Annotated in this window: 67 protein-coding genes (1 of these 67 cut by a window edge); 40 read left to right on the top strand and 27 right to left on the bottom strand. The window is 56.9% G+C overall.

What is annotated here, in order from left to right; translation table 11 throughout:
• From DWZ01_RS07585 to DWZ01_RS07405, 36 genes are all read left to right on the top strand, one after another.
• On the top strand, positions 1 to 250 hold the 3' end of the coding sequence (locus DWZ01_RS07585) for a hypothetical protein (protein WP_117848536.1). The gene continues 1,079 nt to the left of window position 1, outside the view; 250 of the gene's 1,329 nt are visible here — the last part of the coding sequence; its start codon lies beyond the left edge, outside the window; it ends in the stop codon at positions 248 to 250.
• A gap of 177 nt (positions 251 to 427) precedes the next feature.
• Positions 428 to 2,410: a hypothetical protein gene (locus DWZ01_RS07580; protein ID WP_117848535.1), complete on the top strand. Its 1,983-nt coding sequence runs from the start codon at positions 428 to 430 to the stop codon at positions 2,408 to 2,410.
• 265 nt (positions 2,411 to 2,675) lie between these two features.
• Positions 2,676 to 3,824, top strand: a complete 1,149-nt coding sequence (locus DWZ01_RS07575; RefSeq protein ID WP_199412413.1) for a hypothetical protein — start codon at positions 2,676 to 2,678, stop codon at positions 3,822 to 3,824.
• A 10-nt stretch (positions 3,825 to 3,834) separates the two neighbouring features.
• Positions 3,835 to 4,371 (top strand): hypothetical protein, encoded by a 537-nt coding sequence (locus tag DWZ01_RS07570; RefSeq protein ID WP_117848533.1) that lies wholly within the window; start codon positions 3,835 to 3,837, stop codon positions 4,369 to 4,371.
• 90 nt (positions 4,372 to 4,461) lie between these two features.
• On the top strand, positions 4,462 to 4,686 hold the full coding sequence (locus DWZ01_RS07565; RefSeq protein WP_117848532.1) for a hypothetical protein: 225 nt from the start codon (positions 4,462 to 4,464) through the stop codon (positions 4,684 to 4,686).
• 9 nt (positions 4,687 to 4,695) lie between these two features.
• Positions 4,696 to 5,247, top strand: coding sequence for a hypothetical protein (locus tag DWZ01_RS07560; RefSeq protein ID WP_117848531.1), 552 nt, complete (start codon positions 4,696 to 4,698; stop codon positions 5,245 to 5,247).
• A gap of 21 nt (positions 5,248 to 5,268) precedes the next feature.
• Complete coding sequence (locus DWZ01_RS07555; RefSeq protein ID WP_117848530.1) at positions 5,269 to 5,781, top strand: hypothetical protein; 513 nt, start codon at positions 5,269 to 5,271, stop codon at positions 5,779 to 5,781.
• 73 nt (positions 5,782 to 5,854) lie between these two features.
• Positions 5,855 to 6,361, top strand: a complete 507-nt coding sequence (locus tag DWZ01_RS07550; protein ID WP_117848529.1) for a hypothetical protein — start codon at positions 5,855 to 5,857, stop codon at positions 6,359 to 6,361.
• Positions 6,362 to 6,369: 8 nt separating this feature from the next.
• Entirely contained in the window at positions 6,370 to 6,936 is a 567-nt protein-coding gene (locus DWZ01_RS07545; RefSeq protein WP_117848528.1) for a hypothetical protein, read from the top strand.
• A gap of 491 nt (positions 6,937 to 7,427) precedes the next feature.
• Complete coding sequence (locus tag DWZ01_RS07535; protein ID WP_117848526.1) at positions 7,428 to 8,381, top strand: DUF6273 domain-containing protein; 954 nt, start codon at positions 7,428 to 7,430, stop codon at positions 8,379 to 8,381.
• 158 nt (positions 8,382 to 8,539) lie between these two features.
• Positions 8,540 to 8,935 (top strand): HNH endonuclease, encoded by a 396-nt coding sequence (locus DWZ01_RS10945; protein ID WP_117848525.1) that lies wholly within the window; start codon positions 8,540 to 8,542, stop codon positions 8,933 to 8,935.
• A 12-nt stretch (positions 8,936 to 8,947) separates the two neighbouring features.
• A complete protein-coding gene (locus DWZ01_RS07525; protein ID WP_117848524.1) occupies positions 8,948 to 9,163 on the top strand; it encodes a hypothetical protein in 216 nt (71 codons plus the stop codon).
• 180 nt (positions 9,164 to 9,343) lie between these two features.
• Positions 9,344 to 9,724 carry a helix-turn-helix domain-containing protein gene (locus DWZ01_RS07520; RefSeq protein WP_117848523.1) on the top strand — a complete coding sequence of 127 codons (381 nt, stop codon included), beginning with the start codon at positions 9,344 to 9,346 and terminating at the stop codon, positions 9,722 to 9,724.
• An 11-nt stretch (positions 9,725 to 9,735) separates the two neighbouring features.
• The gene (locus DWZ01_RS10725) at positions 9,736 to 9,909 is read left to right on the top strand and encodes a hypothetical protein (RefSeq protein WP_158557012.1); all 174 of its coding nucleotides are present in this window, start codon (positions 9,736 to 9,738) and stop codon (positions 9,907 to 9,909) included.
• A gap of 222 nt (positions 9,910 to 10,131) precedes the next feature.
• Positions 10,132 to 10,389 carry a Flp family type IVb pilin gene (locus DWZ01_RS07515; protein ID WP_117848522.1) on the top strand — a complete coding sequence of 86 codons (258 nt, stop codon included), beginning with the start codon at positions 10,132 to 10,134 and terminating at the stop codon, positions 10,387 to 10,389.
• Between the two features lie 53 nt (positions 10,390 to 10,442).
• Positions 10,443 to 10,700, top strand: coding sequence for a Flp family type IVb pilin (locus DWZ01_RS07510; RefSeq protein WP_117848521.1), 258 nt, complete (start codon positions 10,443 to 10,445; stop codon positions 10,698 to 10,700).
• Positions 10,701 to 10,790: 90 nt separating this feature from the next.
• Positions 10,791 to 11,603, top strand: coding sequence for an A24 family peptidase (locus DWZ01_RS07505; RefSeq protein ID WP_117848520.1), 813 nt, complete (start codon positions 10,791 to 10,793; stop codon positions 11,601 to 11,603).
• 49 nt (positions 11,604 to 11,652) lie between these two features.
• Positions 11,653 to 12,084 (top strand): TadE family protein, encoded by a 432-nt coding sequence (locus DWZ01_RS07500; protein WP_158557011.1) that lies wholly within the window; start codon positions 11,653 to 11,655, stop codon positions 12,082 to 12,084.
• Positions 12,081 to 12,557, top strand: a complete 477-nt coding sequence (locus DWZ01_RS07495; protein WP_117848518.1) for a TadE family protein — start codon at positions 12,081 to 12,083, stop codon at positions 12,555 to 12,557. Before DWZ01_RS07500 ends, DWZ01_RS07495 begins: the two co-directional genes overlap by 4 nt.
• Positions 12,558 to 13,169, top strand: coding sequence for a hypothetical protein (locus DWZ01_RS07490; RefSeq protein WP_117848517.1), 612 nt, complete (start codon positions 12,558 to 12,560; stop codon positions 13,167 to 13,169).
• A 54-nt stretch (positions 13,170 to 13,223) separates the two neighbouring features.
• Positions 13,224 to 14,111 (top strand): Flp pilus assembly protein CpaB, encoded by an 888-nt coding sequence (gene cpaB, locus DWZ01_RS07485; RefSeq protein WP_158557010.1) that lies wholly within the window; start codon positions 13,224 to 13,226, stop codon positions 14,109 to 14,111.
• Positions 14,112 to 14,113: 2 nt separating this feature from the next.
• On the top strand, positions 14,114 to 15,427 hold the full coding sequence (locus DWZ01_RS07480; protein WP_117848515.1) for a CpaF family protein: 1,314 nt from the start codon (positions 14,114 to 14,116) through the stop codon (positions 15,425 to 15,427).
• A 2-nt stretch (positions 15,428 to 15,429) separates the two neighbouring features.
• Positions 15,430 to 16,359 (top strand): type II secretion system F family protein, encoded by a 930-nt coding sequence (locus DWZ01_RS07475; RefSeq protein ID WP_117848514.1) that lies wholly within the window; start codon positions 15,430 to 15,432, stop codon positions 16,357 to 16,359.
• A gap of 11 nt (positions 16,360 to 16,370) precedes the next feature.
• Positions 16,371 to 17,258: a type II secretion system F family protein gene (locus tag DWZ01_RS07470; protein WP_117848513.1), complete on the top strand. Its 888-nt coding sequence runs from the start codon at positions 16,371 to 16,373 to the stop codon at positions 17,256 to 17,258.
• Between the two features lie 15 nt (positions 17,259 to 17,273).
• Entirely contained in the window at positions 17,274 to 17,717 is a 444-nt protein-coding gene (locus DWZ01_RS07465; protein WP_117848512.1) for a DUF5684 domain-containing protein, read from the top strand.
• 419 nt (positions 17,718 to 18,136) lie between these two features.
• Positions 18,137 to 18,535, top strand: a complete 399-nt coding sequence (locus DWZ01_RS07460) for a hypothetical protein (protein WP_117848511.1) — start codon at positions 18,137 to 18,139, stop codon at positions 18,533 to 18,535.
• A 52-nt stretch (positions 18,536 to 18,587) separates the two neighbouring features.
• Complete coding sequence (locus DWZ01_RS07455; RefSeq protein ID WP_255413583.1) at positions 18,588 to 19,175, top strand: DUF3846 domain-containing protein; 588 nt, start codon at positions 18,588 to 18,590, stop codon at positions 19,173 to 19,175.
• A 23-nt stretch (positions 19,176 to 19,198) separates the two neighbouring features.
• Positions 19,199 to 19,555: a hypothetical protein gene (locus DWZ01_RS07450; protein WP_117848509.1), complete on the top strand. Its 357-nt coding sequence runs from the start codon at positions 19,199 to 19,201 to the stop codon at positions 19,553 to 19,555.
• Positions 19,556 to 19,873: 318 nt separating this feature from the next.
• The gene (locus tag DWZ01_RS07440) at positions 19,874 to 21,079 is read left to right on the top strand and encodes an ArdC family protein (protein ID WP_117848508.1); all 1,206 of its coding nucleotides are present in this window, start codon (positions 19,874 to 19,876) and stop codon (positions 21,077 to 21,079) included.
• 2 nt (positions 21,080 to 21,081) lie between these two features.
• Positions 21,082 to 21,519 carry a hypothetical protein gene (locus DWZ01_RS07435; RefSeq protein ID WP_117848507.1) on the top strand — a complete coding sequence of 146 codons (438 nt, stop codon included), beginning with the start codon at positions 21,082 to 21,084 and terminating at the stop codon, positions 21,517 to 21,519.
• Between the two features lie 85 nt (positions 21,520 to 21,604).
• The gene (locus tag DWZ01_RS07430) at positions 21,605 to 22,114 is read left to right on the top strand and encodes a hypothetical protein (RefSeq protein ID WP_117848506.1); all 510 of its coding nucleotides are present in this window, start codon (positions 21,605 to 21,607) and stop codon (positions 22,112 to 22,114) included.
• A gap of 150 nt (positions 22,115 to 22,264) precedes the next feature.
• Positions 22,265 to 23,017, top strand: coding sequence for a hypothetical protein (locus DWZ01_RS07425; protein ID WP_117848505.1), 753 nt, complete (start codon positions 22,265 to 22,267; stop codon positions 23,015 to 23,017).
• Between the two features lie 32 nt (positions 23,018 to 23,049).
• On the top strand, positions 23,050 to 23,547 hold the full coding sequence (locus DWZ01_RS07420) for a hypothetical protein (protein WP_117848504.1): 498 nt from the start codon (positions 23,050 to 23,052) through the stop codon (positions 23,545 to 23,547).
• Positions 23,544 to 24,743 carry a hypothetical protein gene (locus tag DWZ01_RS07415; protein WP_117848503.1) on the top strand — a complete coding sequence of 400 codons (1,200 nt, stop codon included), beginning with the start codon at positions 23,544 to 23,546 and terminating at the stop codon, positions 24,741 to 24,743. Before DWZ01_RS07420 ends, DWZ01_RS07415 begins: the two co-directional genes overlap by 4 nt.
• A complete protein-coding gene (locus DWZ01_RS07410; protein ID WP_117848502.1) occupies positions 24,740 to 25,378 on the top strand; it encodes a DUF3846 domain-containing protein in 639 nt (212 codons plus the stop codon). The genes DWZ01_RS07415 and DWZ01_RS07410 overlap by 4 nt, the downstream gene beginning before the upstream one ends.
• 2 nt (positions 25,379 to 25,380) lie before the next feature.
• Complete coding sequence (locus tag DWZ01_RS07405; RefSeq protein WP_117848501.1) at positions 25,381 to 25,809, top strand: hypothetical protein; 429 nt, start codon at positions 25,381 to 25,383, stop codon at positions 25,807 to 25,809.
• A gap of 23 nt (positions 25,810 to 25,832) precedes the next feature.
• Here DWZ01_RS07405 and DWZ01_RS07400 read toward each other — a convergent pair whose 3' ends face one another.
• Entirely contained in the window at positions 25,833 to 26,057 is a 225-nt protein-coding gene (locus DWZ01_RS07400) for a hypothetical protein (RefSeq protein WP_117848500.1), read from the bottom strand.
• A 330-nt stretch (positions 26,058 to 26,387) separates the two neighbouring features.
• Between DWZ01_RS07400 and DWZ01_RS07395 the strand changes: the two genes are divergently transcribed.
• Positions 26,388 to 28,598, top strand: a complete 2,211-nt coding sequence (locus DWZ01_RS07395; RefSeq protein ID WP_117848499.1) for a prealbumin-like fold domain-containing protein — start codon at positions 26,388 to 26,390, stop codon at positions 28,596 to 28,598.
• Positions 28,599 to 28,657: 59 nt separating this feature from the next.
• Here DWZ01_RS07395 and DWZ01_RS07390 read toward each other — a convergent pair whose 3' ends face one another.
• The 6 genes from DWZ01_RS07390 to DWZ01_RS07365 form a co-directional block, all read right to left on the bottom strand.
• Positions 28,658 to 29,203 (bottom strand): DUF86 domain-containing protein, encoded by a 546-nt coding sequence (locus tag DWZ01_RS07390; RefSeq protein ID WP_117848498.1) that lies wholly within the window; start codon positions 29,201 to 29,203, stop codon positions 28,658 to 28,660.
• The gene (locus tag DWZ01_RS07385) at positions 29,181 to 29,528 is read right to left on the bottom strand and encodes a nucleotidyltransferase family protein (protein ID WP_117848497.1); all 348 of its coding nucleotides are present in this window, start codon (positions 29,526 to 29,528) and stop codon (positions 29,181 to 29,183) included. Before DWZ01_RS07385 ends, DWZ01_RS07390 begins: the two co-directional genes overlap by 23 nt.
• A 56-nt stretch (positions 29,529 to 29,584) precedes the next feature.
• Positions 29,585 to 30,019: a hypothetical protein gene (locus DWZ01_RS07380; RefSeq protein WP_117848496.1), complete on the bottom strand. Its 435-nt coding sequence runs from the start codon at positions 30,017 to 30,019 to the stop codon at positions 29,585 to 29,587.
• A gap of 203 nt (positions 30,020 to 30,222) precedes the next feature.
• Entirely contained in the window at positions 30,223 to 31,557 is a 1,335-nt protein-coding gene (locus tag DWZ01_RS07375; protein ID WP_117848495.1) for a hypothetical protein, read from the bottom strand.
• A gap of 58 nt (positions 31,558 to 31,615) precedes the next feature.
• A complete protein-coding gene (locus DWZ01_RS07370; protein WP_117848494.1) occupies positions 31,616 to 32,338 on the bottom strand; it encodes a hypothetical protein in 723 nt (240 codons plus the stop codon).
• 16 nt (positions 32,339 to 32,354) lie between these two features.
• Entirely contained in the window at positions 32,355 to 32,834 is a 480-nt protein-coding gene (locus tag DWZ01_RS07365) for a hypothetical protein (RefSeq protein ID WP_199412412.1), read from the bottom strand.
• A 243-nt stretch (positions 32,835 to 33,077) separates the two neighbouring features.
• Between DWZ01_RS07365 and DWZ01_RS07360 the strand changes: the two genes are divergently transcribed.
• Entirely contained in the window at positions 33,078 to 34,313 is a 1,236-nt protein-coding gene (locus DWZ01_RS07360; RefSeq protein WP_117848492.1) for a hypothetical protein, read from the top strand.
• A 10-nt stretch (positions 34,314 to 34,323) separates the two neighbouring features.
• Here the strand turns inward: DWZ01_RS07360 and DWZ01_RS07355 are convergent, their stop codons facing one another.
• From DWZ01_RS07355 to DWZ01_RS07300, 12 genes are all read right to left on the bottom strand, one after another.
• Positions 34,324 to 35,130 (bottom strand): helix-turn-helix domain-containing protein, encoded by an 807-nt coding sequence (locus DWZ01_RS07355; RefSeq protein ID WP_117848491.1) that lies wholly within the window; start codon positions 35,128 to 35,130, stop codon positions 34,324 to 34,326.
• Positions 35,130 to 35,432 carry a hypothetical protein gene (locus DWZ01_RS07350; protein WP_117848490.1) on the bottom strand — a complete coding sequence of 101 codons (303 nt, stop codon included), beginning with the start codon at positions 35,430 to 35,432 and terminating at the stop codon, positions 35,130 to 35,132. Before DWZ01_RS07350 ends, DWZ01_RS07355 begins: the two co-directional genes overlap by 1 nt.
• Positions 35,433 to 35,441: 9 nt before the next feature.
• Positions 35,442 to 36,254 carry a hypothetical protein gene (locus DWZ01_RS07345; RefSeq protein ID WP_117848489.1) on the bottom strand — a complete coding sequence of 271 codons (813 nt, stop codon included), beginning with the start codon at positions 36,252 to 36,254 and terminating at the stop codon, positions 35,442 to 35,444.
• A complete protein-coding gene (locus tag DWZ01_RS07340) occupies positions 36,247 to 37,617 on the bottom strand; it encodes a replicative DNA helicase (RefSeq protein ID WP_158557008.1) in 1,371 nt (456 codons plus the stop codon). Before DWZ01_RS07340 ends, DWZ01_RS07345 begins: the two co-directional genes overlap by 8 nt.
• A 766-nt stretch (positions 37,618 to 38,383) precedes the next feature.
• On the bottom strand, positions 38,384 to 38,851 hold the full coding sequence (locus tag DWZ01_RS07335; protein ID WP_158557007.1) for a YgcG family protein: 468 nt from the start codon (positions 38,849 to 38,851) through the stop codon (positions 38,384 to 38,386).
• Positions 38,852 to 38,855: 4 nt separating this feature from the next.
• On the bottom strand, positions 38,856 to 40,412 hold the full coding sequence (locus DWZ01_RS07330; protein ID WP_117848486.1) for a hypothetical protein: 1,557 nt from the start codon (positions 40,410 to 40,412) through the stop codon (positions 38,856 to 38,858).
• The gene (locus tag DWZ01_RS07325) at positions 40,402 to 40,824 is read right to left on the bottom strand and encodes a hypothetical protein (RefSeq protein ID WP_117758914.1); all 423 of its coding nucleotides are present in this window, start codon (positions 40,822 to 40,824) and stop codon (positions 40,402 to 40,404) included. Before DWZ01_RS07325 ends, DWZ01_RS07330 begins: the two co-directional genes overlap by 11 nt.
• Before the next feature lie 252 nt (positions 40,825 to 41,076).
• Positions 41,077 to 41,847, bottom strand: a complete 771-nt coding sequence (locus DWZ01_RS07320) for a hypothetical protein (protein WP_117848485.1) — start codon at positions 41,845 to 41,847, stop codon at positions 41,077 to 41,079.
• A gap of 9 nt (positions 41,848 to 41,856) precedes the next feature.
• Complete coding sequence (locus DWZ01_RS07315) at positions 41,857 to 43,473, bottom strand: relaxase/mobilization nuclease domain-containing protein (RefSeq protein ID WP_117848484.1); 1,617 nt, start codon at positions 43,471 to 43,473, stop codon at positions 41,857 to 41,859.
• Positions 43,470 to 44,183, bottom strand: coding sequence for a hypothetical protein (locus tag DWZ01_RS07310; RefSeq protein ID WP_199412411.1), 714 nt, complete (start codon positions 44,181 to 44,183; stop codon positions 43,470 to 43,472). Before DWZ01_RS07310 ends, DWZ01_RS07315 begins: the two co-directional genes overlap by 4 nt.
• Positions 44,184 to 46,392: 2,209 nt before the next feature.
• Entirely contained in the window at positions 46,393 to 47,142 is a 750-nt protein-coding gene (locus tag DWZ01_RS07305) for a hypothetical protein (RefSeq protein WP_117848482.1), read from the bottom strand.
• A 6-nt stretch (positions 47,143 to 47,148) separates the two neighbouring features.
• Positions 47,149 to 47,592 carry a hypothetical protein gene (locus tag DWZ01_RS07300; protein ID WP_117758919.1) on the bottom strand — a complete coding sequence of 148 codons (444 nt, stop codon included), beginning with the start codon at positions 47,590 to 47,592 and terminating at the stop codon, positions 47,149 to 47,151.
• 237 nt (positions 47,593 to 47,829) lie between these two features.
• Between DWZ01_RS07300 and DWZ01_RS07295 the strand changes: the two genes are divergently transcribed.
• Complete coding sequence (locus DWZ01_RS07295; RefSeq protein WP_117758920.1) at positions 47,830 to 48,093, top strand: hypothetical protein; 264 nt, start codon at positions 47,830 to 47,832, stop codon at positions 48,091 to 48,093.
• Positions 48,094 to 48,442: 349 nt separating this feature from the next.
• Here DWZ01_RS07295 and DWZ01_RS07290 read toward each other — a convergent pair whose 3' ends face one another.
• Both DWZ01_RS07290 and DWZ01_RS07285 read right to left on the bottom strand, forming a co-directional pair.
• Positions 48,443 to 49,213: a hypothetical protein gene (locus tag DWZ01_RS07290; RefSeq protein ID WP_117848481.1), complete on the bottom strand. Its 771-nt coding sequence runs from the start codon at positions 49,211 to 49,213 to the stop codon at positions 48,443 to 48,445.
• Between the two features lie 171 nt (positions 49,214 to 49,384).
• Entirely contained in the window at positions 49,385 to 50,101 is a 717-nt protein-coding gene (locus DWZ01_RS07285; RefSeq protein ID WP_117848480.1) for a DUF2786 domain-containing protein, read from the bottom strand.
• Between the two features lie 177 nt (positions 50,102 to 50,278).
• On the opposite strand from DWZ01_RS07285, the gene DWZ01_RS07280 reads away from it, so the two are divergent.
• Entirely contained in the window at positions 50,279 to 51,631 is a 1,353-nt protein-coding gene (locus DWZ01_RS07280; protein ID WP_369832485.1) for an IS30 family transposase, read from the top strand.
• A gap of 196 nt (positions 51,632 to 51,827) precedes the next feature.
• Here the strand turns inward: DWZ01_RS07280 and DWZ01_RS07275 are convergent, their stop codons facing one another.
• The 6 genes from DWZ01_RS07275 to DWZ01_RS07250 all read right to left on the bottom strand — a co-directional run bounded on the left by DWZ01_RS07275 (position 51,828) and on the right by DWZ01_RS07250 (position 54,708).
• Complete coding sequence (locus DWZ01_RS07275) at positions 51,828 to 52,133, bottom strand: hypothetical protein (protein ID WP_117848478.1); 306 nt, start codon at positions 52,131 to 52,133, stop codon at positions 51,828 to 51,830.
• Positions 52,134 to 52,242: 109 nt separating this feature from the next.
• Positions 52,243 to 52,443: a hypothetical protein gene (locus DWZ01_RS07270; RefSeq protein WP_117848477.1), complete on the bottom strand. Its 201-nt coding sequence runs from the start codon at positions 52,441 to 52,443 to the stop codon at positions 52,243 to 52,245.
• Positions 52,444 to 52,589: 146 nt separating this feature from the next.
• Positions 52,590 to 52,961 carry a hypothetical protein gene (locus tag DWZ01_RS07265; RefSeq protein ID WP_117848476.1) on the bottom strand — a complete coding sequence of 124 codons (372 nt, stop codon included), beginning with the start codon at positions 52,959 to 52,961 and terminating at the stop codon, positions 52,590 to 52,592.
• Between the two features lie 168 nt (positions 52,962 to 53,129).
• Complete coding sequence (locus DWZ01_RS07260) at positions 53,130 to 53,732, bottom strand: hypothetical protein (RefSeq protein ID WP_233506194.1); 603 nt, start codon at positions 53,730 to 53,732, stop codon at positions 53,130 to 53,132.
• A 137-nt stretch (positions 53,733 to 53,869) separates the two neighbouring features.
• Positions 53,870 to 54,163 carry a hypothetical protein gene (locus DWZ01_RS07255; protein WP_117848475.1) on the bottom strand — a complete coding sequence of 98 codons (294 nt, stop codon included), beginning with the start codon at positions 54,161 to 54,163 and terminating at the stop codon, positions 53,870 to 53,872.
• A gap of 206 nt (positions 54,164 to 54,369) precedes the next feature.
• Positions 54,370 to 54,708, bottom strand: a complete 339-nt coding sequence (locus tag DWZ01_RS07250) for a single-stranded DNA-binding protein (RefSeq protein WP_117848474.1) — start codon at positions 54,706 to 54,708, stop codon at positions 54,370 to 54,372.
• Positions 54,709 to 54,883 lie beyond the last annotated feature (175 nt).

The raw sequence follows: 54,883 nt of genomic DNA, 5'->3' as shown, positions 1-54,883 counted from the left end.
CGATGGGTTCGAGGGCGATATCGAGAATGTCGCACTGCCGACTGCGATTGATGAGAACCGCGAGCTCGCCGAGCTGGTCGTGTCCGTGGCGACCGAGCCGTATATGGATCCCGACAAGGCGGCCGCACGCGAGCAGAGCATCGATTCGCTTTGCGATGAGAAGACCGAGGTGTCCGAATCGATGAGATACGGCATGGAGGGCGTGGGCTTGCCGATGCTCGATGCCGCGGAACATCTCGCGAACTACTAGGGTTTGGCTGGATTGATAAAGGGGCGTACCCGATTTGCGGGTGCGCCCCTTTATGTTTTCGGCGGAAGATTATCAAGACCGGTTTCCTATCTTCTACTTCCGTCCCATTATCTCGTCGCCCGTTCCTAGGCTTCCATACTTTGAATCAATACGAATGTAAGAACGATGGGAGCCACCATGGCCTTGGTCATCAACCTGCACGGCCCGAATACCAACACGCTCGGCAATCTCACCGCAGGCGCCCTTGCGGAGATGGGCTACAGTACCGCCGCCGTACCGTCCTGCCGCCGAGAGATGGAGCTCGCTGCATTGAGCGGCAATGAGCAGGCGATCCGGCTCACGGACGGCTCCCTCGAAAGTTGCGTTGAGCTCGCGTCCATGCAGGCCGAACGCAACCAGCGCTCCATCGACCCCGATCTGGATGCGGTGATCGTCTGCGGACCTGTGGTCGATAGCTTCTGGGGCTATAGGGGCAACCTCGAGGACTCCTTCTACCGCGCCGCCATCGAGACGGCGCTTGAGCTGGATGCCGCCCAGTACGAGCTCGTCCCCAGCGGCAGCCTTACCGAGCATACCCTTGCTCAGTTCAGGTCCTTTCTCAGGGATTGCGGGGTCAGGCCGCGAATCAGCGGACAGCTCGACTACGGGTATCACGACATCATCGACATCGTCCGCAGCGAGGTCGCACTCGACCGCAAGGAGCATCCCGTAAAGGGTGTCGAGAAAGTCGATGTCGCCCCCGATTGCGAGAAGGTCATCGCTGGCTTCAAAAATGCGGCGATCAGCGTGCAGGAGGCCATCAAGTCCCTTCCCGAGGGAAGCGAGATGCGAATGAAACTCGAGAGCATGGTCGACCGCGCCTTGGAGGACGGCTACGGCGGCATCCATATCGAGACCGTCAGGAAACCTACGGGTAAGACGATGAGTCTGGGCGACTTGGTTCAGTCGGAAGTCGATGCCGCATCCAGGCGCAAAGACGTCCGCGACGAGGTGGTTGCTCGCGAGGTGGAACCCGCCGAGTCGAAGGCTGTTGAAACCCACGGGCGGGATGAGGAAAAGGGCAAGGAGAACAAAGATAAAGAGAAGAAGAATAAAAAGGAAAAGGAGAAGGATATGGTAGACGAACCCGAGTCGAAGAAGCCCGAGTACATCAATATCAGCTTCGAGAACAAGGACGTCCGCGTGAAGCCGTATACGGATCGCAACGGCAACGAGCGCCTGCGCATCAACATGACGATGCCGAAGGGTACCGTTGTCGGGGATAAGGACCTTTCCGGCATGAAGGTCTCCATGCCCGCCCGTGAGTTCATGAAGCAGGTCAAGGATGCCGGAAAGGCAGTCAAGTACGGATTTCGCTCCGATCGCGACGTGCGCTTCTTCAAGTACGATGAGCAGAATCAACGCATCGACTATCCCGGTGAGGGCGATGCGGCAATCATGCCGAGTGACTTGGCCGCCGCTGTGTCGGCGGCCTATCAGGGCAAGGAAGCCGCTAAGCCGGAGCTACAGCGCAGCGCGAACTACAAATACACGGGACTCACCTTCGCGCCCTGCGATATGAAGGTCAAGACCGTTCCCGTTGAGGACGGACCCGATAAGAACTTCCTGCTGTGCAAGCTGCCTCCCCACACCATGGTCGGCAACCAAGACCTCGGCGGCATGATCGTGAGCAAGTTCCTCACGGACAGACAGTTGCCCTATGCACAGTCCGGTAAGCCCTTCACGGCGAGCTTCAAAACTGAATCGCCCGTCCGCGTCTATCCTGTCAGCGGCGAGGATTCCCGCGACAACTTCGACTATGACTACCGTAACCCGCAGGAGTTCAGCGCAGGTGCCTTGGTTGCCGGCATCGAGGACGCCTACGGTGCACGCCTGCTCAACGCTAAGGGTTACGAAGACAAACTCGCGGCGGCTGGCAAGGAAATGAATCCCGCCGCTGCCGAGGCCAAGCAGATGCTCGAGGACCGCGATGCCGCTGCATCGCGCCAGGGCAGCAAGGCCGCGGCCTTGGAATATCACCAGACGGGCGGCGGCGAGGACGCGCCGCTGAATGATCTGTGCGATGTGAAGAGCAGCGAGGCGGCCGAGGTTCAAGGTGAACAGCCTTATGTAATCACAGGGCCCGAGCCCGAGCTCTACGACGAGGATGTCGAGTTCTAGAGCACGGAAGGCAGAGCATTGCGGAGGGTGAACCATTTCGGGTCGCCCTCCAAGTCTATTTCTGTCCCCTCAGGGCTGTCTGCCATACATGTTCGTAAAGTCAGGATATACGATCGCAGAAATTTCGAACATGATGGGAGCGGCGTCGATGCGAGAAATACCCATAGACAATCTCGAAGGCCTAAAGGTACCCGATGCGGTTCTCCTCTGCCGCCGAGGAGATTCTTGGGTAGCGGAGAAAGACGGGTCGCGGGCGGGTGACTTTGTGTCGAGTCTCGTCGGAGATTCCGAGCGGCTCTACCCCGAGCCAAACGGGCAGCTCGTTCTCTCAGATGATGGAGGCAACACTGCGTCTGCTCGAATCTCCGCTATCCCGAGCAGCCTGTTCTCCATCACGGAAAAGGTCCGCGAGCTTCGGAATATCCCATCGGAGAAAAGCTACGAGATGCTACTGGGCAAGGCAGTCGAGAGCCATAAGCTCATCAACCTCGCCCGTCTCGCAGCCGTTGTCCCCAAGGCTGCCGCGGCGGTACCTACCCGAACCGACAGGCATATAGTCTTGGCACATGGCCCGGCACGGATGGGAGAGCTCGCCGACGACATCGGTGTGAGTTGGGCACGCGAAGCGGTCTCACGAATCGCCGACCCATCACACTTTCCGGATGTCGAAATTCCGAGCGGGCTGACCGATGAGATTCTGGACAGTGCACGCACTGCGGCGGGCGAGGACAAGGGCGCCTATGAGGATTTTTGCGCGGATCTCGGGTTTGCGTGCGACGTCATCCGCTCTGCTTTCAGTCGCGACCTCGAATCCGAAGCCGAGTTCTACGATTCGAGTGCGACGGATAACGTCCGCGTCTTGCTCGACTGTATCGACACGTCCAAATGCATCGTCATCCTTAAGGACTCGGCTTCGGGATTTTGCGAATACCTGTTTTCAGATACCGAGTCCTTCATCAGGGCACAGCCGCGCAGCGTCGGCGAGTTCGCGGCCGAACTCGCCGCTGGGCGATATCGACTCGACGACGATGCTCGGGATTTCGAGCTTGTCGTGGAAGGCGGTAAGCTCATCCTCGATGAGACACCGAGCATGGCACACGGCAACGGGAAATATGAGGTCCTTTTCATCGCCAAGTCGCTTAGCGACAGGGTGATTGCCATGGAAAATGACGAGCTCGGGCGGGAGATGGCCCGCCTGCGCATGCGTCGAGGTCTTCCTGCAGAGAACCTTGTCGTGCGGCTGGCTGAGATGAGTGGCGACGTCGCATGCGTCGAGCGGGATATCTGCGCGGTATTCGGCTGGGATTTCTCCGGGAACGGGAGGATGGAATCGCTCGATGACCTCATGGAGGCCGTCGAGCTCGATTCGGCGCAACCCTATGGGCGCGGCGGCAGGGATAAAGCCGGATTTTAGGAGGGAAGAAATGGATTTCGATATCCAAGGCACGGAAATCAAACCCGATCCGAGGGGCAATGTCGAACTCACGAGGTTCGGCTCGACGGCGATACTGTTTTGCGGCGGTGACGAGCCGTTTATGGTCGTGAAGGGATATGACAGCAAGACCGGCGAGTGGACGGGCGATTCCGTTCGCGTCGATGATCTGTCGGTCGCATGGGATATCGCCGACCCTGAAATCATCGAAGGCGCCACCGTCAAATGGAAGCGTTCCGATTTGGCGGGCATTCTCGAGGACAGGGGAATCGAGGCGAGCGATTGGAACATCGATATGGCCATCAAGACGCCCGATTTAGAGAACTCCCCTTTTTGGCTCGGCAAATTCTCAAAGGACGGCGGCGAGGACTACCTTAATTTGACCATCACGCAGCTCTGCTCCATCGGGGCGCTGGACGTCCCCGAGGGGTTCAGGCTCGAGGAGGGATTGGACGATATCGCCGAGCGCATGGACGAGTGCTGCGCCGGCGATGAGATTGACAATATGACCCAGTCTGTGGGGCGCTAGGGTTCCGCCAATCCGGTAGACCTGCCGCAGCGGCAAGAAGGTCAGCGCCTGCGCGTGTCTCCGTATCCTGTTCGGCAAAGAGAGGCTTCTATGAAAAGAGACCAAATGAACGAACGGGACAGTTTTTTCGAGAGGACCGAACAACAGGTTCTCTTCTACCTATACGAAAACAGGGATCATACCGTGAGCCGCGCTGAGCTTCGAAATGGCATCATGGCCGCACCGGTCGAATCAACGTTCGAGTCTATTTTGACTTCCCTTGAGATCAAGAAGCTCATCGAGTTCGATTCTTACGGCAATGTGGCGATTGCATAGGAGGTATCGATGATAGTCAAAGGTTCCTGCGATATAGCGCTTAGCCGCGATGAGCTTGTCGAGATGCTCGCCAAGCTGTACCTGCTAGACGGCGGCTATTCTTCCTTCAATCTCGTGCCGTCCACTGAAATCGCCAAGCTAATCGTCAAGAAATGCTCCGTGAGTGCGACAGGCTGCGAATTCTCCCTCTCCCTCACCGCGTTGCAGTCGATCAGGGTCTTCGCCCTTCTCGAGAAGGCGGCGGGAAGGCATATCCCGACTGAGGCGTACCGACGCGCCGATGCGGCCGCCGATGAGATTTCGGACCGTTGCGATCCGAGTCGCTTCAAGTTGACCCCCTCGGAACGGGAATTCTATATGGCGGCTCTCGATGCCCTCGAGAAGTCAGTCGGGCAGCGCGTCACCATCCGAGAGCTATCGAACCAGGCGGGCGTCCAGTACGAACCGTTCCGCCGCTTGGTGAAGCGGCTCGAGCATATCGGCTATATCGAGCGCTTTGGCAAGCTCACCGCCTCTTTCGACCGCGACCGTGCAATGGAGCTGTTGCGCATAGGCATCTAGATAGACCTTTGGAGCCTTCCCATGGATAACTTCGGCAACATCCACCCCCTTGCGTTTGAGCCCGTCAGGAAAATCCTTGCGGCAGCATATAGGTCGCGTGATTTCAGGGCGGCGGATGAGGTTATCGTACGCAACACGGTCAAGGAGACGGTCATGATCTCCAGGCTCGTCAACGGAGCCATGGACGCATACTGCTGGTCGAGCGGCCGCGGTACCTCCTATATGCTCTCCCGTACTTCCCATCCGGGATACACGCTCCAGCTCACCACCTTTCATCGAGGCCATGCGTGGGGAGATATCAACGTCAAGCATGCCGGCAACGGCGAGCTCAGCTTGCCAGATGGCGTGTGCGCGGTCGGTGTGGAGCATGCCGATTCGGGTGTCGAGGATGAGCTTGCCGAGCGCTTCGGCATCTATATCACGCCCGATGCATACGAGCGGTTCGGTTGCGTCGACGAGGGGCTCGATTGCAGCGAATCTGTTCGATTGGATGCGCGGGACGCTATCCGCGAAATATCGAGTCAGGAGCGTTAGTAGGCAACATCCACTACCGCGCCGTATACATCTTGAAGACATCGGCATTTCGATGAACAATTGGAGCCATCGCATGGATATCAATCGCAACATCTTCCCCATCGCCTTCGAACCTGTCGAGGAACTCATCGATGCGGCGTACATCTCCGATGACTTCACCTTGGCTGATGCTGCAATCGCCCGCAACGCGGTCAAGGAGACAGGCATGATCTCGAGGCTCGTAAACGGCGCTATGGATGCGTATTGTTGGTCGAGCGGTCGCGGTGTCTCGCATATGCTCTCGCGCACGTCCCATCCGGGGTACACGCTGCAACTCACCGATTTCTACCAAGGCCGCGCCATCGGCGATATCGATATCAAGCATGCGGGGGAACTTTATCTGCCCGACGGCGTATGTGCGGTGGGCGTGGAGGATGCGGATTTGGGCATCGAGGAAGAGCTTGCCGAGTGTTTCGGCATCTATATCACGCAGGATTCTTACGAACAGTTCGGTCGCGATAGCGATGGACTCGAGATCGATGGGGTCATTCAGCCTGAGCGTTGCGGCGCGGAGTGCAAATTATCAAGTGATGAGCGTTAGGAGACAACATGGGAACCCACCACCAGCCATACTTTCTGGAGAAGGCTAAAGAAGACCTCGTACACCATAGCGCCGCATGGGTCGTGAAGGAACCGGAGCGCTCCCCTATCTTCGTCGACTGCCATGCGGTCGAAGACCTTTCCCTTGGCCGCGGCTGGGATCTGCAGATAGCGGTATGGAGCCGCGATGAGGCGGGCATCTGGTCGTGCAGCGAGGCGATTCAAGACCGCGGCTCGCTTGACGATGCGCATGATGCGGCAAGGTTTGCCGAGACGCTTGCGGGGTCAACCGGTGCTGCCGTCATGATTCCCTACAACGTCTTTGAGGAGGTCGTCGACGAGCATGACGCGAACTATCTCATCGCGCTGGCTGTCTGCATCGACCAGCTGCCCGACTTCGTAACGGATGACGAGGTCTCGAGGCGTATCAGGCTCAACGCCGACCAGGACATGGATGAGCGGCGCGGGCTTACCGTCCGCGAGCAGGACGGACCATCTGTCTCGCTCGATGAGCTGGCCGAGGTGTACGGGGATCAGGCGGGGACGGCTGAGGGGGAAGTTGCCTTGGAGCGTTGAGGTGTGCCTTTGCGGCACGAGGGGTTGCCGCCTCTCGCCGTTTGGGATACTTGAGCAGATGGAGGGTCATGCTCTACAGCTTTCCTGTCTCGCCCTCCGTCGTGTTTGGGGCGCCGTGCTGGGTGGTTTCACTTGGCACGGCTTTTTTGTACGTGAATGAGAAGCAGAGACCTGTGTGGGGCTGCCGCAGAGTGCCTTGGCGGGATGAGAATAATAAGAAGAATAAGAAAAAAGTCTATGTGGGAAGGCCGCGCGAAAAGGCCTTAGAGGAATGAGGGGGTTTATATAGCGCGTCAAAGTGCTGGGGAACTTAGAAGGATGAGAATAATAACAAGTTGCTGTACTGCGGGGCGCCATGGAAGGCGTCCCGTTTGCTGTTCTGAGTGAGGTATCGAGTTACTGGAGTGCCGCAGCGGCAAGACCGCCCCAAAACCCCGCGCCACCCCTACCCTTTGCTCGTATTACAAACCCCTGAGCGAAGGGAGCCGCATATGCATGCAGCGGCATTTTCGCCTCGGGGGGGGGTCGCTCCTAAGACGACCTTCCTCAGAGGCCAATCCATCATCGAGTACGTCCTGATCATCGCCGTCATCGGCCTGGTGGTGGTGTTTGCGGGACCGCAGGTCTCCGGTGCCATCAGAAACCAATTCAACCAGGTCGCCAACACGGTCGACTCCGGCACCGACGGAGACAGTTTCATGAGCGCCGAGGAAAAGGCCTACCGCGAGGCGATGAAGACCGTTGCCCAGAAAGAGGCAAAAGACTTGACGCTGGATGAGCAGAAGGCCGCAGCCGACGATATCGCCAAGAACGGCACTTCTTCGGTCGTCTACGCCAAGGCGAAAGCCGCCATGGATGCGAGGACGGAGTGGTCGGTATGGGCTGGGGGCGTGAATATTACCTATCGCATTATCGGTATAAACCACGACGACCTGTCTGACGGTTCAGGGAAGGCCGGATTGACTTTTTTTACAACTAAGAATTCTTACACCAACGAGTGTATGAATGACTCGAAACATGTGTCAGGCTCCTGGACAAGTCCAAGAAATACAGGAGGGTGGGAGAAATCGGAGCTTCGCCAGAAGATGAACGCCGGAAAGATTTGGAGTTACTTACCGCCAAATCTCAAATCAAAGATAGTGTCAGTTAAGAAAATAACTGACAACCAGGGTGGCGGTTCCGCTGGAACTCCAACGGCAACTACGGATAAGGTGTTTCTCCTTTCCTCGACTGAGATTTGGGGCAATATCGATTGTGATGGAAGGCAATATGAATACTTCAGCCAACACGGCATAGGTGGCAATGACTTCCCTGACGTTTCATTTACTCGATCAGTGAGTAAGGACAATCAATTCTATTTTGCTTGCGCCAATTCGAGTGGACAGTGTATTTTCGAGTACGGCAATTACGGCATTAGCCAGACTTATTATGCTTTCTGCTTCTAAATCCGTCTTCATCTATTGAAAAGCCTGCGCAATCCCATGCGGGCTTTTCTTTTGATGAGGCGGTTCTCAGTGATGCCGCAGCGGCAGTACGTTATTGGCAGGCATTGGGGTTCGGTATGTTTGGCATGGAAGACCCTCAATATTCCGAAAGGATAGACATGGAACAAATGACCGATGCCATGATGCCGTTCTTTACGCTCGCTATCGTCCTGTTTGGCATAGAGACCGTGTTCGACATGTTCTGGCGCGAGCATAAGAAGGCTAAGCGTGAGCGTGAGCGCGAGAAAAAGCGGGAGAAGCGGCGACTGGAATATCAGGACCGCCGCATGGCCAACGATGCCGAGCATGCGAAGGTGACCCGCGCGATGCGCTATGACGTGCTTCGGCGCGATGGGTTCCATTGCGTGCGGTGCGGGAGAGGCCGTGAGGATGGGGTGAAGCTGCACGTCGACCATGTGGTCCCCGTCTCGCGCGGCGGTAAGTCGGTTATGGACAACCTCCAGACCCTTTGCGAGGACTGCAACTGCGGCAAGGGAAATAGGTACGTCGAATAGGAGAATCGGATTATGTATCAAACGGTAATCGGTTCGGACGGCAGGCTGCACCTCGAACGGCAATTCGGCAACCAGAGAATCGACCTCACCACGGGTGAAACCAAGACGGTAATACCCGGATTCGGGGGCATGAACACCGTCTTCGATGAGGACGGCGTCCATGCCGAGATGCAAATCGGGAACATGCGCCAGACGCTCGGCAAGAACGGGTTCGACTGGATGCTGTAGGTGGACTTTGCCGCAACGGATCTGTTTCTTATCGTACGGTATGTTGATTCTGCTCTGATGTTATCTTCGGGACGGGCGGAATCATATTGAACGGGGGTCAGAATGACCCTACTTAAGTTTTACGGTTCGCTGGGTTAAGTTTTGGCTTGTGCAAAATCTCAACTCAACGGGCGGCTGCTTATGAACACTTACAAGGACGTGACCCGCAGGGAACAAATCGCAGGACGTGACATCGAATCCGGGGACAAGGAACTCGGAGTCCGCATCTGGCGAATCATGCGAAAAAAGGGTATGAACCAGAGTTCGCTCTCAGAGGCCTCTGGGGTATCCAAGAACATTATCACTCGCCTACTGACGGGCCGCAGAATGACCTCCTTCGAGAATATCGAGAGGATCGCAACGGTGCTCGACGTCTCGCTTGACGAGTTCAGGCCACCTGCGCATCGCCCGCGTAAGGAATTTGCGGGTTCAGTCCAGACAAAGCAAGGGAACAAGGTCGATACGTCTCGTCTGAATGGCGAGCGCAACCCTGAACCAGATGGCATCAACCTCTACAAATAGGAAGCGATCTCGTGAAGAAGTATTTCGTTCTGGTCAATAAGGAAGGCCTGCCATATATCTCCATCAAACGAGAGCCGAACGACTGCCCGCTCGTCGGTATCTGCTCAGATCTGGCAAGCGCCAAATCGCTCATGAAGGCATTTCTCGAGTCGCGCGACAAGGGAAAAGGCATTAAGCCCGAATAGCGCGAGATGATTTTAATAACAGTGTTTTAACGGTCGGCCGATACGGTCGGCCGTTTTTTATTCGGCTCCCCTTTCAGGCGGTTCTCTAAAACCACCAAGTTATGAAGGAATGTGATTGCCGCTGCGGCACGACATAGTTTCTCACTTGACGGAGTTCGATTATGTTCGCCGAGGGAGCGCGCCCCTCGCCTTCTATCGTTCTCTACTGAGAGGATTCATCCAATGGATTTCGTCAACTCCGCCTGCGCCCGCGCCGTGGTCGCCAAGAACCAGCTCAAGAACAAGCTCGTGCGTGACTTCCGCGCCGCCAAGGCCGGCGAGCTGTCCGGTCAGGGCCTCATCGAGTACGTCCTGATCATCGCCGTCATCTCGCTCGTCGTCGTCTTCGCCGGCCCCGCCGTCGCAGGTGCCATCCGCAATCAGTTCACCAAGATTGCCACCACGCTGACCACCGGCACCACCTCCGGTTTCGGTGCCTAGTCGCCAAGACTTCGTCTATGCCCTATTTATCTCCGCTAGAGAGGATTCATCCAATGGATTTCGTCAACTCCGCCTGCGCCCGCGCCGTGGTCGCCAAGAACCAGCTCAAGAACAAGCTCGTGCGTGACTTCCGCGCCGCCAAGGCCGGCGAGCTGTCCGGTCAGGGCCTCATCGAGTACGTCCTGATCATCGCCGTCATCTCGCTCGTCGTCGTCTTCGCCGGCCCCGCCGTCGCAGGTGCCATCCGCAATCAGTTCACCAAGATTTCCGAGACCTTGAACACCGGTACCGGTACCGGCTTCGGTGCCTAGTGGCTGAGCTGCTTGCATTTTTCGGCACCGTCCGTTTCCCAAAGACGGCCGGTGCCTTTTCTTTTTAGACAGAGACTGACAGGAGACCCTATGACCGCAATCAATGGAGTAATAGGAGGAATCGGCGCGGCGTTCATCCTTGCCGCCGCCATCTTCTCGCTCGCGGCGAAGAAGCGTGATGCCGAGGAAGTCGATACCGCACAGATCCATGCCATCGAGAACGGTCTTGAGACGGACGCCGAGTGGGTCGAAGAGATCCACGACGGGGCGTTCAAGGGGCTCGTCAGCCCTTCTGTCGCCCGTGCCGCCTGCTCCGCCTGCGATTTCAGCGATGAAGACCTCGTGGGTATCGAGAAATCCTATAAGTTCTGGGGCGGCCGCGAAGACGGCCGCTTCGATACGGGCTGTTCGGATTGGCTGCTGGGAGTCGGCCTTGTCGGCGGCATCGCTGCCGGTGCCATCGCCAGCGCCTTGGCAGAGCCCTCCTTCGGCTTCTGGGTCGCCACGCTCATCAGTATCTGCATTAATGATTTCAGGTATCGCCGCATCGACCTCTACTCCATCGCCTTTCTCGCCCTCTTCGGACTTCTTATGGGCGGCGGCGCGAATATCCCGCAGAGGCTCGCCCAGGGGGTCTGCCTTGCCGTGGTCCTGTATCTGGCAGCTTACGGCGCGGAAATGGTTTGCGGGAAAGAGGCGTTCGGCCTAGGCGATGTCCTTTTGCTCGGAGCAGTGGGCGCATCGGCCGTGTACAGTTCAAACGCCCTTCTGGCCGCATGCCTTGCCCTGCTGGCAGAGTGTTCCATTATCCTCGCCGTGCTGAAGATCAGGAAATTGGATACGGCGCTGCCCTTCGCTCCCCTCGCCTTTCTGCCTGCTCTCGCCTTCGTCCTAGCTGCGTGATGCCATGAAACGTTTTCCAAATTGCCATCGATGTGAAGGACAGTCACTCGTGGAGTTTGTCCTTTGCGCCCCACTGCTCATCATTATGCTGTTCGCATTGCTGGACGGGTCGGCCTACTACCGCAGCGCCATGTGCGTGCGTACCGCTGCCACCGAGGCGGCCACGTTCTACACGAAGCGGCCCGATGCGTCCGATGCCGATGTCAAGGCCCATGTACTCGCTTGCGTCAAGGGAACCGAAGGCATCGAGTTCTCCTTCAGCGCGGAGGATGCCGGCACTGCGGAGAGCGACTATACGATGCGCGTCAAGCAGTCCAGCGGCTGGAAGACTGCGGATGTGAAGACCGTTACGAAAAGCAAGGCGTTCACCTGTAAGAAGACCATCAAGACCTTCCTGCCCTCACTTTTCGGTGAGGGAAATACCGCCACCGCCACGGCAACCGTGGTGGGCAGCTCCTCGGAAGAAGGTGTGCTGCGATGAGATTCCATCAGTTTCGCGGGCAGACGACCGTAGAGTTCGCCTTTGCGGGCATCTGGCTCATCCTTTTGATGATGGCCGTGCTGTGCTTCGGTTTCATCACCTTCCAGAAGTCCTCATTCGACTACCAGGTTTCGCATATGGCAGACGAGCTTCCCAGCGGTTGGGAGTCCATGGACGCCAAGCGGGTCGTGAAGAGCTGCGTTGCAGCCGCCTCGGGACTTTCCGAGGACGATATCGAGGTCAACTCCGCCGAGATTCATCTCGAGGACAAGGGCAGTACCGACCTCGGCAACAGCACTGCAGTTCAGCTCGGAAGCGAGCTGAAGACGACGACCGCTAGCTATCTCGACATCAGCGCCGATATCACCGTCCACTTGGGCCGAGGTATCGGACTTGCGGGAAACGGCGGTATCCCCTACCGGAGATCCGTCAGGCAGAGCTTCACCGTCGAGCGCCGTTGGGAGGTGGCATAGATGGAACGATTCGGCAAGGGAAGCGTGCACGGGCAGGCGCTCGTGATGTTCGTCCTCGTTGCCGCCGTCCTCGTCATGGTGCTGGGGTTGGCGATTGATGCTTCGGGCGCATGGTGGAAATCGCAGCGTCAAAACGATGCGATCGAGCTCGCCAAGGAGTCGGCGCTTTCACGCAGCAACGAAATCAAGTTCAACGCCACGGACTCGACCCGCGCCCTCGACGAGATCATCTATTCGTCCCTGACGGAGAACCTTCGCGACCTTGGCGGCTCAGAGGTCTCCGTGACCTCGTGGGAAGTACCCGAAACCAAGTCCGGCAGCATGAACCGACTTATCGGAGTCGAGGTCTCGGTCACCGGTACCTACAGGTGCGTTTTCGCCCAGACGTTCGGGTTCGCCTCGGTCCCCGTCAAGAACACCATCACGTTCACCATCAACCCCTATTCATCTACCGAGGTCTGGCGGCAGAACTCCGCCGGTCATGGCTGCAAGCTGGTCAAGTCTGCAGACAAGTCGGTGGGTCAGGAAACCTATACGACGCTCAGCATGGCCTCGGATATCTCCGATGCGCTGAACGATGCAATTAACAAGGGACTCGCGGAACTCTCGTGAGTGCCGGAGCCATAAGCGATGAGACAGGCGCTCGCGGCGCCGGAAAGGAACACCATGTTCAATAAGAAGGATAAGGATCCCATTGAGCCTCTGGAGGGCGAGGAGGTCAAGAAAAAGGGATTTCCCGCGTTCGGTCGCAAGAAGGAGAAAGACCCTGCGGCAAAAATCGTGACGCCCGAGAAACGCCGCCGCCAGCTCTCTTGGCTCTGCGGTGCGTGTGCTGCGGTCGCGGTCGGTTCGCTGGCATTTGCGGCCGTGGAGTTCACCGTAGCCCAGGATACGGTCGCCAAGAGCCAGGCGGACATAATCGAGATTGTCGTTCCCAAGGAGACCATCAAGGCGGGAACCCCCATCACTGCCGACATGCTCGAGGAGGCGCAGGTGCCCAAGCGCTACGTGCCTGCCGATGCGGCCGATGGGTCGAGCAAGTCCGATCTTATCGGCAAGGCTCCCGTCGGCGACTTGTCGAAGGGCGTGCCGATCTCCATGGGCACCGTGCAGGGTTCGTCCAACCCGTCGTCCATCTCGCTCGCGCTCGCTTCCGGCCATGTCGCGCGAACCTTCTCGCTCGATGCCGCTGCCAGCATGTCACCGCTGCTCAAGCCGGGTGACTATGTCACCGTGACCGCGACCTTCAAGTCCGGCAACGGCTCCACGCAGCAGACCGTTGCCTACCAGAACGTCAAGGTCCTCGCAACCGACGCCACGCTCCAGAGTTCCGATGGCTCCTCGCAGAGTGCCGGCTACTCGACCGTCACCCTTGAGCTGACGCCCGAGCAGCTCTCCGAAATCGGCACCGCCGATTCCATCAGCCTCGCCGCCCAGCCGCTCAGTGAGAACCCGAAGGACGATTCCGATCCCGATGCGCTCGATGCACAGAGCGATAGCGATTCCGGCACCGCGCCTGTCGTGGACGCAGATGATACCCCGGCTGAGGAGTAAACATGCTCGATAAGATGTACGACAACGCTGTCGCCGAGGTCATGTCGCGATGCGCCAACGACCTGCAAAATCAGGTGGCTCTCGTCGGAGAGGTGTCCGACGGCATCGAGCGCCTGCAAGACCGCGCCCTCGCATACGTCAGTCGCTCGCCGGCCTTCGAGGACGCGGATGAGGACGTGAAGCGTCAGGCGGCCAAGTTCGTCGTGGACGACCTGTTCCAACTCGGTCCCATCGAGGAGTTGCTCTGGGACCCGGAAGTATCTGAAATCATGGTCAACTCGCCCGACCAGGTCATGGTCGAGCGTCGCGGCAAGATCACGCTCTCGGACGTGCATTTCTTCGACGAGGAGCATGTCCAGAGGACTATCGCGCGAATCGTCTCCTCGGATGGCCGCAGGTGCGACAACCAGAGCCCGCTTTGCGACTGCATGCTGCATCGCACGGGGGCGCCGTTCGACGGCAGCCGCGTCAACGCCGTGGCCTTCGGTATCGCAAAACATTGGACGCTCGACGTCCGTAAGTTCCGCAACGATGCCCTCACGCCGGAATCGCTTATCGCCAACGGCTCCATGGACGAAAACATGGCGGACTTCCTGCAGGCCCTCGTCCTCGCACGCATGAACATCGTCATCGAGGGCGGCACCGGCTCGGGCAAGACCACACTGCTCAACGCGCTCTCCAACTTCATCCCCGACGGCCAGCGCATCATCACGGTCGAGGACACCGCCGAGCTCAACTTGGCGAAGAGCCATGTCCTGTCGCTCCAGTCCCGCCCCGCCAACAACGAGGGCAAGGGTGAGATCACGCTCCAGCAGCTGGTCATCAACACGCTGCGCCAGCGCCCCGACCGCATCGTCGTCGGCGAGTGCCGAGGACCAGAGGCGTTCGACATGCTCCAGGCCATGAACTCGGGCCATGACGGCTCGCTCACGACCACGCACGCGAACAATCCCCGCGCCGCCCTCGACCGCCTGCAAAACCTCGTGCAGATGAGCCGAGCAGGCGCGAACATGCCCCCCGATGCCATCATGAAGATCATCACCGAGGCCGTCGACTTCGTGGTCGAGATCAAGCGTCTCCCCGACGGCAGCCGCCGCGTCAACAACATCTGCGAGGTCTGCGGCATGCAGGGCAATGTGCCTACCGTCGGCTCCATCATGAAGTTCCAGAAAACCGGCATCGATTCCAACGGGCGCATCAAGGGCGAGTTCCGCCCCACCGGTTCGCGCATCGTCTCCGAGGACCACAAGGAGCGCTTCTATTCCAACGGAGTCGAGATCAAGTCCAGCTGGTTCGATAACGGAGGGTTGTGGTAGCAATGGACCAGACCGTAGTCACCTATTTCTTCTACGGTGTCACGTATACCTTGATCATCGCGGTGCTGACGCTGTGCGTCATGGCGCTTCTCGTCTCCAGGCAGCTGCGCGTCCTCTCCGAGCGCCGCAACGTCTACCATGAGGGCGAAGAGGTTTTCAAGAAGAAGCATTCCAGCATCCTCGTCGAACTCCGTGAGGTCGCACGCCAGCATATCGAGGGCAGCGGCGTGAAGTTCTCCTTGAACGAGTTCATGAGCATCTGGGCGGCCTGCACTGCGGTGCCGCCCCTGCTCGGCATCGTCATGGGTATGAACGCGCTCGTCGTCATGCTGCTCGCGGCACTCGGAGCGTTCCTGCCGCTGTTCTTCCTGTCTGCCAAGAAGAAGCACAGCGAGAAGCGATTCGAGGAGCTTCTGGGTCAGACCATGCCGCTCATCTCGGCAAACCTTCGCGGCGGCGCGATGCTGTCGCAGGCAATCCGCCCCGTCGCGGAGAACATGGACGAGCCCATCAAGAGCGAGTTCGAACAGCTCCGTCGCGATATGGACCGCGGCATGCCCGTGGACAAGGCTCTCGACAAGCTGGCCGAGCGAAATAATTCCGCCGACCTCAAGCTGTTCGCCTCGGCTGTCCGTGCCCAGATGCGAACGGGCGGCTCGCTGGCAGACATCGTCGACTCGGTGGGCAACACCATCCAGCAGCGCTGCGAGATGCGCCAGATGGTGCGCTCCCGCACCTCGCAGGCGCGTTTCACGGCCATCCTCATGGTCTGCGTGCCGCCCGCGCTGGGACTTGTCTTTTATATCGGCAACGACATGTACCGCGAATTCTATTCGAGCGCCATGGGACTGGTCGTCATTTGCATCTGCGCCCTGCTCGAGGTCCTCGGCTATTTCATCGCCAACAAGATGCTCGACATCAAGACCGACTAGGAGTGGTTCATATGATCGTAGACGGAACAACTATCGGCCTTATCGGCGCGGGGTCGCTCGCGGCGGGTCTCAGCACCACTCTGGCGGTGCAGAAGAAATTCGGCATCGAGGTGCGAACCCTTAACCAGAAGACGCTCAAGCAGCGCAGCGAGGAGATGCAGGACCGCTTCAAGTTCGGCCAGCCGTTCCAGGGGTCTGCCCTTTTCGGTGCAATGTCGCGCGAGCAGGAGGAGCGCCAGCGAGAGGCGCTCATGCGCTCCGGCCTTAAGATTTCGGCGCTGATGTTTTGGGCCTCGAAGATTATCTGCATCGCCGTCGGCATCATGGTCGGCGTGCTCATCGGCACCAAGCTGAACGGACTTGCGACCATTGCGGCGGGCGGTCTGGGCGGCATGGTCGGGTATATCCTGCCCGAGCTCTACCTGCTCCAGAAGCGCCGCGAATGGCGTAACAACATCGAGCGCGAGCTGCCCAATGCGCTCGACCTCATGTCCATCTCGATGGCCGCAGGCTCCACGTTCGACGATGCCGTGCGCACAGTGGCCGAGAACTCCGAGGGAGCGCTCGCCGAGGGCTTCCGCGACGTACTGGCCAACGCCCGCTTCATGGATATCACCGATGCGCTCAAGCAGTTCGCCTCCAATGCCGGCGTGCAGCCGCTCACCATCTTCGTGGCCTCCCTTATCCAGGCACGCCAGACCGGAGCCGAGTTCGTCGAGGTGCTCGAGAATCAGGCTCAGACGGTGCGCACGTACCGCAGGCAGAAGCTGGAGGAGGAAATCAACAAGATCGGCACCAAGATGCTCATTCCGATCATCTTCCTAATCTTCCCCGCCCTGTTCGGCGTGCTTCTGTCGCCTGCGGCCATGTCGGCTATCCAGGCTATGGGCAGCCTGTAGGTAAGGGGGTTTCAGATGCTCGATGCTATTGAATCGGCTCTGCTCGTTCTTCTCGTTGTCTTGCTGGCGTTTATCTGGCTCGTGCCTATCGCCGGAAAATGGAAGGTCTATGGGAAGCTCGGTATGCCCGGCTGGTATTCGATTGTCCCGGTCTTTGCCGACTACAAGCTGTGCGAGCGCGTGCATCGCGACGACGGTACAAGGACGTTTCTCATGGCGTATCTTATCGTGCTCATCTGCTCGTGGGTGTTCTGCTGGGTCGATACGCTTAGCTGGATGCTTGCATTGGTTCAGCTCGTGATGACAATAATCGTGCTTAACGATCTGTCCCATGCCTTCGGGAAGGAGACCGGCTATACGATCGGGCTGGTCATCTTTGGCTTCGTGTTCTGGACGATGCTTGGGTTCGGGGCAAGCGAGCCGGTCGATCTGGATGGCGATGCGGACGATGAGTCCTAGGGGTTAAGAGGAATAATAACAAGGTGTTTTGCTACGGGGCGCTCATTAGGGGCGCCCCGTTTGTTTTGCTGGGTGATTGGCAGCGGCTTGTGGCAGTGTAGCTGTGTAGACGTGTAGCTCGGTAGCCGCATAGGTGGGTGAATGAGAACAAAGATAATAAGAAGAGTATTAAGAATAAGAAAGACAAAGGGGAGTTCTAGAGTCGCGCAGATGAAGATGATAATAACAAGTAGCTGTGCCGCGGGGCGTCAAATGGGTACGCCCCTTTTGTTTGGCTGGGAGTTTTGCGAGTAGCCGTGTGGGTCGGTAGGTGTTTGGCGATGTGAGTCGGGCTACTTCTGTCCCGTGCGGGTTGACGGCATATGTGGGGATTGAGAATCGAGGGAGAATAGAATCCCCTGATTTAGGAGATGAGCCGGATGGGTTCTCAAATCACTAAAATCCCCTCTATCTGCGGAGACCAATACCCTGGTATCGGATATCAGGTGGATTGCGGCGAGTCGGTTCGCGTTGCGATGGCATGGCCTTCTGCTTCTGCTGGGGGCTGGCGCAGCCTCACCATGGAGGTACCGAAACAGCTCAGTCTCGAGACTGAGTTGAACGGTGTTTCGGTGGAGGCGCTCTTGAAATCCGCAGGTGAGCTATTTGAAGATAACGACCTCGATGGGTTCAGGCAATTCGAGCAAATGCTCGGGGATAAGTTGCCCAGTACGGTCGTACGGCTATTTGCCCGCTATGCGCCTGTCGATTTGACCCACGCGGGCAACGCGGAGGCATGTCGCGCTGAAATCGAGGAATTTCGCTGGAGCCATTCCTGAGATTGACATTAGTGAGACGGAAGTTACATCTGGGAAATACCGCGCCGTACTTGTGCCTGTGGGCTTCGACCCCGTTGCCGTTGATATCGGCAGTTGGCGAGACATTAGGAACCAAGTCGGCGGCATCTTTACTAATGCTTCGGGAAATCTACCACCCGATGCCCTTCCTTTTAATCTCTCTATGTATGTCAATGATGAGTCACTTTCTGTTTGTCAACCCAACCGTGCGTTTTATGCAACTGAACGCATGGAGCAAGAAGGCAGTTATTCTCCAATCGATGGCAAGCCCGTGGTTGCCGGCCTGCCAACGTCCGTACTTTACGGAAATATTGTCATCACGGGCTTCAATCCAGCTACTGGTGAAGACGCGCCGCTCTCCGATGGCGAGATGATGGATGTCATGAGTTACTTCCAGCGCGAGAGCCCCCGCGGCAGCGGGCGCGAGGTCGCTCTTGCTGTCCAAAACGGTCTGTATGGCGAGTTGAGGGAGTCGCTTACTCATGACTCCCCTAGCTGTTCAGATTTCCAAGGCAAGTGCGATAGCAGCGAGTCGATTGATGACCTTATAGCGCAGGCGATCGAGGTTGCGGGCGATGGCGAGATGAGCTTTGAGGTCAATCTGGACAACACAGATCGTTAAATGCGAATCATCGAGGAGGAACTATGTCTATAGAGAACGGCCATGTCGGAACGAACGTCCCCAAAGCCGATGAGTGGCGCGATGGGATGGTCGAGCAGGTTTCGGAGTACATGGATTTAATCAAGGATATGGATACAAAGGAGGCGATTGGCGCCGATACGGTCCTCGCCGAGGCATTTGAAGAGATCCAGGACAACTCAACCGATGCGGTAATGGGCATGCTGGATGTCTATACGCGCTCCGACACTTCGGGTCGTTCGGCTATCGCCGAGGTGTTCCATGCACTCACGGGCGCAACTTTCGACTACTTCCTCACGCAGGCATCGGATGCATGCCAGCAGACGCTCTCTTGGTTGAAGATGAATCGCTCGATGAAATGATGGAGCAGAAGGTCGAGGACTATCGCGCTGGCAGGCTTGAGAACTACAGCATCGATGAGGTAAGGGCGCATTGTGACTTGTCCAATGACGAGCGCTAAGGGATGAGAATAATAACAAGCTGCTTTGCTGCGGGACGTCTGTTGGGACGCCCCGTTTGTTTTGCTGGGTGTATGGCGGAAAGCCTTGTAGGCGTGTAGCCCGGTAGCCGTGTAGCGGCGTAGCGAGGTTGGTCAGGCTACTTGTGTCCCCAAGTGGGGTGTAGAGGTATCAGGCGTTTATGTTCGAGATAGATTGTCCGAGCGTGAATGGGAGCTATCTATGGCCAAGAAAACCTATGACAAATATTCCGGTAAGAGCCCGACTGAGAAGCTGACGGATGCACGGCAGGCGCTATTCGATGCGCTTCTGGCGGATATGGAGCGTGAGGGTTCCCGATGGGTCAAGGAGTGGTCGTTCCCCCATCCGCCTATGAACGGCGTGACCGGCAAGGGTTATGGGCCGCGAAATACCGCTATGCTCATGTACGCCATGAGGGACGGCGGGTTCAGGGACCCGCGATTCGCCACGTTCAAAATGGCATCGGATAAGGGGTGCCACATCATCAAGGGATCGCACGGCTATCCTATCGAGCGCTGGAAGCGCATGCTCGTCAGCAAGACGGATCCGACGGCCCGACTCAAACAGCCCAAGACCGAGGAAGAATGGAAAATCGCGCTCGCGAATCCCGAGTATAAGGCAGAGCCGCGTTGCGTCGGCACGTTCACGGTCTTCAATGCCGAGCAGATGGAGAACACGGAAAACCTCATCTCCGTTGAGTGCTTCAAGCCTATCGAGCCCGACCGTGTTGCCGATGGTCTTGTCAAGGCGTCACCCTGCCCCGTTATAGAGACCCCGAACGATGAGGCGTTCTACCTGCCCGGCGCGGACAAGATCTACGTTCCGCAGCGCAACCAGTTCACGAACGTCGAGTCCTTCTGTCGAACGCTTTTGCATGAGATGGGCCACTCCACGGGGCATCCCAGCAGGCTCGACCGCGAGCAGTGCGGGCTCATGCAGAACCGGCAGAAGTATGCCTTCGAGGAGCTTATCGCCGAGCTTTCGAGTGTGTTCACCGCGAACGCCATCGGTCTCGATCTTCGCGGCGTCGATGACGATAAGCCCCTTTCTGGTGATGAGGTCGATGCCATGTCGAATTCTGCCGCCTACCTCAAGGGCTGGGCTTCGCAATTGAAGGATCCGGGCGGTGAATTGCTGAAGGCTGCGACTCGCGCGAGCAAGGCGACTGATTATCTCGTGAAAGACTGCTTCACGCCGTCCCTCGGCAAGGATTACTTCAAGTCCATGGAACTCTCCAACGAGACGGTTGTGGAAACCGATATGGAGCAAGGCGGCGAATTCGAAATCGAGCAGGACGGCGGGGAGTTCAGTCTCGATGAATTGTGTGCGTCTAAATGCGAGGAAGCGGATATCGCCAACGGTGGCGATTGCGCGGTAATGACGTCGCGCTGTGAGGAGGGGCGTTAGACATGAACGATGAGCTGAATATCAATTCGTTTGACGAGCTGAAGGCCGCGCTGGACAGCGCCCTACGCAATGGCGCGGTGTTACCTGAGTCGGCAGATTACCTGATGGAGCGATTCGATGTACTTTGCGTCGATATCGACAACGTGTTTCTCTCCATATCTGTCAATGACATCAAGGAGGAATATCCGAATTTGACGCTCGATGAAGCTCTTGAAGTCCGCGACAACGCCAACGAGAACCTTTGGAACTCGGGTGGATATGACGACATCAACGATGTGGCTTGGGGGCAAATCAAAGCCGAGGTGAAGAGCGTGCGGGATTCGCGTCATGACTCTCGTTGCGAAGAGACGAGTCTAGATGACCTCGCTGAGGCGTATGGCGAGGACAGCACCTGCCAAGAAGAGGATGAGTCTCGCGATACGGAGGGCATCCCGAGGTAGATGCTACTTCTGTCCCCTGGGGCGACTCGGGCGGACGGGGCTTCATGCTAGTCGTTAAGTTATCAATTCGCGTGATGGAGGAACCATGAGCGAGCAGAACAACATGAACAAGGGCAAGGTCCGCATCGACTTCCCGCCGAAGTGGGTGACTGCCGAGAAGGCAAATGGCGAGCCTTTCACGATCTCCAACGGCAAGGGCGAGTCTTGGCCTGCTGTGAAGTGTACCCTGCCCACCGGCACCAAGGTCGATGGCAAGGACCTCTCCGGCTTCAGCTTCACCACGTTCCAGAAGCCGTGGAACAAGGCCGATATCGAGGCCGGCAAGGGCACGGGCGTGTTCGTCAACGCCGACCGCAACGTGAGCCTCTTCAAATATGACCAGAACGGCCAGCGCCACGATGAGTCTGTTGAGCCGCAGAAGCTCTCCGATGCCGTCGAGGCCGCCCGTGCGGAGTACCGCGAGCAGCACCAGAGCCACGACCGCTCCCAGGAGCAGGAGACCGGTCTCGATGAGCTGTGCGAGCAGAAGACCGCCGAGGCCAATGAGCGCGAGAGTGGCTCTCAGGACCGAAGTGCTCAGAACGTCCAACGCTGAGTCTAGACAGCCATTGGATGCGGGGAGGGATGGATTTCCATCCCTCCCCTTTTCGTTTGGCGCGAAGGCTACTTTCGTCCCCTTTTCAGTGCGCGTTGACCTTCAAAAGTACGCTGGGATACATCAGGTAATCAGAGAGATGGAGTAGTTATGTCTGAGGCCAAGCCGAGCATTGCCGAGCTGTATGAGTCCGGCGGTCTGGATATGTGGCTCGTGAACAAAATTGCCCACAACGAGCTGGATAAACGCAAAGGGCCCCTCTTCAATTCTGTTTATGCACTCGCCTCGGAATATATCGATGCCTATATCGATGACCATCCTGAGGTGATCGAAACATATACCGATATGCTCGACTCCGAGCTGACTGCAACGGACTTTGAGGGCGGCAGGATTTCCCCTGAGTTCATGCTCGGTGCCGCCATTGCCCGCGGCGCGGCATCACACGCCAGTTGTGATATTGAAAATTTCGGCGATGAGATTTCATCACGAGCCATCAACGAAATCAATGAGCTCAGCATGGCCCAGGTGAGATTCGATTGCCGAAAAGCGGATGATTTCTCGCTTGCCGGAGTCAATCCCGATAGCAAGTTCCCCATCGGTTTCGTCTCCGTTCAGGATGTAGCGGACACAGTCAACGAACTCGGCTCCGAGCATATGAAAGAGACACTCAAGCCTGCCGCCCTCGAGAAGGTAGCCGTTAGTCTTGCGGAAGCAGAACAGCGCATCGAACGGGACGATCTCGCCGTGGGAATCGCATTCAACGCGGGGCTCGAGATGGGATGTATCGAGGGCAAACGAGGGGAACAGGGTCTGGATGATATCTGCGCCGCGAAAAGCGAGGAAGCTGCTCTTGTCTCTGACGGTGATGAGGTCAGTCGCGTTGGAATCGAAAATGAAATTTGACAGTCTAGGAAACGAAAAATAAGGAGGACGATATGAACGGTGGATCTTGCAGCCTCTATATCGAGGGCAAGGGAAAGGTCTCCGTCAGCATCGGCGGCAGCCCGAGTATGCCCAGCATCAGTTTTACCGGACTTCACGGGCGCGGAGCCGTCGGCTACAGCCTTGCCCGCGTATGCGAGGAGAAGGCAGCTATCCGCTGCGCTTTGCGTAGCGCCGGCTTCGATATCCCTAGGGCCAGCGTCCGCATAGACATAGACGAGTCTGCGCACGAGTTTGGACATATGTGCATCGAGAACGCCTGCGCACAGGGCATCGCCATTGCCAGCGGTCAGGCGGCGATGCCCGAGGGCGCTCGCGTGGATGCCACTCCAATCAAAATCGACGGTTCGACGCTTCGCCTGGAGCCGACCAAGGGCGGCATCGAGCGCGGGTTGGATGACCTTTGCGATGAGAAGCAGGCCGAGACGGATTTGGTCGATGGGACGGCTGACCGCGATGGGCAGTTTGAGCATAAGGAGAGCGGACGATGAACAAGATCGGAAACATCAGGGTCAACGTCGCGGCGAGCGATGCGGCCTACTACGCTTACGCCCCGCAGGACAGCGTTATCCTACCGATGGCGCCTGACAACTTGCAAAAGGTCATCGATAAGATGACTTATTTCGGCAGGCACGACTATGCCATCGAGGATATCCAGACTTCCGGCAAGTTCGACAAGTTGCACTTCGCCGAGGACGAGCGCGTGGACCTGCGGGCGCTCAACGCCATGGCGGAGTGCGTTAAGAGAAATCCTGACCTCGATTATGATGCCGTGCGCGACTACTGCGACAACTTCGATGTCCCGGTCGACCCGCTCATGGTCGGCAACGTCATCATGCAGGCCGATGAGATGCCGTTTTGCGGCTATTCGGTCGCTGTCGATAGCGAGGCTTCGCTGCCCAGCGACCTGTGGCGGGCATACGGCCTCACGCTCCTCGACCAAGCCAGCGAAGAGCTCGAGTCGTGCGTGAACGACAATCGTCTCTCCCCTGCCTCGAAGGCCAGCCTCTTGAACATCGGCGAGTTGCTCGGCAATGTGCCTGCCGAGGCGCTGGGTGCCAGGATGGCGGCTGGCGGGGACGTGTGTCTCGGGCATAGCGGTTATTTCGACCGCAACTCCAATGAGGTCGACTTGATGAAATTCGATTTGGATGAACTCGAGCAGGCGGCTTTCGAGGGCGACCGCGATTTCGCGGCCGACCGTATCGTCGTCTATGCCGAGGATCGCGAAGCTGCCGATCTGGGACTCAATATCTCCCTGCCGCTGACACTGCCGATGGATGCCGCCGAGCTCGAAGGCACCCTCAAGGACATAGCGGAAATGGAGGGGGTCGATGCTGGCGAGCTCGTCATGTGCGATTATGAACTTCACGGGCGCTTCCGTGAATATTCCTGGCATGATTTCGGTTCGGACGATTCAATTGCCGATATGAACCGTTTCGCGCAGATTGTCGTGGACAACCCCGAGCTCAGCGTCGGGGAGCTCTTCTACTACAATGACGACCATGAGATCTATGACATCGACGCCATCATCGAGTCCGCTGAGAAGATGATTGCTTCGCAGGGGGCGCCAGATGGGGATTTGTGCCTCGATAACCTCGCTGAAGCGAAGGACGATGAGGCGGAGATGGTCAATGAGGGTATCGGGACTATCGGCGCCGACGCTCTTGCGGGCGGTGAACGATGATGGATACGATTCGCGCCGTGCTGGTTCCCGTTAATGCCGAATGCCGCGAAGTCGAGCTGCCGGTCGATGAGAATGGGAGCTGTGGCGCCGCACTCAAGGGAATTGTCGGCGAGCGGGCCGTCAATGTATCCCAAGAGCTGCCCGACAAGTCTTTGGGAGATGCGGTCTGCGTCTATGTCAATGCTGAAGGGCGGGCGGCTTGCCCCGCCAACCGTGCAATCTGGGCCACCCAGGAGATGGCGGACGAGGATCTTCAGTCCCCTTTCACTGGCCAGACCGTCGTGGCGGGCGACCCGGCCGATGTGCTGTACGGCGATTTCGTCGTCGTGGGCTATGACCCGTATGAGGGAACGGAATGCTCCCTTTCCGATAAGGAAGCGCAGGACGTCGTCGATTTGTTCAGCGGTCGCGGCGGCCCGTGCTCGGGCGTGTCGGCGCTCGGCTATATGGAATGCATGAAACCCGACCCAAAGCTCAGGGAGCAGGACGAATGGAACAACGAGTCCTCGCAGATCGATGAGTTCATCTGCTATAAGAAGGACGAGGCGGCACTGTACAACCAGCGCCTCGAGGACGAATATTCCAACTCGTACGACGATAGCTGGCAGAACTCGTACGACGATACGGAGTGGTAGCCATGGGCGCCGTGAGCTACGGGCAGGCCGGGTACGTGGGCACCTCCATGAGCGTCCGCGCCCGGGCGGCATATGAGTCGGGCGAGATGCCGATGTCGAAGTGGACGCGCAAGGCAATCATCTCTGCCATCAAGGATTACTGCGATGATTTCGACCTTGCCTACGATTCTAAAATCGAGTCGATGACCCGCGCACAGCTGGCCGATACCTATCTCGAATATAAGTCCTGGCACCATACGGGACGGTTCGCACGTGGGACCGAGTTTTTCGGATTGGATGAAGATGCGGTCTGTGCGGACTTCCCCGAGATGGGACCAGATCAAGTTACCGGGCGAGATGAGATTGGAATAGACGAATTACTTGAAGCCAAAAGCGTAGAGGCGGGGCTATCGGAGGAAGTCGGGCTAGTGAGGGAGTCAGGCTGCCGGTAGGCGGATTTGTAGGGATCTGCCCCCTACAACCTCCCCTGCATCCTGAGCAAATTTTCCAGCATCTCGCAGATCTTTTCGTCTTTAGCCTGCTGCTCCCTCTCGAACTCCTGTTTATAGTATTGGTCGAGGTCTGGCTCCCATGTGCTGTACTGTTCGGCAAACTTTCTGCGCGACATGAGGTCGAGGATTAGGTAGACGATATAGGCGATTGCCAAAAGAGCGATTACCGCTATGAGGATGTAAGCCAACGAGTTCCTCCAAGTGAATCTTATTTCGAGCACATTCTAGCAGTTTCGGCAGGTTGCGGAAGGCACGGGTGTTGCCGCAGCGGCAAGTCCGCGCGGGGCGATTGAGCAATGAGTATCCTCGAGAATAGTGGATACTTAGGATGACGTACTCAGGAGGTAATTGTGGTCGAAAGTAAACGCCACACCGATGTCGGAATTACTTCGGGGAGGGGGGCTCCCTCTAAAGGCTTAGCCTTTTCCAGAAGGGCGCTTATTGCTGGGGGCGGAATCGCCGCTGCGGCGGCAGTGCGCTCCGCAGCCGCCAGACCCTCAAGCCCCTTGGGGGTTGGAATGCGCTCCGCCCTCAGCGCGATAGGTATTTCGACCTATTCGATGGGAAGGTTCGAGGAGTTCGCACCCGACAACCCGAACGTCAAGCCGTCCCCGCTGAGCATCCCGATGGGTGTGAATGCGACATCGCCGCATCCCACCGGCTGGTGGCACAGCGCTGGCAAGGCGACGCACACGAACTGGACTCCGATCTGGAATGATGTCGCCAGCTGGTGGAACGACAATAGGCAGATCTTCCTGAACAACGGGCATCCCTACACGGTCCTACCGATGGACAACCCCGGTTACCGCGCGAGCGTCACGTGGAACAGCGTCGGAACCTACGATGGCAAGCCCGTGGGCTGCACGCTCTACCTTTCGAATCCTGTGATCGGCAACGGCTACGACAACAACAAGGGGCTCAACCAGAGGACCGCCCAATTCTACCAACAGCACTTCGGAACCAAGAGCTTCTTCGTCGTGAGCGACGCCTTCGCGGCGTGGGACAGTTGTCACTGGCTACTGGGGCTGAAGTCGATAAAGATGGTGTATCAGTTCTTCTATTCCGACAGGCCCGGCGAGTATATCGACCTCGACTGGGCGTACCTCGGCGCTAGGAGCATACAGTGCAACGGCGGTGGATATGAGTGGATCAGCCCCGCCGAGAACAATCAGGACGCCTATTTCATCCCGCGGGGAGTGGACACCCAGCTCTTCTTCACTAACTTCGACGGCTACAGCTGCATCTCGTCTCGTGTGAACGAGGTGAGCGACCGGACTTGCGCCATCATTGCATACAAGGGATCCAGCATCTCGTGCATCCGCGGCGACACAGTGTATGGCGACGGGTTCCAGTTCGACTTTCAGCCTATCGGCAACTTCTGCTCGTTAAGCTTGAAGAAGTCCTCAACCAACCCCGATGTCACAAAGATTGACCCGGAGTACTTCTCGCTCGCCGGGGCCGAGTACACCATCTACTGCGACGACGCCTGCACCCGCAAGTGCGGGACCTTCATGACGGACGAGAACGGCGACGCGAGCCTCTCGGCGGTCAACGGGACGAACAATCTGATCGCGAACATGGACTATTGGGTGAAGGAGACGGTCGCACCGCAAGGCTACAAGATCGACAAGGATGTCCATAAGGTCCGCCTCGACCGCGACATGACCATCGAGGTATCGGATGTCCCGAAGCATTCGACCGTCCACTTCATGCTGGTGGACACCCTCGGCGATACGCAGGAGGTGCACACGGTCTATATCAAGCTCAACAGCACCTTCTCGGTGAACGGGAACCAGGGCGACTTCTCGGACGCACGCGCGGCCATCGAGCAGGTCATGCGCGACGAGGGGCAGGACATGAGCCTGCTCGACCGCTGCCTGGACGGCTGGTACGAGGGCGATAAGGACTGCTCCGATCCGGGCATCTTCCAGGGCGGCAAGTACGTCGGCAGGAAGGTCAACGGGGACCTGTACCTGTGGACGAAGGTGATGGTTTGCAAGTTTAGGTTCTATAAGGACGGTTTGGCAAAGGAGAACCTGATTTTCCAGAGCCCTCGAATGCTCGTCGGCACTAAGTACACCTTCCCTCAGGAGGTTATCGACAAGCAGCTTGAGCCGACCTGCAACCTCAACGAAAGGTTCGGCACCGACCCGTCGACCGGCTTTACCGGCTGGCATCTCGATAAGACCCTGTCCGATCAGGCCATTACCGAACATGTTGCCACCAAGGGCATCGTAATTCTGTACGGCCGCAACCGTTGCACCCTGCGTACGGAGTACGCGCCCGGATCGGTCGAACTCGACTCGAGCTGGGACATGAGGGTGCTGCCCGAGGACGGCGCCGAGGCGCACCCGGGCTTCATCCCCGTGTTCGAGGAGCCCAAACATAAGGGCTACGACGCCAAGGGCAAGGAGTTCGAGCTTGCGACGATCGGCGACTCCGGCGAGGGCCACACGGCCTATTACTGGGACGAGCTCGCCCGCATCACGGTGCCCGCGACCGCGTACCGCAATATCGGCGGCGGGCAGTGGCGCACCTACAAGTGCGAGGCGTGGCTCGACGCCGACGAGGCGAACGCTGCGGCTGAGGTCTCCGAGTCGGGCGTTTCGGGTCGCTCGCGCTCCCGTTCGCATGCCGCCAGCGCCGTCAAGATGACCGCCGACACCGTGCACTACATCCGTTGGACCGAGGTCGTCTCGGACGGCGTGGTGGGCGTCAGGAGGAAGTAAGCAAGGGGGGGCGGAGAAATTCTCCGCCCCCCTAATCGTTCTAATGGACTGTTTTGCTCTTAGTGATGATCGTCATATTCGCCATCGTCATACAGTTTTGACGGTGCTGGGATTCCGTTTTCTCCTGACCTCTCGTCTGGATTGACGAATTCGGCTTCGGCCACCTTTGCGTCCATCATCCCGTCCAAATCCTCCCCGAGCCCTTCCATGAGCGCAGCAACCTCGGGGTCGATATAGGCGCATTCGATTTCGTACTTATGCGCTATCTCCTCATTGGAGAGAAGAGTCTCTCTGATTGCGGGTACGCCTTCGACGGCCGATTTCCAAGCAGTCTCAAGCTTCATATCTGCATACTGATGAATGATATAGTTACGTTGGCCCTTTACGTGGCGCCATGGTATCTCTGGGAACAACTCCTTGTACTCGTTCGTCTTGAAGTGCGAGACCAGCTCACCGACCTGACCCAATGAGAACAGAATCGAGTCCCGAACCATCAGATTGTGTTCCCAAATCTCATGGCTATAGTTGATTTCCTCGAGCTTCGCGATGACATCATCGCATCGCTCGAGAATGGTCTGAAAGTTAGAAAGATCTCGGTCGTTCAAAGATTCTCACCCCTTCCCTTTTCAAACTCTCGATGAAGCTGCTCTGGGCACCATTGAGAGTCGTCAACATGTCCACGTCCCTACCGAGTCCCTCGACCAGCTCGAAACCGATATCCATAACCTCTCCGTCCTCATTTCCGTCAATTTGAAGAAGCAGGTCGACGTCGGACGAGTCTTTCTGCTCTCCGCGGACGAACGAGCCGAATATTGCCGCCCGCCTTACCGAAGGATAGGAACTGAGCACCTTGCGAATAACCTTCTTAGCCTCGGTGTAGTCATGAACCGGAGTTGCGGGGTTATCGCAATCCTCGACAAGATACTTCAAAGCGGCACCTCCTTAAACGGTGAACGTAACAGCGGCCTTCGCTTAATTCTATAAAATCACGGCCGAACGTGGGCGGCGAATTGGCGGAGCTCCTCATCGTCCATATCGTCGAAGTGCAGCAACTCCGCCAGCGCCGCCCTCTGCTCCATCAGGTACTTGCCGCTCGGTGACTTGTGAATCGTCTTTAAAATGACCTCGGGAGCGAGGGCTGGGAAATCCACGCCCTTGGGGATGACTAGGGAGATGGATTCAACTGCCCCGAATTCCCCTGGCGCGTGGAGGCGGATATCGAAACCCTCGAAGGTGAATTCACGTTCGGTACCGTCCTCGATGCCATTCTGCAGGAGGAAGTCCAACCCGTATGGGACGGCATTGCTGTCGATGCCTATGGCGACAAGCCCGGCCTCGTGGACTGCGACCAAGTCACTTTTCCTGATCTTCAGTTTCTCGCAAAGAGCCGACATAATCTCGTTCAGATGTTCCTTGGTCATCGAGTCTCTCCTGAATCAGCTCACCGCGAGTCTCTCATTTGATTCTGGTGAACGACCTTTCGAAGGCATCCCGCTTCCGTTCGAGCTGCCTTCGGAGTCTATCGATGTCGATGCTTTCAGGTCGCTTGATTTGGTTCCGCTCACAAGCCCATGGATAAAGGTACGTAGCGACATAATCTACACCCCTCCTTGATTCGGTCATCTTACTTGTTGACCCAACCCCAGACGGCTTCGTGGTGGACGGTTTCGGTCCATGCCTCTTGGTCGACGATGGTCACATCCTCGTATTTGGGCAAGATGGAATAGTCGGTTCGACCGTTGTCGTAGCAGTAATCAACGCAGCTATCCTCATCGTTAAAGAGGGTTCCGTCAAAGGCCATGTACTGGACGCCGACCTTCTTTTTCTCAACGTGGGTGACGGCGGGATGGTAAATCTGCTCGTCCCAGGCGGGGGTCACGATTGCCCAGACCTTCTCGGGCTCGGCGGGCTTTGAGGGCTTGGAACTGCCGGAACCCGAGCTGCTGCCGGAGTTGCCAGGGTTGTCGGGCTTGGATGCGGGTTTGTCAGTCTTATCGTTCTTGTTCGAACCAGAGGGCTTGGAATCGCCCTTGTTCGAGCTCGAGCCAGAGCCCGAGGACGGCTTCGAGTCGTTCTTGTTGGAGCTGGAACCGGAACCGCTGCCGGAGGGCTTGGATGCGGGCTTCGAATCGCCCTTGCTGGATGAGCCGTTTGCCGCGCCGGCCTGCTGGACGGTGGAGCTGCTGGGACGGGAGGCGGGCGCGGAGACGGCGGTGGCGTTCGGGTTCTCACGCTTGGCCTCGATGAGTTTCTTGGCGGCGGCACGCTCCTCCTCGGGGAGTTTCTCAATCGCCGCGTCCACTGCCGCATCGTCGGTCATATCGACCTTAGTGAGGCTAACCTTAACCGAGGCTCCCTTACCCTCGACGACGAAATCAACCGCGTCGGGCACAAGCCAGGTGGTCTTGCCGTCCTTGGCGGTCGGGATGGAGGTGACGTTCAGGGCGTAGGCACCCTTCGGCAGATCGACCGAGACCTCCTTGCCGGGGACGATATCGCCCTTGGCCGCGGACTTGCCGTCTGCGTCCACGACCTCGTAGGAGAACTCGCCGTCCCCCTCGCTCCAGCCGTCGGCCGTAAGCGTCACGGATGCGGGATAGGTCTTGGAGTCCTTCTTGCCGACGATGGATGCGACGGGTGCGTTGTCGGGGATGTTCACGGCCTCGTGGTTCAGCGATAGGCCGATGCCGAGTGCCGCGACGATGGCGAGCGCTACGCCGCCTGCTACGAGCTTGCGCTTCAGGCCACTCAGACGCCTGGGTGTCTGGGAGTCATCGGCGGTAGCGTCCAGGTCGGGTGCCACGGCATCTTCCAGGTCTTTGGCAAGCGGAAGCTCGGTGGTGACATCTGCGGCGATGGGGTTATCGGGGGTATCCATGAGTTGGGTTTCCTCGTTATCGGCGTTGAGATTGTCGGAGCTGTCGGGGTTGATGTTCTCGGGATTCATGTCGGTGTTCATGGCAGTTTCCAATCTGGTCTAGATATCAAGTGATTATAGGCTTCTGCGGGGACAGGGCTTAGATGATGGCCATGTCGTGGCTGATCGGGCTGTACTGGTAATGGGGCAGGAAGTACTTGAGCGGCAGGCAGCGGCCGTAGGCCAAGCGGTACGACAGGGCCGCACGCTTGTAGTGGCGGACGATGAATGCGTGGTCCTCCTTCAGACGTTCGGCGCGAGCCTTGATGACCTCGTCCTTCAGGAACAGCTCTTGCGGCATCTGGATCATCTCGTAGTGGTCGAGGGAGGCATATTTGTAAGGCTTTCCGGCAAGACGGGTCGCACCCGCCAAGGTCTCGACTGCGCTGATGTAGGCATGCTTCTCCGTGATGAACGCGAAGCCGTGTCCGTCAGGCGAGGAGACGGGACAGCATTTAATCGTCTTGGTCATGCGCTCCTTGCGCGACAAATCGGATTTCTTCATCCAGACGGTGGGCATGTGGAGGTCGTTGCCGTCTTCGCCGTAGAGTTTCACGAGAATCTCGCGGCGGTACATCACGCGGTTCACCATGATGCAGAAATCCTCGATCTTCTTGGGCATGTGGCGGCGCCCATGCCTGTAGGCGTACTTGATGGAGCTACGGTCGAAGCGCCACCAAGCATTCGGGTTTGTCTTCGCGTTCCATACATTGAATGCGCGGAAGTGCAGCATCCGCTTGCAGACCATGAAGTAGATATAGGCGAACAGAAGGATGCCGGCCACGTTATAGGGGTCGGAGAGGAAGAGGGTGATGGCTTGCATGGGGCACTCCTTGAAGTCAGCAGCCGCGCGGTCGCTCTGCGCTGGACGCCGCCTCGGTCGCTACCTCGGCGATGCTGTCCAGACTGGGCTGTGCGTGACGTTTCGTATACGGGGAATCATAACCCTGGGGATAGGCGGTGTCGAAGAGATCTGCGTAGGCATCGAGCGGATTCTCAACTTTCTGCCCGTTGTTGGCCATCCTGTCGATCTCGGAACGAAGGGTGTCCATGATGGCTTTCTCGCGGACGAGTTCCAAGGAGAGTGTCACGTAGCCCTCCTTCAGCCCCTTGCCGTACATGGCGAAGGTGATCCTGTAGAACCGATTCTGGAGCGCCTCACGCTCGTCATCGGTGGTCATGGAAAACTGGACATCCGAGGACTGCATCGGCAGCACGCTAAAGCGTAGGTAGTCCCCCGTGTTGTAGCCGCGTCCGTTCAGGCGCGTTATCGCCTTGAGGCGACCATCCATCAAAGGGGCCACGAACTGTTCGCGCATATTGACCGTATGCAGCCGGATTTTCGGCTTATTGAAATCTGACATTGTCAATCTCCTGTCCGATGCGTCTTGGGGAAACGCATCTATCTATCGATTACGACTCTTATGATAACAAAAGTATATCACCCCGTCAATATGGATAAGGATTATCGGCCGGCCGTTTGGCTTCTTTCGTCCCGTCCGGCTCGATTGCGCGTTCGGTAGATACCTTGATAAATAGATTTGCGATATTAGGGAGGCATCATGCCGAAATACGATAGCCAGAACACCACTCCGCTCGGCGGATTCGACTTTCTGAAGAAACTCGGATTGGGCCGCGTGAAGAGAATCGATCCGGTTGATTCCGATCTGCAGCCCGTGCAGAAGGGACAAGTCATCGGCACCGTCTCGAAAGACCGAAAGGATAAGATCGAGAAGACAGTCATCAATATCCCCTACTCGAGCGTCATCTCCTCCACGGCTGCGGTGCGTCGAGACGGGACGCCCGTGACGAGCCGATATGGGCAGGAGATGTCGCGAATCGTGATCCGCCTGCCGCGCAAGATGGAGCTGGATGGCTACAGCATGGACGGGCTTCGGGTCGAGATCATCAATCCCGACAAGTACCTCGAACGTGCGAAGAAGACGGGTATCCTCCAGGCCTCCTTCAACGACTCGCGACCCTTGAAGCTCAGCGGCTTCAAGGACGGTCGCGCCATCGAGCTGACCGTGGGACAGGATAAAATCGGGGAATTCGTCTCAAACCTCGAGAAATGCTGCGAAGAGCTCATCAACATCCCGAAGGGCAAGGATGCAAAGACATTTGATAGAGATGCCGCTGTGCCGGCGATCTCGGCGAGTCGGAAACCTGAAAAGCTGGCGGTCGCGACCGCATCGGGTGCGAACCGGGCCGATGAGAAGAAGACTGATCTGGGCAAGACACCCTTTAACGGGCAATATCTCGGAACCAGGAAGATCGATAAGGATGTCACGTTCGACAATCCGAAGGTCATCATCCCGTACGGCAACATCGTCGACAGCGAGACTATGACCGATAAGGACGGTAAGACGAAAACCAATCAATACGGTCAGGTGCTCAATTCGGTTACCTTCTCGGTGCCTAAGGGCGTCGCGGTCGATGGCTACGGTCTCGGCGGCTTTACCGCCAAGGTGGTCGTAGTAGACAAATATCTCGACCGCGCCGCGGATGAGGGTTCTCTCCAAATTATGCTCAATGGAAGGTATGACTTGAAGCTGTCCCGTGAAGATGGCGGTAAGAATACCTATGTGACCATCGGACGAGACAAGATCGGGGAGTTTGCCAAAGCGCTCCGTGAGAAGTCGAACACCGCGCACGAGGACAATGAGAATAATAAGAATAATGAGAAAAAGGAAGAATCTCTTGATGAGATGATGGGCGGCAAAAGCGAAGAGGCCACCCTTATGGCGGCGAATGCCGCGGCAAGGGAGGCCTCCGTTAGGGAAAGTGCCGACCGATAGAGCGTTCGGTCTATCGACTCAGGGAGGGATAGGCCTTTTCAAGGGTTGCGATGAGCCCCTTCACGGCTTCAATCGCAGCAGCAGGCGTCGCGTAGACCGCCCAGATACCGGAGAGGAACACAGCTTGCTCGGTAGCGAGGTCGAAGGCAGCCTTCTCCTGCTCCGTCTCCAGCTCGATGCCGTCGGGGCCTGAAATGGAGAACGCCACGGCAACCTCCTGGTTGGCGGGACCCGTGCAAATCGGGATGGCGTTTACCACCAGCGTACGCATCGTTTCGCGCTCGAGCGATGCGCTGGCGAGGTAGTCCTCGTCTGACAGGTTGGGACTCAATACGCCGTCCAGTTCGTCCTCGATAAGCGTGATTGCCTTGTCCCTTTGCAGCTTCTGGTCAAGAATCCCATCGGCATACTTTTTGGCGGCATCCATCGAGTCGAACCGCTGGGCGAACAGCTCGCAGGCGGTGTCGCCCTCGAGGATTCCCAGTTCGAATGAGCCGTCTTCCGCCTGCTCGATGCGGGCGACCAGGGAGCAATCGTCGGCTGTGCGGTAGGGCACAATCCCGTCATCAATCCAATTGCCATCGTTCATGTCCGATTCCTTTCGCTTCAGCCCCAGCAGCCAGTCCGCTGAGACATCCAATTCCTTACAGATCTTGTACAGGACGACCGTTCCCGGCAGGCGCTTTCCCTTCACGTAGTGCGAGACGCTCGCCTGCGTCGCCTCAATCCTTCTGCCCAGCTCGCGCTGAGAGATGCCTTTGGCCGTCAAGGCGCGTTTCAAGCGCCTGTGCAGCCGGTTGGGTTCAATTTCGACCATTAGCTACTCCAAAGAACCTCCTGAGCCTCGCCCAGAAGCGCCGTCATGGCATCCTCCTCCGACTTGTACCCATCGACGAACTGTTTCATCGGACCGGCGTTCCAGTAGCCCGATTGCGTCGATGAGCGGATATACGGACGCCACACAACGGAACCATCTTCCCGATTTTCCCTCTCGATGAAACCGGTGGTTACCCGCTCGGCTTTACCCGTGAACTTGAAAACCATGTGCCCATAGATGGTTCTAGTCGGTTCAACTAGGACCACTCGGGAACAACGCGGCGTATTCTTTTGAATCATCATGTATCTCCTTTATATCTTTAAGGGCCGTTTGGCCTGCTCGAGGTAGGCAACGAGACTCCAAGGCTCTTTCATTGCCGCCGTTTGACAGCGCTCCTGACATTCCGCCCATTCCTCGTTATTCATGAGTGCGATACCGACCTGCTCGCCTCGTTTCGTGAGAAACATCAGGTAGCCATCGGTTACCACTTTGCGGGGAACCTCGCAGATGCGGGCTTTCCTCTTGTTGTTCGTCCCGTACATCAGCTGAGACGACAACACCGACCACTCCCCTGCCCCATGTCGGCGCATGCCCTTTGGTCCGTCATAGAGCCTATCCTCGGCGAGGAATACGACGCGGTCGCCTAACGCTACTCCGAAGCCCTCGCCATCCTTCCGCTCTTCCCAGCCCTCTCCTAGGCGCACGGTCAGCTTGTCTGCGAATAGCCAGAGGTGGGAATCCACGGGACACCATCTGTGCTGCTGTTCGTTGTAAACCTTTACGAACGACATCATGATCCGGTCGATGGGGGCATCCGGGTCATCGGTGGCAAAGCGGACATCGGTGGCGATGCCGCTCAAGATATGGGCCTTCACCTTAATCGCCCCGTCGGAAAAATAGCTCGTGCCGTTGTCTATCGCATCGCGCGTGCTTTCCGATTTAATCCGCAGGTTCTGAAGCGCGATGTTGCGCAGCGCCCACTGATACGCGAGAGCCTCGCGCGGTTTGAGAATCGGACGGTCGAGAAATGCAAAGCCCTCGTCGATGGTCTGTGATTGGGCATCCGATTCAAGGCAGCGCCCGACAATCTTGTTCGATGCGCACTTGGCCTTTTTCCTACTCATCGCTGGTCTCCTTTCTGGGTCCCACCTCGTAAAATTTCGTGCTCGTGGGGACGAAGAGCATGTCGATCTCGCCTGTGGGGCCGCTGCGGTTTTTCGCGACCGACAGGATGACCTGCCTTGAACCCGATTTCTCGTCTTGAATCTCGTCCGGGTCGCGCGACAGGAATAGAACCGTATCCGCGTCCTGCTCGATGGATCCCGACTCGCGAAGATCCGACAGGCGTGGCAGGCCTGGGTGGGATTCGGCCTGGCGGCTCAACTGTGCCAGCGTGACAACGGGAACGCCCAGTTCCTTAGCGAACACTTTCATGCGGCGGCTTATCTCGCCGACCTCGACTGCACGGTTTTGGAATCTGGCACCATCGGATGCGGACGAGATGAGCTGGAGATAGTCGATTACAATCAGCCCGCGCTCGGCTCCTCGCATCATGCGGGCAGCGGTTGCACGGATATCCCCTATTGTCACACTCGCCTTGTCCTCGATCTCGATGCCGTTGCCGGGGATGTCGCAGCAGGCCGCCGCAATCGCGTCCCATGAAGCCTTGGGAATGGTTCCCATGCGGAAATGGGAAATCGAGACGCCTGATTCAGCGCAGATGATTCTCTGAGCAAGTTCCTTGCCTGACATCTCGAGCGAGAAAATGCCGACCTTCACGCCCTGGCGGGCGGCATTCAGCGCGAGGGTGAGGGCAAAAGAGGTCTTGCCGACGGCAGGCCTCGCGCCGACTACGATGAGCTGCCCTGCTCGCAGTCCTGCCAGCATCTCGTCCAGGGTTGCAAAGCCCGTGTTCACGACGGTGGAGTCCAAGGGGACGCTATCGAGGTCTCTGACCTCGTCCACAGCTGCGGTGAGAAACGATGAGATGTGCCGATAGGGGCGCATATCGCGGCGTTCGGCCACCCGTGCGATCGAGCCCTCGACCTTCGAGACGAATGCCTTCATATCGGTCGGGGTTCCGTAGGCCTCGGCCTCGATCTCGTTCATCGCCGTCACGAGCGCCCTGCGCCTCGAGACATCGATCAGCTCGTCGTAGGCGGTCTGCCAGGACAGCAGGGGCATGTCAGATTCGAACATTCGCTCGACGGCCTGCTCTCCGCCCGCGGTATCCAACTCACGGTTGGATCTCAGGTAGTCGAGCAGGGATACGTCGTCAATCGGGTAGTTCGCCTCGTGCATGGCGCGGATGGCGCGGAACAGCGCACGATGGTCAGATTTGACGAAATCATCCTCGAGCAGCATCGGGAGAACGTCCTCGCGAACGTCCTTCGAACGCATGCAGGCTGTCAGGACAATCGTCTCCTGCTGCGGGGCAATGATGGAGCTTGCCGTTTGGGCTTTAGTTTCTTCGGTTTCAGTCGGCATGACGCGCACCATTTTGGAAACGGGATGCACGCGAACCGTTTAGATTCTGGGGCATGTTGTTCATCTTCCTGCTCTACAAGGCGCTTGGGGTACGCCTTGGTCGATATTAAGTATAACAGAAAGATAACGCGCCGTTAATCCAAAAAAGGAATAACGGCGCACCGAAAGGAGGTCATGGCTATTGTAATACAAAAAGGCGCTTTCGGTGAAAGCGCCTGGGGATTTTGATTTTGGAATTGCGATTTGAAAAAGGAGATCACCTCCCAGTTGGCGTTCAAAACCAACCGGGAGGATATACTCCGCGAGTGATTCATCCTACGGGACGAATCCTCTTACCCAAACAGAGTACCATTCATTGGGGTGCTAGATCCCCGTCCGTTCGGTGGTTCCCATAATAGGCGGGATTCCACATATGCGTAATGGGAATCTAGGATTCATAAAGTGGCGACAATTGGCGGAGCTTGAAGGATTTCGACGCTATTCCTCAAAACTGAAAAATATTCGGTTTTGAGGAATAGCGATGTTTGGGGGCGGCGCATGAGCGCCGGAGGAGGAGAAGGAAAAGGAGGATGAGAATAATAAGAATAAGAAGGAGGAGAACATGAGGGTGATGGATGGGAAAGGCTCTGCCCTGCCCTGCTGGGTACGTTCGGTAGCGTGGCTCTCAAGGCGGACAAAAGAAAGCCCGCGCGGGGTCTTTCACGCCAGCTTTGATGTCGCCGTCTCGGTAATAGCCGTGGGCGCTGTCGAGAATCTTCGAGCAGACCTAATCCGTCAGCCTGTCCTCGAGACCGTATCCGACCTCAAGCCTATCCTGGTGGGTGCTTTTCACGAACGTGTAGAGTACGCCGTTGTCCTTTTTGGAGTCACCCGCGCCGATGCGCTGAGCCTGCTCAATCGAATAGTCCTCGATAGTCTGACCTAACGGCAGGTTGTCGATAGTCACTACGTATAGCTGTGCACCATCTGCTTGGCTCTCCAACGTCTCGTTTAGTTGCGTCAGGGTATCGGCAACGGAGTAGTCAAGGACATCGGCTCCATCATAGACATAGGGTGAATCGGGCGTGAAAGACGGCTGGCTCGCAGACCTTGCCGCAATAGATGACCACGCCGCAGCGGCGAGGATAATCGCCACGAAAGCAATCAGAAATGCTTCCCAATGCCTGCGGAAAAAAGAGGACCTGCGATTCGGAAATTCATCGCCCTCCGAGTACGCCCAGACTTTGATCTCCACTTCCCTACCTCGCATCCTTCAGCAGAGTCAGGGTGTCGGTGGAATCAATGGTTTGCAGGTTCAATTTAGCTGCGTACCAAGGCGCCGATTCGGTCGAGACGATGTAATAGTCGAAATCGCCTAACGCGAGGTAGGACAGCTTTGCTTTCTTGGATTGCATGCCGTCCACGTAGTCACGGTATGGGGAGACGACTCCCGCCGTACCCTTATCGTCCCAGAGCTCAGGTCGCAGGTCGAAAGGAACTTTCAACCCTTTCCATTCCAGGTAGTTGTAGATGACGGGATCATCGGCATAAATAACGGGGTCGTAGATGCCGCTTTTGACAATCTCCCTCACAAGGGAACCTGCCGAGCGTTCGGAGGCCTGCCAGCAGGACTGTCCTCCATTCGCGACACAGACGCAGCAGTTCGCAACAAGCGGGCCGATTGCGGCAAGGAGGGCAATCAAGGCAGCAGTTTTTGCCGCGTGATGCGATTTAGATACGGAAGGGTCTTCGGTTCCCGTCAGCAGGCTCTTGAAGGCGAGGGCGGATGCAACCGAGAAGATCCAGACGTTTCGCCAATGGAGCATCGTCGCGACCAAGGCGGCGATGAGGATGGCCAGCAGCGGGACATCGATCCGCTTGCGCCCGATGGCGGCGGCAAGTGCTGTGGGAATGAAGCCGACCGCGAAGAAGACAACGCAGAAGCCGTTCGTCGCCTCGAAGGCGGGCTTCATCTCCGATATCACATTTGCGTAAGATGCAGCACCCATCGAGTCGATCACGTAGCGGACACCGTCGACGCCGTACGGGTTCACGAAGGCGGCGAGAAGCATCGCAGGCAGGGCGATGGTTAACGGGAAGATCTCGGCCAGCATCTCATCGGGGGTGGTGGTTTTGAAATCGGATAGGTCGCGGGGAAGAAGGAAGCAGCCGGCGAGGAAGACATCTAGGAGCCACATGGCCGACTGCATGTTCACATGCAGCACCGTGATCGCGGGCAGGGCGATGAGATAGCGCCAGTCACCGGTACGCTGCCAGCGGGTGCAGGCGCCGACGGTCAGCGCCATGCATGCCATCGACCATGCGGTAGGACGGACGGATATATAGATTCCCGTCCCGAAAAAGGCTAGGCCGATGCAGAACAGCAGGCGGGGCAAAGTCAGGCGTTTATCGCCGAATCCTTGGATTGCAAAGGCCAGCGCGAGGGCAACGATGGCGGCGAGGAGGACCTGATAGAGTATCGTGCCGGCATATCCTGCCAGGGTATACGAACCGTAGAGCAGCACATCATGGAGCCACTGCTGGACGACAATCGGCCTGTAGGACGCCAGTGACCAAGGGTTGGTGTACGGGATGCCGTTCTCGACGATTTGCTTTCCCGTTGCGAGCAGGAACCAGCCATCGGAGTCATACGATCCGTTTCCCTGCATGAGAAAGCCTGCAGTGGACATGACGCAGGCAAGCAGAATGAGGAACAGGCGGTCGCGCTTCCCGTCTTGCACGAAAGGCAGCAGGAAGACACGCAGAACGGGGATGCGGAACGGCAGGGCGAGCTGGGTGTCACGTTCAGTCGGCATTCTGCTCCTCCTCGAGTGGCATTCTGACAATCTGCACGCCCGAGCCGCGCCGACAGCGGATAGACGAGCCATCCTCGAAGCGGACTATCGGGGCGCGGCCGGTCGCGGTCGATTCGATTTCGATTGAGTTGACGTAGAGCTTCGCCCCATCGGGGAGGCGCAGCTTCATGTCTGGGACAATCACGATTCCATCGTCGGTCTGGGGCAGCTCAATCAACCCGCGGTCAACGGCTTCCAGAAGCGTCGAGGCGGTCTTTGCGTTCGCCTTCGCCTCGGAGTCCTCGTAGTAGTACTGGCTGCGAAGCTCTCCGTAAGCCGCGAGAAAATCATCGACTGCTTCCTCGAGCTCCGTCGTGTCAATCTGCCTGCGAAGCCGAGAGATTGCCTCGCTTACCTTGACCGCCGCCTTCATCGAGACCACCTCGACCAAGCGCTCATCTGGTTTTCCGTCTGGGTGTCGTTACACTTCCGCAAACCTGTCATCTCCTGTCAGAACGTGCGGAGAGACGGTCCGAGTCATACCGAGTCAGTCAAGCGTAATCAAATTGGAATAGATAGCCGTGCCTCGCACGGTCGGGCGGTATATTCGTCTCTCCTGTTTCATGGCGCTTGGGGTTACGCCAACACACACAAAATATCATGAATCCGACGGTCGTGGCAAATGTCAGACATCGAACAGAGAGTCCTCATCGTCATCGAATCCGTCATCGTCTTCGTCCACGGCGAAATGCTTTCCGAGGGATGGGGTGACGGGAGAATCGGAAGGGTCGGGATTTTCCGGCTCGGGAGAATAGTTGGACTCTCCCCCATCATCCGATTCGATGAGTTCCGCGCCGACCGCCTCCACGCTGTTTATCGACTCCTCCAGCTGTATTTCCTTGTATGCATCGATTGGGTAGCCGATAAGGTCACAAAGCTCCTCTTCGGTCATCTGAGGGTGAGCCTTCTTCATATACTTGTAAACAGACACTGCTTGGCGATTCATTGAGCTAACGTTGCTGTCCGTATAGGAGAGAACTCGTTGAGCCTCGAACCTGGCGCCGTTGATAAGCCAATCACCAGAACCCTGCCGCCAAAGGACATCCACTGTTCCGTTTGCACGCTGTACGATGATGCGGGAAATCTGTTTGATGCCTTCGCGGGAGCAGAGGAGCACGGAGGTCCCCAAGCGCCTCGATGCAGAGGTGAGGCTGACGGGGTCCCCTTTCGAATCCGTGAGACCTGGAATATCGACGCGCTGGCCCTGGGGTGTTGCGTCATACCAATAGAAATCAAGTCTTAGGCCAACTTTGTCTACGAGGTCGAGCCGTAAGTCGAGCTCGGTCATGACGTTTCGGGCTGTCTTATCGCCCGCACTCATGGCATTGGTGGCGGTGAAGGCACTCGTGTCGAATTCCTTCATACGGCCGTTCTTGTACTCGATAGCAATTATCATGCCCACTCCTTAGTGATGTTTGGTTTTCTGAATCTCGGTCGCATCTTCCTGATGCTGAGAAATGCCGGTATTGGAAGAAGTGCCCGTCGGATTGTTTGCAGCGAGACCGCCATGGCCCTTCTCATCGCGAATGTCCGCCATTGCCTCGAGAATCTCGTCCTCGGTCATCTTCTTGCGTCGGCCATCGCCTGCTGAGGAAGTCTTTGGGTATTCTATGCCAAGTGAGTTAGCCAACGAGGAAGGGTACTCAACGTTAGAAACATGGCTCATTTGCTTGCGCGGGGCGGAATCATTCTTCGCGATAGCCGATTTCAAGCGGTTCATGAGTTCCGTACCTTCTCGCGTACACGGCATAGCAGCCTTGGCGATCGCAAGTGCCGCGGAGCGCTCATCTTCGGTCATCCAGCGTTCGCGGCCCGGCAGGTTGTGTGCTCGTTGACGACGATCACCGTATTTCTCGGCCATCGTCTGCTCTATCGATTCCGCAGTATATTGCCTACCGAGCGTTAAGCCCTTGACCTTCCTGGAGATGGGGTCGCTCGGATGATGGTAGACGAGGTCACCGTCTCGGTTGTAGTTGATTTGAACACCAAGTTCGTTCAACTTTGTTGCGAAGTCAACAGGGTCCTTGGATATTCGCATCGCGACGTCCACACGATCGCGAATGTCGTCCTTCCATGTCCAGCCTTCACGAGTCTCAATCTGTCTCTCCGCCATGGTATCGGAGTCACCAAATCCGCGCGGAACGACCAAACGCATCATACGTCCGTCATCGGTTGTCATAGTGGTGTACGAAAGTCCGGCGATCTCGTTGGATTTGGTCGGGTCGGCTTTGCCGACCTTCAGACGCAGACTGGAAGATTCGTTACCCGTATATGTCTCGGGAATCATCTTCTCAACTGAATAGGTCTCTTCCATTTTCTCTTGCATGGCATCGCCGTAGTCCTTGATTTGAGCGCCTCTCGCTTCATTAGCGAGAACCCTGTCGAGTGCCGCCATTGCACGATCGAGTCTCTTACCGCGGGAGACTTGCAGACCCTTGGCATCCATCTCGGCCTGGGTGTAGGACTTGCCATCGGTAGCGAATGCGTGCCACCCGCGCTCGAGTGACATTGTCTGTAAGTCAGCTCGCATTGCTTGGACAACTTTGGTCGTGAGCAAACCGGAGATGCGGCGCTTGGTCTCGAGTTCGGTATTGTTGATGACTATGTGGGCGTGGAGGATGCCCTGCTTGCCTTGGACCCCGCGAGCTTTATTGTCATCGTGATAGGCAATCGCTACCTCGAAGCGACCGATTCCCTCCCCTTCCGGGCCGCGCGAATCGAACCATTTGGATGCCCACTCATTCACGAAATCGCGGAAGTCGTCGAGTTCTACGCCGTTATCCTTTTCGTCGAGCGAGATGATCATGTGCTCGTAAGTACGAACCTTGGTGTCCTTTTTGACCGGCACGTTGTTTCCGAAAATCTCGCGGGTTCGGTCCATCACTTTCGCCCAGTCGCGGCCTTTCCAGTCGCGATCGGTGAGGTTCAGGAAATCCTTGTCCAGGGCGCGGTCGTTCTTGAATAGATAGTAGCGAATCCATTTGACTGAGCTATGACCGGAGAGGGGCTTCATATAGGTCATGAGTTGCCCCCGTCCTCAAATTGGTCGAGTCGGAGTGTGGCGTGTTTTTTGCCGCGAACTCGTCGGCGGCGCTCGGGTTCGGTTTTATTGACAGGGGCCTCGGTTTGAACCAAGCCGATGGCAGTCAGGTTGACGGACGGTTTAGCGGACAGGGCCTCGACATCGGATGCGAGAGTCTTGAGGCGCTCATAGATCGCCTTGTTCTGCTTTGAGAGGCGCTCATAGAGCTCAACAATCTCCGTTCGCTCATCCTGCGAGAGGGCGCGATGGTTGCCGTACTTCTTGATGATGCGATTCAGGGCACGGACTGCCTGGTTGTAGTTGACGCCGATGGCGCGGACCTCGTTGGAGATTGATTCGAGCATGCTGTCGGTAATGGCTTGGATTGCCAAACTATTCGTTTGGCTGTCGGGTTGTATGAGGGCGAGGTCTGGGCCGAGCGGACGGGTGAGCGATTCGGAGCCCGGTGTGGCATGGCGGATGGATGTAAGGTCGAGCGTGACAGGGAGCGCGATGAGCGTGCGGAGGTAGTCGCTGCGACTCGCGTTGAGGGCATCAGCTCGGGAGTCGAGGGCGGTCAGGTCTGCGGTCGGGAGGCGGACCGTGATGCGGCGGGTGGCGGGTTGTGAGGCGTTTGGAGGCGGCAAAATGTCGGACAGGCAGGCCGTAGGCATTTCGTGTGACTGGCTGGGCTGCGCTTGGGTCGACATGGAGGTCGGCGTTTGGGGCTGCAAAATGTCAGACATTTGGGATGCGTCGGGGCTATTGCCTGACAAATTGGGTGTGGCGGTCTGGGATTCATTTTCATCTGTCGAAATGTCTGACATTTCGTATCTCCTTAACTACGGCCGATGGTGAGCTTCGCGAGCAGGCCGTCCGTCAAGCGGATCAAAATGTCTGACAGCCTGTCTGACATTTCGCTTGACGGGAGCGAGCGGAGCGACGCGATTACAGGCCGCTAGCGGCCCCAGCTGCGGCTTTGCCGCAGGTTCAATGTCTGACATTCCTAATGTCTGACGTTGAACGAAGCTGGCGTGCAAAATGGCCTTATGGGTAGTTTGGGGCACGTTTTTGGGTGGGCTCAGGTGTTGCCGCTGCGGCATCCACAATTGGCAAGGCCCTTTTGCACCTGCCGCCTGACCGCAGGGCAGGCGGCCGCGCCGCGGGGTGATCGGCCCCTGCTTGGGGCAATTTCTGCTATTCCGTGGCGTGTGGTCGGGACGTTGGGAAATGTCTGACAGGCTGCTATTGATTGCCTAGGTAATGTCTGACAACCCCACAGCCGAGGAGCGTAAATGTCTGACAGGACATAAGGTTCGTGATGAATGTCCGACAATGAAACAGATGGGGAACAGGGCTAGCAAAGAAGTTACGGGCGATGAAAGTAGGTGTGTTCTGAAGATGCGCTTGGCAGGAAACCACAGTGATCTGCAATTCGGATCAGGTAGCGCACTCCCCTATTTGGTGAGCGGTTCAGTAGTCTGGGATCGAGTTCTGATGTGTGTGCGGCAATTAGTAAGTTATATACGGGTTCCGATTTGAACAAGGGCGGGATTAGTTCGACAACAAACTATTTGTAAGGTTGATTGGGTTCTAGCAATAAGATCTGAACGCTGATTTGGTTGTTGTTCGGGAGTGAAATCGATATTTGCAAATGTATTTGTATTAACTTGGAAAGTCGGTAAATGGGTTCCGTGCAACGCAAAACGATGGTGCGAGCGCTTCGTGTTTGATGATTGTTTGCAAAAGGAAAGCCAGTTCTTTCAATTTAGAAACGTAAATTGACTGCGTATTATTGAAAGGCGGGTAGTTGAATTAGAAAAGCAAAGCGCCTCGCGTACCGATTGATGCACGCCGTAAATTAAAAACTGGTTGCAGTTCTGAGACTGAAAACGTTATTCGATATAAAGGAAATCAAGAACTGCCGGAAGTTTTATTGCACAGCAATATGGGGGATTCAAGTCGTTTGCGAAGCTATTTTCGCCTTTGGATAAATAGAGTAAGAACAAATAGTGATACTGCGGAGTGCCATTCAAGGCACTCCGCTTGGTTTGCAAATTGCTTTAAATCGCACGCAGGATAGTACCCGTAACCATAAATTACAAACTGGAATCAGCGTGCGTAAAGGACGGAAGTAATTGCTGAAGAAAATAAAGGAGCGGTAGAAACATGTGGACATGGGTGAGCTGATAGGTTTTCGTTCTCGCTTCTGCGTGTGAATCAGGCATTAGCTTCTGCCAAATTTGATGGGATACAATGGCAACCCTAACGAGCGGGTAGATAGATTCCGTTTGATTCCTAAAAAGCAAACGGGCAAAAATACGCAGAATACAATCCCAAATAAGCCGCGCAATTCAAATGCATCGGCATTTCGGCGGAATTATAAGAATATGAATAATAGCAAACAGTGATACCGCGGAGTGCCATTCAAGGCACTCCGCATGCCTTTCAATTAGTCTCTAGTTGCTATTTGGTTGGTTTCTGGACTGCAATTTAGAACTGAAATTCGGTCTGCCCTATAAGAATCTCAGCACTGCTAAATACATGTTCGCGGTTGTTTTGAAGCAAAAGCAGTGCATCGGCAATTGAAAATCTATAAGACGGTGAGTTGAAATCAGATAGCAAAGGAAATCTAAATCATCGTCTGAAAGCCTGTGACAAAGCTCGACCTATTTATGAATGAAACTAACGGCAACAAAAATGTCGCACCTCTGTCGCAGTAATGTCGCACCCCTACTACGAGATTAGAAAAAAATATCGGCCCCGATCATAGTCCTGCCAGGCTCTTGTGCAACGAGCGGATGAACATCAAATCAGCTATCAAGACTGCTTTTGAAGAAAGAAATTGGGTCAATCCAAAATGAATTGACCCAATAATATGAGGCTGGAGATATATAAGGAGCGAGGGTACGGATAATCCTAAAGGAAGAACTGATCGTCCTTTTCTTCCTTTTCAGGCTGTTCTTCAAGCTCGAAATCAACCTTCCAATCGCCGCGAACGACGCGGACGATAATCAAGCCGATCGTAAACGCTACGATAACGAATACGTAGATCGCCTCGAACATAAACAGCTTTTGGAATAGATAGACGGCTGCAAGCGCTTCTGCCTTTGCCGCCGAAGCCATCCATTCATGCTTGATAACCTCAAAGAAGATGATAGATGCAATCGAGAAGACAATCGATCCGATCGATACGCCACTGAGAAGTTTGCAAAGAATACTCGTGCGTATCGCGGCTGAAATATCTTCGACCAGCTTCTCAAGTTTTGCATGGATGCTGTCAATGAGCTGCTTTCGTTTATCAGCTCGCCGCTGCTTCTTTTTGAGGGCGTTCTCCTCTTTAATCTGCTTTGCCTCGAGTCGTTTGGCCTTTCTTTTCTCAATTGCCTCGGCTCGGAGCTTCTCCTCGTTGCGCTTGTGTTCAGCTTCGATTCGATCGATTATTTCGCAATATTCATCATGTGAGATGATCTTTAGGTCGCTTGTGCCTGGGTGCTGCAATCCAGGGCGGCAATCTGCACACGCCTTGCCGCATGAGAAGAGCCCCGTGCGGGAGCATCCGCGCTCGCAACGGTTGCATGGAGAATAGAGTCCATCGCAGTTGCGGTTCTCTAGTTCGGACTCCACAATTGCTTTTAGATCTAGGTCTTCCAGTTTCGTACGCTTCATCTGTTGCTACTCCGCCTTGCCGTGGTCGATGCAGTATGGGGCGATTCGATAGCCGTTGGGCGCCTCTTTTGTTCCGACCCTGTCTTTGTATTTGAAGAGGAGGACACGATGACCGACCAGGTCACGTTCCCAAATCTTCTTTACCGCGCTCTTATGGTTGGAATCAACGCGCTCGGAACGGATCCTCTCCTCCTTTTCTCCGTTGTCCGCTTGGAACTTAATCAGGTAACGCTTCGAAGATTCCTCGAACTCAATCGAGTTAATCGTTGCCGCGATTCGTACCGAACGGCCAATCATGGACGGCAACGAGCGATCGGCCGTGAGACGTTCCAGCTTTAGCATTTCCTGGGCAACGGCGAGCTCTAGGTTGTCGCCCCTCCTGCCGCTCAAGAGCAAGGCGAAATACGCCATACGAATGGTTGCCGGGTCGAATTGGGTATCGTTATCCATCTGTCCTCCTAATGTGGGAATTAGTTCTTACATCTTGGGACAGACTGAATATATCCAGCGTGATTTGCCGCTGAGGCAATCTCACGAGCGAACCGAGGACGATTGAGGGACGATCCGGCACTGTTTTCAGTGCTTTTGGCAGGGGTCGGGCAACGACCGATCGCATTGTCGCGTCTAGGAAATAGCTAGAATGGCTATAATCAGAATAGACTATCGTATATCTGAAAGAGGTATCCAGTGCTTGAACGAATCGGTTCGTCCGACGCTATTCGCTATATGGTGCAGGATTGCGGTATGACACTGCAGGATGCATCGATTAAAACCGGCAAGCAGAAAGGCAGTCTGTCAACGCGACTGCACAACAATACGCGATTCACCATCGATGAGTTTGTAAAGATCTGCGATGCGTGCGGCTGGCAGCTCGTACTTAAACGCGGAAACAAACAGTTCGACCTGCGTGGGATTGACGAGAACAAACAGCGGACCGATGTGAAAAAGTAGCGCTCTGATCAGCTTTCGTCGCGTTTCTTCCAGTAATTGCATCGGTTCGAATGGGCGGTCTCGAACTCATGGCCGTCCCTGCGGTGGCATATGTACTCAACTTTCGTATCTTCGGGACGGTGCAAATCGTCCCGAACGTTTCCGTTGCAAGTGCAATAGAGGCAGTCCGCGCATTTTCGTTTGGCATTTTCGGCTTGTTCCAAGGAGCGCCATTCTGCCCTGATCATTCCATCGCTTATGGTCATTGATAGGTCACTTTCCATTCATCATCCAATAGAAGCGATGCCACGGCATGCTTCGCGCTGGGTCTAGCCATTGGGTTGCAACTGTTTCAGCCCGCAGGACGGTCTTAGACGTATGCGAAATCAACAACGGTCTTGCCATCGGCCATGAGTTTCTTGGAGGCCGCGAGGGCTGCAAGGTTATCGATACGTTCCCGTTTCGAAAGGGTCCCGAGACGGGTCATGGGATGATACGGCATCGGATTGGGCTTGCTTTTGAGAAGCTCCGCGGTTCGGATCTCAATCGTGTCGGCGTAATCCTCCAGGAAGTCCCATGCCTCGTCTACCGGCAGCATCGTGTCGCGCTTGGGGTTCTTCCAGTCTTTTACCGAGCGACCTGTAATGCCCAGCCCCATTGCAATCTCTGACGTCGGCACTCCCAAGATATCTGCCCAGGCGGAAAACTCGGCCTTCGGATCGAGGTCGGGAAAATCGTCCAAGTGCTGCTCGATCCATTCATCATCGCGGCACGCATAGACAAATGAGCACTCTATATCCTTAGCCTCAAGTTGGTCGGCAACGAGATGACTCGCTAGATTGTAGAGGCCCATCGGTTCGGTCTCGGGCAGATCCTCGTCGCGATACCAGCGAAGGATATGTCGGCCGAACTTCTCGGCAGACTCATTCGCCTCGTTCAGGCAATGCATTGTAAGGTTTCCGAGCTTCTCGGTTTGGTCGTAGACCCAATCAAAGGCGTCCTTGACCGGAACGCAATCGAGCTCGGGGTCGAGCCATTTGCGCACGCTCGACACGCGAACATCGATGCCTCGTGCGAGGTCTTCGGGCTTGAGCCACAAGTTATCGAGCTGGGCCTGCATTGAACATTTGAAGTCGAACATAATCGTCCCTTCCTGTAGCGGGGTCGCATGACTCATTGCAGTCATGCATTTTGTCTAATTCTATCAGTACGATAGCGAACCAACTCCACCCAAATCGGCGCTAATTTTCCTATGGCCATATATAGGAAATGGATGGGGAGGGCATCACCCTCCCCTATTTGGTGTCGGTCGCTATGCGCAGGATGCGATACGGTCGCCTTGACCGAAGCCGTAACCGTCCTGCCTGCCGGCATCCTCGATTGAGTGATCGGCGGAGACGGTAATGGGGCGGGGCTTCATCTTTTTGCAGTTCAGTTCGTCATTCATGTAGCGGTTGACGCTCTCGGGCACCACAATCGCCAAGGCCATGGTCTCGTCTTGCTCGAGCTGCTCGCGGTAGGAGTTTTCGAGGCCCTCGATGAAGCCGAGGCAATAGCTATTCTTTACACCCGCGCGGCGCCCAATCTTGGTTCCATCCTGCTCGAAACGTTTGTCGCAGAACTTCTTGAAACACGTCTCAATCGCATGCTTGGTGGCGCGGAAACAACCGGCCGCGACCGTGGCGTCCTGGGACTCGCCGACGAAAACGAAACGGGTGCCGGTCACGTTGCGACGGCCGCTCCAATAGTCATATGCGCCATGGCTCGTCTGCATGTAGTAACGGCAACGGTAGTTCTTCGCGATAACGTAAGCGAGGACCTTGACCCACTCCGGCACGCGCTTGCCGAGGTCTTCGGCAGATTCGTTGACCTCGGGGGCATCGTCGTTGAGGTCGATATCGTCGATGGTCATGTTGTTCGCGGCAAGGAGGCGCTGGAGGGCAAGGGATGCCGCCCTGGCTTCGCCCTCGGAAGTCGCGCCGTCAATCATGGCGAGAATCTTCTTGAGCTTGGAATCGATAGGGTTCATGGGGCATCTCCCTTCGGGCGTGCGAAACGCCTTTCGTTTCGCTTGTTGGGATATAGTATAGTTGAAAACGAGCGGGGATACAAGAGCTGTCTAAGACAAATGACTTTAGAAAGCTCGGCCCTTGATTGGCAACTTCATCCGAACACCTCCCACATTCATCCGTACATGTACGGATGAATGTGGGAATCCGATACCCTGAGGGCCGGACCGGCCGGCCCCGGGAGATCGGAGGACGGCATGTCCGGAAAGAGGAAGAAGGGGGCCGGGAAGGCGGCCCCGAGGGCCTACGGCAGGCTCACCAGGCACGAGCGGAACACGGTCCAGGGGATGCTGGAGCGAGGGGCCTCGTGCAGGCAGATCGCGAGGGAGCTGGGCAGGTCGCCCTCGACGGTGAGCTCCGAGGTGGCGTCGCACAGGTTCGTGACCGCGCCGAGGGAGAGGCGCGGCGAGCGCGTGGACGCCTCCGCCGACCTGTCGGCGGCCTGCCCGCGCCTGGCCGCGTGGCCGCGCTGCTGCAACGGGTGCGGGCGGTACCGCGCGATCGGCTGCAAGCGCCGCCCGCACGTCTTCTACGAGGCCCGCGCCGCGCAGCTGTGCGCGGACTCGGTCCTCGTCTCGTCGAGGCGCGGGATAGACGCCGACGAGCCCGCCGCGGCCGCGGCGCTCGCCCTCATCCGCGACGGCCTGGGCCGGGGGCTCTCGCCCGAGCAGCTGTCCGCCCGCAACGGCGGGCCCGTGGACCTGTCGCCCTCGACGATCTACCGCTGGGTCGCGGCGGGCTACGACGGCATGACCAACATGGAGCTCAGGCGCAAGGTCGGCTACAGGCCCAGGTCGCACCGGGCCCCGAAGAGGGCGACGCCGCACTCGCCCCGCAGGTCGCACGCCGCGTTCCTCGGCCTGGGCGAGGACGCGTGCGCCGCCGCCTGGGAGATGGACACCGTCGAGGGCTCGCGGGAGGACAGCGCCTGCCTGCTCACGCTGCTGCACCGCCCCAGCAGGCTGCAGCTCGCGCTGCCGCTCGCGGCGAAGGACGCCGAGAGCGTGGCGGCGGCGCTCGGGGGCGTGCGCTCGGTGCTGGGCGCCGGCGGGACGCGCCGCGTGTTCCGCGCCGTCCTCACCGACAACGGCGCCGAGTTCTCCGACGAGGGCGCGATCGCCGCGCTGATCGGCGAGGGGCCGGGCGAGACGAGGCTGTTCTACTGCGACCCCCGGCGCAGCGACCAGAAGGGCGCCTGCGAGCGCAACCACGTCGAGATCAGGAAGCTGCTGCCCAAGGGCCGCGGCCTCAGGTTCGACCGGCTGGCCCCGGCCGACCTTGCGCTGGCGATGTCGCACGTGAACTCCGAGCCCCGCGGCGCGCTCGGCTTCGCGACGCCCGCCCGCACCTTCCGGGCGATGCTCGGCGACGACGCGGCGGCGCTGCTGGAGGCGTACGGCATCGAGGACGTGCCCGTCGGCGGGCTCGACCTGACGCCGGGGCTCATCGCGCGGGCGCGCGCAGAGAGGGGCGATGCCCCGCTGTCCTAGCCTGAAAGGGAAAAACGGAATAGGCGGACCGACCGTTCGGCTGGGTCTGGGAGGAGGTGCCGGGCGGCGGGCGGAGCATGGCCACCGGACCCATCGAAACACATCTCCACCGTTCCTTCAACTGGGAAAACGGCGCCCCCGGGCCCCGGGAGGGGCCGCGGGGGCGTTCGGCTAGGTGCGGGAACGACCTATTCGCTCAATGTGTTCGGCTGAGATCGGAAATCAACCTAGAAAGCTCGGCCAACTTAATGTTGGCGTAAGGATCCCAATCGCCATTATCGACCTTTCGGAGGAGAAGCCTCTCAAGCCGGTTTTGGGCCCGCGCTTGCACTTCGCGCCGATTGTATCCATAGACCTCGCAAAGACCCCCAACGATATCGAGGACCTCCCGCCTCTCGGTCGCACGTCTCTCGGAATCGGGAAGCATCGCATAGTCCAGTTCAATCCCGTAGAGTTCATCGCCTAGGAGCTTTATCAGGGCATTTTTCTTGAGGATAACCATCTGTTTAGCGGCACCTTTCCCCTTGTATCGTCCAATTCAAAAATGATTGAGCGTATCGGCATGAAGGGGCACTGCCCGACATAGAGCAGTCCCCCTTCCGACTTAAGTTCTAATAAAGGTCGGCCGCGCGGAATTGAGATTCAGCGAGCCAATAGCCGGCCGTGTGGCCGAGGTTCTCGGCGGCCTGCTTGGCGATTTCCATGGCACCCCGCTTTGCCGCCTTGCAAGCAACCTGATCGCCTGCATCGGCAGCTAGCCAGCTATCGGCGATACAGTTTGCAATCTTCTCGATGTAGTCCTGTTTGTTCATCAGTCGTTTCTCCTTACGGGTTTGCGGAGCGCCGTTCGTTCCGCTTGTCGGCATATAGTATAGTTGAATATAGCTAGGGTTGCAAGATCAATTGGAGAAAATAGCACGAAAATAGCAATCGTTTCCGATCGCCTTGAGTCGCTAAACTATGCTCCGAAAACAGGCCAGTTGTCGATGTTATCGGTGTCGTAGCCCGTGTACACGTCGTCCTCGTCCGTCACGTAATACTCGAAGATATCGGAATATCCGAACTTTTTCATATCGGACTCAATCCAGCTCATAATCTCGTCTGGGCAGGGTAGGTGCTTGGCCTTAATAACAATGCTGTAATCATCGGCAAAACCGACTACGATGAAATAGACCCCATCATAGGTAACTGGGGTGACAAAATCGCCGCGCAGGTACAGGTCGCGTTCGCCTTTCTCTCGTTGCCCCATCAAATAGTTCTCTGCCTTCTCCCAGTCCAGGAACTGAAAGTCGTTAACCTGCTCGCCTTTGCCGTTGACTACTGCAACCATAGGGGTATCTCCTTTCGATTTGCAGGACGCTCTTCATCCCGCTCGTTAAATATAGTATAGGAGAATATGGGAGAAAAACAAGATCAGTCAAGAGAAATGGTATGAAAAAGGGCATCGGATAAACCGATGCTCTAAATCGTTAATATCAAGGCGTATCTTTGGAGACTCCTATTCCCTGCCGAGGTTATTTCGCTCGGCACGGTGGAAAGCCTGGAAAACGGGGCTTACCCCGTCTACGTCAGCTGTGCGCCCATCGGCAAGGGCGGCGGCGAGCTCCCTGACCCCATCAATGAGTTGATTTGCAGTTGAGACGCCATATAGGTCGTAACTCGTGAGGCAGTTCCATATTTCGAAGCGCTTATGCCATGGCATCGACGCGGTTTGACCTTCAACGAGCGCCGCGGACTCGGATGCGATTTGCTCGCCGAAATCTTCGGCTGCAAAGGAGAGAAATGCGTCTCGCGTATCCGATACGAAATCCTCGGCTGTGTAGGTCGACGTCACGGAAAAATTGGCCTCCACAATACCAGTCTCACTATCTTTCGTTTCGGTGAGGATGCCGAACTCAAGCTCTGGGGCGACTATATCCTCGAGACCGCGTCGGTTGCAGAATACGACTTCGTGTCGGTAGATGGTCTCCGCTAGGCGCTGGTACCCGCGAAGCTCTCGCCTCGCAAAGTTCAGGCTCGAGCGAAACTCGCCACTTCCAAAAGCTCCACTAACCTCCTTCTCGCCGATAAATGCTGTTGCCAGATAGCTTTTCGTAGCCATGTCAATTCCCTTCTACTAAGGTCTGCGAAACGCCTAACGTTTCGCTTGTTGACATATAGTATAGTTGGTTATTGATAGAGATGCAAGATCCCCTAAGAAAAATATAAGGTGTACCGAAGTATCGATACTCCTGGCAACTATTCCTCTTCAAAATCGAATGCATCGGCAAAGTCTCTGTCCAGCAATACAGCTTCCTCCTCGAGCGCCAGATGAAGGTCTGTCTTGGACAGGGCCAGATTAACCCCGCAAAGGGCCAACATGTCTGCATCGATCGGAATAGCATAGGCATCAAACTTCTCAAGTAAATCGAACTCACCGGCCACCAATGCCTGGAAGTCCAACGCCGCCCTGCGACCCTCCCCCGATAAATACCTCGCGCTGCGACGGAAAACCGAATCTCTGGAATCAAATGGGTAGATTGCAACACCCACGTAAATGCTTCCGTCCTGCGCTTTATAAGCGACGACATTTGCGCGGCTGTAGGCATCCGATTATTTAAAATCAACTACCATACGCTCCGCCAATCTATAGACTGCTGGATAATTCCATCGCGAATAAAAGACGCGGAACGGTTATCGTTCCGCTAGTTGCATATGTCAAAAGGCAGGTGACCTTGCGACCACCTGCCTTCTAGTTCCTACTGGTCTCGACGCTGGGCCATGAATTCGATATCCTCGACGACCACCTCGAGCTTGGTACGGTGCTGTCCCTCCTTCTCCCACTGGGTGAAGCGGAGCTTGCCCTCGACGGCAATCTTATCGCCTTTCTGCATGTGCTTGGAGACAGCCTCGGCGCGGGTTCCGAACATGGAGCAATCGACGAAATTGGGGTAATCCTCCCACTCGCCGGTCTGCGCGTTGCGACGGCGGTCGTTGACGGCGAGGCCGATCGAGAGGACGGGGGTACCGCCTGCGGTAGCGCGGAGCTCGGGGTCACGGGTGAGGTTGCCGGAAAGCAGAACGCGATTGATAGACATGGTGTTTGTTCCTTCCACTAGGGTCTACGGGATGCCTTTCATCCCGCTTGCTGACATATAGTATAGTTGGTAGTTGAGCTGGGTGCAAGATCAAATCGAGAAAAGTTCGAAAAAGTTTTGGGAGCCTTGATTCTCATTTTCATTGCAACAGCCTCAGGACTCAGCGCAACGCGTT

Source organism: Collinsella sp. AF28-5AC, from assembly GCF_003457875.1.
Taxonomy (GTDB): Bacteria; Actinomycetota; Coriobacteriia; order Coriobacteriales; family Coriobacteriaceae; genus Collinsella.
Note: the sequence above shows the minus strand (reverse complement) of the source record. Positions and strands in the feature narration are given on the sequence as shown.

Coding starts and splice junctions, on each gene's coding strand:
- DWZ01_RS07520 (WP_117848523.1), top strand. CDS start 9,344: ATGAACACTTACAAGGACGTGACCCGCAGGGAACAAATCGCAGGACGT.
- DWZ01_RS07325 (WP_117758914.1), bottom strand. CDS start 40,824: ATGAAGGCGGCGGTCAAGGTAAGCGAGGCAATCTCTCGGCTTCGCAGG.
- DWZ01_RS07580 (WP_117848535.1), top strand. CDS start 428: ATGGCCTTGGTCATCAACCTGCACGGCCCGAATACCAACACGCTCGGC.
- DWZ01_RS07560 (WP_117848531.1), top strand. CDS start 4,696: ATGATAGTCAAAGGTTCCTGCGATATAGCGCTTAGCCGCGATGAGCTT.
- DWZ01_RS07470 (WP_117848513.1), top strand. CDS start 16,371: ATGATCGTAGACGGAACAACTATCGGCCTTATCGGCGCGGGGTCGCTC.
- DWZ01_RS07405 (WP_117848501.1), top strand. CDS start 25,381: ATGGGCGCCGTGAGCTACGGGCAGGCCGGGTACGTGGGCACCTCCATG.
- DWZ01_RS07345 (WP_117848489.1), bottom strand. CDS start 36,254: ATGAGTAGGAAAAAGGCCAAGTGCGCATCGAACAAGATTGTCGGGCGC.
- DWZ01_RS07265 (WP_117848476.1), bottom strand. CDS start 52,961: ATGGTTGCAGTAGTCAACGGCAAAGGCGAGCAGGTTAACGACTTTCAG.
- DWZ01_RS07305 (WP_117848482.1), bottom strand. CDS start 47,142: ATGAAGCGTACGAAACTGGAAGACCTAGATCTAAAAGCAATTGTGGAG.
- DWZ01_RS07495 (WP_117848518.1), top strand. CDS start 12,081: ATGAGATTCCATCAGTTTCGCGGGCAGACGACCGTAGAGTTCGCCTTT.
- DWZ01_RS07355 (WP_117848491.1), bottom strand. CDS start 35,130: ATGGTCGAAATTGAACCCAACCGGCTGCACAGGCGCTTGAAACGCGCC.
- DWZ01_RS07380 (WP_117848496.1), bottom strand. CDS start 30,019: ATGACCAAGGAACATCTGAACGAGATTATGTCGGCTCTTTGCGAGAAA.
- DWZ01_RS07260 (WP_233506194.1), bottom strand. CDS start 53,732: ATGGCTACGAAAAGCTATCTGGCAACAGCATTTATCGGCGAGAAGGAG.
- DWZ01_RS07315 (WP_117848484.1), bottom strand. CDS start 43,473: ATGACCTATATGAAGCCCCTCTCCGGTCATAGCTCAGTCAAATGGATT.
- DWZ01_RS07275 (WP_117848478.1), bottom strand. CDS start 52,133: ATGGTTATCCTCAAGAAAAATGCCCTGATAAAGCTCCTAGGCGATGAA.
- DWZ01_RS07505 (WP_117848520.1), top strand. CDS start 10,791: ATGACCGCAATCAATGGAGTAATAGGAGGAATCGGCGCGGCGTTCATC.
- DWZ01_RS07270 (WP_117848477.1), bottom strand. CDS start 52,443: ATGAACAAACAGGACTACATCGAGAAGATTGCAAACTGTATCGCCGAT.
- DWZ01_RS07320 (WP_117848485.1), bottom strand. CDS start 41,847: ATGATAATTGCTATCGAGTACAAGAACGGCCGTATGAAGGAATTCGAC.
- DWZ01_RS07450 (WP_117848509.1), top strand. CDS start 19,199: ATGTCTATAGAGAACGGCCATGTCGGAACGAACGTCCCCAAAGCCGAT.
- DWZ01_RS07280 (WP_369832485.1), top strand. CDS start 50,279: ATGTGGGAATCCGATACCCTGAGGGCCGGACCGGCCGGCCCCGGGAGA.
- DWZ01_RS07545 (WP_117848528.1), top strand. CDS start 6,370: ATGGGAACCCACCACCAGCCATACTTTCTGGAGAAGGCTAAAGAAGAC.
- DWZ01_RS07465 (WP_117848512.1), top strand. CDS start 17,274: ATGCTCGATGCTATTGAATCGGCTCTGCTCGTTCTTCTCGTTGTCTTG.
- DWZ01_RS07420 (WP_117848504.1), top strand. CDS start 23,050: ATGAACGGTGGATCTTGCAGCCTCTATATCGAGGGCAAGGGAAAGGTC.
- DWZ01_RS07480 (WP_117848515.1), top strand. CDS start 14,114: ATGCTCGATAAGATGTACGACAACGCTGTCGCCGAGGTCATGTCGCGA.
- DWZ01_RS07310 (WP_199412411.1), bottom strand. CDS start 44,183: ATGTCGACCCAAGCGCAGCCCAGCCAGTCACACGAAATGCCTACGGCC.
- DWZ01_RS07360 (WP_117848492.1), top strand. CDS start 33,078: ATGCCGAAATACGATAGCCAGAACACCACTCCGCTCGGCGGATTCGAC.
- DWZ01_RS07340 (WP_158557008.1), bottom strand. CDS start 37,617: ATGCCGACTGAAACCGAAGAAACTAAAGCCCAAACGGCAAGCTCCATC.
- DWZ01_RS07395 (WP_117848499.1), top strand. CDS start 26,388: ATGCGCTCCGCCCTCAGCGCGATAGGTATTTCGACCTATTCGATGGGA.
- DWZ01_RS07350 (WP_117848490.1), bottom strand. CDS start 35,432: ATGATGATTCAAAAGAATACGCCGCGTTGTTCCCGAGTGGTCCTAGTT.
- DWZ01_RS07490 (WP_117848517.1), top strand. CDS start 12,558: ATGGAACGATTCGGCAAGGGAAGCGTGCACGGGCAGGCGCTCGTGATG.
- DWZ01_RS07555 (WP_117848530.1), top strand. CDS start 5,269: ATGGATAACTTCGGCAACATCCACCCCCTTGCGTTTGAGCCCGTCAGG.
- DWZ01_RS07375 (WP_117848495.1), bottom strand. CDS start 31,557: ATGAACACCGACATGAATCCCGAGAACATCAACCCCGACAGCTCCGAC.
- DWZ01_RS07535 (WP_117848526.1), top strand. CDS start 7,428: ATGCATGCAGCGGCATTTTCGCCTCGGGGGGGGGTCGCTCCTAAGACG.
- DWZ01_RS07510 (WP_117848521.1), top strand. CDS start 10,443: ATGGATTTCGTCAACTCCGCCTGCGCCCGCGCCGTGGTCGCCAAGAAC.
- DWZ01_RS07290 (WP_117848481.1), bottom strand. CDS start 49,213: ATGTTCGACTTCAAATGTTCAATGCAGGCCCAGCTCGATAACTTGTGG.
- cpaB (WP_158557010.1), top strand. CDS start 13,224: ATGTTCAATAAGAAGGATAAGGATCCCATTGAGCCTCTGGAGGGCGAG.
- DWZ01_RS07515 (WP_117848522.1), top strand. CDS start 10,132: ATGGATTTCGTCAACTCCGCCTGCGCCCGCGCCGTGGTCGCCAAGAAC.
- DWZ01_RS07425 (WP_117848505.1), top strand. CDS start 22,265: ATGTCTGAGGCCAAGCCGAGCATTGCCGAGCTGTATGAGTCCGGCGGT.
- DWZ01_RS07330 (WP_117848486.1), bottom strand. CDS start 40,412: ATGCCGACTGAACGTGACACCCAGCTCGCCCTGCCGTTCCGCATCCCC.
- DWZ01_RS07570 (WP_117848533.1), top strand. CDS start 3,835: ATGGATTTCGATATCCAAGGCACGGAAATCAAACCCGATCCGAGGGGC.
- DWZ01_RS07370 (WP_117848494.1), bottom strand. CDS start 32,338: ATGCAAGCCATCACCCTCTTCCTCTCCGACCCCTATAACGTGGCCGGC.
- DWZ01_RS07565 (WP_117848532.1), top strand. CDS start 4,462: ATGAAAAGAGACCAAATGAACGAACGGGACAGTTTTTTCGAGAGGACC.
- DWZ01_RS07440 (WP_117848508.1), top strand. CDS start 19,874: ATGGCCAAGAAAACCTATGACAAATATTCCGGTAAGAGCCCGACTGAG.
- DWZ01_RS07415 (WP_117848503.1), top strand. CDS start 23,544: ATGAACAAGATCGGAAACATCAGGGTCAACGTCGCGGCGAGCGATGCG.
- DWZ01_RS07250 (WP_117848474.1), bottom strand. CDS start 54,708: ATGTCTATCAATCGCGTTCTGCTTTCCGGCAACCTCACCCGTGACCCC.
- DWZ01_RS07460 (WP_117848511.1), top strand. CDS start 18,137: ATGGGTTCTCAAATCACTAAAATCCCCTCTATCTGCGGAGACCAATAC.
- DWZ01_RS07365 (WP_199412412.1), bottom strand. CDS start 32,834: ATGCGCGAACAGTTCGTGGCCCCTTTGATGGATGGTCGCCTCAAGGCG.
- DWZ01_RS07525 (WP_117848524.1), top strand. CDS start 8,948: ATGTATCAAACGGTAATCGGTTCGGACGGCAGGCTGCACCTCGAACGG.
- DWZ01_RS07285 (WP_117848480.1), bottom strand. CDS start 50,101: ATGAACCCTATCGATTCCAAGCTCAAGAAGATTCTCGCCATGATTGAC.
- DWZ01_RS07435 (WP_117848507.1), top strand. CDS start 21,082: ATGAACGATGAGCTGAATATCAATTCGTTTGACGAGCTGAAGGCCGCG.
- DWZ01_RS07430 (WP_117848506.1), top strand. CDS start 21,605: ATGAGCGAGCAGAACAACATGAACAAGGGCAAGGTCCGCATCGACTTC.
- DWZ01_RS07475 (WP_117848514.1), top strand. CDS start 15,430: ATGGACCAGACCGTAGTCACCTATTTCTTCTACGGTGTCACGTATACC.
- DWZ01_RS07550 (WP_117848529.1), top strand. CDS start 5,855: ATGGATATCAATCGCAACATCTTCCCCATCGCCTTCGAACCTGTCGAG.
- DWZ01_RS07300 (WP_117758919.1), bottom strand. CDS start 47,592: ATGGATAACGATACCCAATTCGACCCGGCAACCATTCGTATGGCGTAT.
- DWZ01_RS07410 (WP_117848502.1), top strand. CDS start 24,740: ATGATGGATACGATTCGCGCCGTGCTGGTTCCCGTTAATGCCGAATGC.
- DWZ01_RS10945 (WP_117848525.1), top strand. CDS start 8,540: ATGGAACAAATGACCGATGCCATGATGCCGTTCTTTACGCTCGCTATC.